We start from the raw sequence: 55933 nt of genomic DNA on the forward strand, positions 1-55933 counted from the left end.
AGGTGTTTAACGCTGCCCACGAAGACGTGCCTCAAGACCCTGACTTAATGCTCTATTCTGGCAGCTTTTTCTCTGCGGCTGATCGCCAGCAAATGGAGCGTGCATTGGCAATGGACCCCTGGGATTTAGTTGGCCAGCGCTTTGCCTTTCAAGATCCTCGCCTGGAAGAAATGTTGTTTCGCTACCGTGCGCGTAGTTATCCAGACACGCTTGAGGGCGAAGAGCGGGAGCAGTGGGACGCGTTTCGCTGGATGCGCATTAATGATCCGGCCTTGTCGGGTTTTACGCTGAAAGCATTTGCGCGAGAAATAGAGCGTTATAACCAGCAGACCCTATCGGATCGCGAGCGCCAAGTGTTAGAAGAGTTGGTGATGTACGTTGAGTCGATGATGCCAGCTCAGGCGTTTGATGCCTGAGCTGGTGGGTTTAGCTAAATCAGTACTTAGTTAAGCTAATTCGTTTCGCAAATTAGCACTTAGCGTGCGTCGGTAAACGGCACGCGTGCTTCTCGGTAAGGGGCGATATCACTTGGTGAGTCGCCAGGGTTGTAGCGAATATCTAACTGGTGTGATTGAAGAGTAGGCCACAGTGCCTGCAGTTCTTGTACGCTAACATCCAGCGCTAGTTTGGCGAGTTGTTCACGGCGATCAAAGTGCACGTCCTCCAGTGCGGTGGCTTGCCAGTAGCGGTTTGCCATCCCCTGTAGGCTTGTGTCTCGTTGGGTCAAACGAGAATGAACGGCTTGACGATGCGGTGCTAACGCTTCCTCGGTTAACGTATTCAGGCGCTCGCCTGCTGTCGCCATAAAAGCGTCCATGCGCTCGGCGATCATGCCGCTTTCAACATCCGGCGATTGAACCACCAAGGCAATTCCGGGCGCTTCTAGCAGCGGTGAGTAACCCGCATTAACGATGTAACCAAGCTGCTCCTCGGTACGTAGTTGCTGATAAAAGGGCGTATCCAACCATTGAGCCAATACACTGAGGCGCGCCTGCTCTTCAGTGGATTTATCGCGACCCTGTAAATAACGCAGCACAAGAGACTCTTCGCGGGTACTGTGTGGGTGAAGTACCTCAGGCTGATTGCTCACCTGTAGCGCTTCAAGCGCAGGAATATCCTCACGAGTGAGACGCGGTGATAACGCTCCGCGTATTACATTGGCCTGTTCACGAGCCAGCTCTTTATCTAAATTGCCAACGGCCATTGCGTCGATGTAAAGCGCGTCTAAAAACCGCTTGCGGAAGTTTTCTAAGTGGTGGCGCTCTAACCGCTGGCTGGCGTCAAATAACTCAGCCGTTGACCATTGGGGTGTCAGAAGCGCTTCGCCCAGTGCACGGCTTGCCTGGCCATAAAGCGATGCTTGAGGGGCATTGCGCCACTCGCGCTGGAATTGATACCGCACACGTTCAAAAGCGCTAGGGGAAATGTCGGCGTGCTTAAGCTGCTCAATCGCCTGCTCTATCAGTGGCGTTTGTCCATCGCGCCAGCCTGAAAATGATAGCGTCATACCACGCCCGTGAGCATAGGCGCTGAACGATTGGCCAGCCAGCCAGGCCGGATATAACGACTCGTTTAGGCTGTCATTTAGCCATCCCGCTAAGAGGCGGGTGAGTACCGCTTCTTCAGGCGAATAGCTGGCGCTAGGATGCTGGAGGCTTACCCGCCACTCAACGCTTGGCGTATTAAAACGGCTGTCTTGCATGTGCCATGCGGTAAACGAGGGCTCATCAACCAACACCTCGGGGCGCTCATCTTGCCCCGCTTTGAGAGTGAGGTCACTGGCGATAAAAGGGTTGGGTTCAGGTAACGCTAGGCCACCTAGTGCTTGCCCCAGCTGAGTGGGTGGTTGCTCTTTCCACTGGGTGTTAAACCAGGGTGAGGCGGTGTCGCTTTCTACGTCTGGTGCGGAGTAGAAGCGCAGCATGTTATCTGGGGTTAGTGCGTCGAGATACAGTTGCTGACGCTCGCTATCCATACCATCCATCCGGTAAGGCGCATACTGCACATCATCCACCGGATAACGAGAAAGGCTCATGGCTAAGCGGGTGGCTTCCTGCTGCGGTGCGCCATGTTGCTGAAAACGGAACGCCTGTTCATTCAGGTTTTTTTGTTCCTCGTAGCGCCACTCAGCTAACCCTTCCTCGCGCATTAGCTCAATGGCAGCAAATAGAGTGGCCTCAATATCGTCCAGCCGCTCTGCTCCGGCTGGCGTTAAGCTAATCGAGATGGTAAACAGCGCCTCATTGCCGTCTCCTCGGCCTACGCCGGCTGAAAGTGCATCCGCAAGACCCGCTTTGCGTAGCGCTGCCAGCAAGCTACCGTCGCCTTCATCGCCAATCAGGTGAGAAATGAGCTGAGTCGGCTTTGTGCGGTAGTCGTCGGTGGGGTCAGGAATCGGAAAGTAGAAGCGTAGCTGACGGCGATCCTGTAATGACTGACGTTCGATGTAGCGAGGCAGCGTATCTGGATCGATCAGCGGCGTGTCAATGGTTGGAACGCTTAGATCATTATCAGGAAGATTTGCAAAGCGTTCGACAACTAATGCTTCAAGGGCATCAAGTGATTGGGGGGCAACAATGGCCAAGTTCATTACGTTGGCATCATAGTAGCGATGATAAAAATCAATCACTCGATCGCGAAGACTCGCTTCTCCCTCGGGCGGGTTCGCAAGGGTGTCACGGCTGCCTACGGCAAAGCCCGTCGTGGGATTGCCTGGGTTTAGTAGCTGATTCAACACATCGTTTTCACGGCGGGATTCATCACGAATGCGTGCCATGTACTCAGAGTGAACAATATTCCGCTCACTTTCTAAGTGGTCGGCGTTAAACAACGGAGAAAGGAAGAATTCGCTAAAGCGGTCTAACGCGCCTGGCAAAGCCGAAGGCTCAATATCAAAAAAATAGTTGGTGTCTTGTTGGGCGGTAAACGCGTTGTGGGAGCCTGCATTATCAGAAATATAGCGCTGATAGGCATCCGACTGAGGGTACGGTTCAGTGCCTAAAAACAGCATATGCTCTAAAAAGTGGGCGAGCCCCTGCAGGTCGTCAGGGTCTTGAGCGCTACCTACACGAACATTCATTGAGGCGGCGGCTTTATCGGCCTCTGGGTCGCTAACAAGCAGCGCTTGAAGGCCGTTTTCTAGCGTCAGTACGCGGTAATCGCGGTCGTCAAATGGGCTGACGATAGGCGTGGTGGCGTCCTTTACAGGGGTGTCTTGAGCGAAGGCGAAAAAAGGAGTGCACCAAGCGACGCCAATCACGACGCCGATGACGGCCTGCCGTGCAGCGTAACGGTTAGGCAGAGGTTCATTAGATCGTAACATTACGGTTCCTATGGCACAGCCCAGCGCAGCATCGGCCCCACTGGGTGGGCGCAGGACGATGACTGATAGGCAGGATTGTTAACATGCTTTGATACCGGAAAAGCGCCCAACAGTTCCAATGGCGCAGGCATTAATAGCGTATTGAGTGCTTCAAGGTCGGTCGTCGGGTCCAGCCAGCGCGTTAACGCTTCTGGAGGGATGACAACAGGTAATCGGTCAGTAAGTGAGGAAAGGCAGGCGTTGGCAGGTACGCTGATCAGCGCCGTCGAGTCAGTAAATGCGGTGAGCGTTGTGTGGTAACGGCACCATAAAGCACCCAGTAACAGTGGCCCTCGGTTAACGTGGGTAACGAGATAGGGTTGCTTGCTGTGTGCTTGTATCTTCCAGATGTAAAACCCACTGACTGGAATGACACAGCGGCGAGCACTAAACGCCTCGTTAAACATGGCGCGCTGATTAAGCGTTTCTGCTCTAGCGCAATGGGGCGCGTGATCAAGTACCTTCAGCCAAGGAGGCGTTAGTCCCCAAAATAATGGCTGAAGCCGCAAGCGTCCCTGTTCAAGGCGTATTGCCGATACAGGCTGTCTGGGCGCTAAGTTAGGCGATTCGATAAGAGGTTCAGAATCAGTCAGCGAGGGCACAAGGCGTGATAGCGTGAGGCGCTGCACGTGAAGGCGTCCCGTCATGCCTGTCTCCTTATGCGAAATGGGGGGTAGTGAGCGTGCAAAATGGCGGGGTAACGCAACAATAGGTTAAATGTCGTGTTTTAGTGTCGAAAACAGTGTTCGATGTAAGGTATCCTAGCGTATCCCTTGCTCACGCTAAAGCGCGATGAGGCATTCTTCCTGTTTGCCGTTGACCTTAAGAGATCGCCATGGCCCGTCCTAGACAGCATGCGCCCGATGCCCTCCACGCGCAGGTCATGCACGCTTGTGATGAGTGGTTGGCTAAGCAGCCAGTCCATGGTTTGTCACTGCGTGCCCTGGCCAGAGAAGTGGGCTGCGCGCCAAGTACGCTGCTTAAATTATATGGCAGCTTTAATAACTTATTGCAGCACGTCAATGTCGAAACGTTGGCACGCTTACAGCATACCATTACTAGCCTGGCAGAAGATGATCCTGAGCCATGGCTGCGCTCGCTAGCGCTCGCTTATTGGCGCTTCGCTGAGCAAGGCTGCTACCGCTGGCAGTTGCTATTTGATTACCCACTGGCCCAAGAAGGCGAGCTGGATCAGCGCCAGAGCGATCTTATTGAAGCGCTGTTTACTCAGGTGGAAACGTCGTTGAAACGGTATCAGCCAGCATTGGATGATCTTGAAGCACGACGTCTTGGTCGCACTCTTTGGGGGAGCGTACACGGCTTGGTACAGCTTGGATTAAATGAGCGCCTAGGCTATTGGCAAGGTCAGCAGTTGAAGGTGGATGAACTGCTGGATCAGCTAATGAGTACGGTGCTGGCTGGCCTGCGTCACCGGGAGGCGGCGACGTGACGTGGTGGTTGAAAATGGTTCGCTGCTCGCTGCGTCGCGTCATCTATGTCGTTATGCGTATGTGTTATCGGTTCTCTGTACACGGCCAAGAGAACGTACCTAAGCGTGGCGCTGCCCTGGTCGTCTGTAACCACGTCAGTTTTATGGATGCGTTGGTGTTAGGCGGCGGTAGCCCCAGGCCACTGCGGTTTGTGATGGACCAGCCTATTTTTGAATCTCGTTGGCTTAAGTGGTGGTTCCAGCTAGTGGGCGCGATTCCGATTGAATCAGAGCGGCATAGTCCTGGTGCACTGCGTCGAACGCTGGATGAGGTGAGTCACGCGCTTCGCGAAGGTGATGTCGTAATGGTGTTTCCTGAAGGGCGTATCACCCCAGATGGCGATATCCACGCTTTTAGGCGCGGGCTCGAAACCATTCTTGCCCGCGATAATGTGCCCGTCATTCCAGCTGGCCTAGCAGGGCTGTGGGGGTCTTGGACATCACACTACGGCGGCAAGGCACTTAAAAAATGGCCGTCACGTTTTCGTGCGCCGGTCAGCTTACACTTCGGGCCGCCGGTATTGGTTCATGAGGTAGAGGATATTGCCTTGCGCCGCTATTTAGAGGCTCGTGTGAGGGCGCTGAAGGCAGCGGGTGATAGCGAAATCACCCGCCGTTAGATTGATTAGACGGTCAGTCGCTACGTTCGGCGTGCAAGGCGAAGTTTTTGCCAGCAACGTGCCGAGGTGATCAGGTTGTCACGGATTTCTAAAATTTCCATCCGCGTATTACCAATCTGCAAGCAAGCAGGCCCTTCCGGAAACGCCTCTAAGTGCTCGAGGATTAAGCCATTCAGGGTCTTGGGGCCGTCAGTGGGCAATTGCCAGCCCAGCATTTTGTTAATTTCACGAATATTGGCAGTGCCCTCAATGACATGGCTGCCATCATCTTGCTGATGAATTTCTTCATCTTCCGAGACGTCGGTGGTGAACTCCCCGACAATCTCCTCAAGAATATCTTCTAAGGTTACCAAGCCTTCTACGTCGCCGTACTCATCCACCACAATACCAATGCGCCGCTTCTGCTTTTGGAAGTTCAGCAGCTGTGTATGTAGTGGTGTGGACTCGGGAATGAAATATGGCTCCCGTGCTTCTTGAACAATCGCTGCTTTGGTGACTTCGCTACGCGATAAAAAGCGCGCTGCATTGCGTAGATGCAACATGCCAATAATATTGTTGATATCGCCTTTATAGACCGGTAAGCGGGTATGTTGACTGGTGCGAATCTGGGTCAGAATATCTTCTAACGTGTCGTCAAGATCGATGCCAAGAACTTCGTGTCGCGGCACCATGATGTCGTTAACCGTGACATTCTCAAGATCAAGGATCGACAGCAGCATAGCGCGGTGTCGGTAGGGAATTAGCGTGCCTGCTTCGTGAACGACAGTGCGCAGTTCATCGCGGGTTAAGCTGTCGCCACCGTTCTCAACACTTTTAACGCCCATTAGGCGTAATAGGCCATTTGAGATGACGTTGACTAGCCATACCAATGGGTAAAGTAGTTTGAGCAGTGGCTCGAGCCCCAAAGAAGTAGGGTAAGCGATCCGCTCAGGCTTGATGGCTGCGTAGGTTTTCGGTGTGACTTCGGCAAAAATAAGGATTGTAATCGTCAGTAGCGCCGTTGAAATAGCTGGGCCAGAGACGTCACCAAAGAAGTGAATGGCAATGATGGTAGCAATCGAGGCGGCTAAGTTATTGACGAAGTTATTGCCAATTAAAATAACGCCAATCAGTCTATCAGGGCGCGTTAATAAACGCATGACACGCTTTGCGCGGCGATCACCGCTGTTAGCTTGATGGCTTAGTCGATAGCGGTTTATCGACATCATGCCTGTTTCAGAGCTGGAGAAAAAGGCAGACAGCAATATCAAAATGGCTAGCAGGCCGAACAGTAACCCCAGGGGGAAGTCGTCGCTCAAGTCGAAAGTTCCTTTATGGCGTATTAGGCTCGATTTTTAGAAGTATGGAAGTGGCCTGTCAAGGCCACTGTTATCAACGCCAAATTAAATCAGTGCTGATAATGCGGTGAGTATAGGTTTAGCGATTGAGCAAGATTTCCAGTACAAACTTGCTGCCAAAGTAAGCCAGCAGTAGCAGTATGCACCCGCCAAGCGTCCAGCGCACAGCGCGCATGCCACGCCAGCCAAAACGATATCGACCCACTAAAAGTGTGGTGAAAATAATCCACGCTCCCAGCGAAAGTACCGTTTTATGCACCAAATGCTGCGCGAACATATTGTCGAGAAAGATCAGCCCGCTGATGATCGAAAGTGTCAGCAATATAATGCCCGACCATACCAGTTCAAACAGCACTCTTTCCATGGTGGTGAGTGGTGGTAGTGATTGCACAATGCCACGAATATGGTGATGGCGCAGAGCTTGGTTCTGCAGGCCAACAAGAACCGCTTGAATCGCTGCAATCGCCAAGACGGCAAACGCCAGCGCAGAGCTGACGGCATGCAGTAAAATGCCAGGCGTTAAGCCGCTTTGACTCCCCTGGCTCGGTAACCAGGTAGCAAAAATAAGCGCGATACCCGCGAGAGGGAATAGCACGATGCCAGCATTAAGCACCGGCTTAAACAGACTGGCGACGAGCACAACGTTGACGGCCACTGCCATCAGCAGCGTTGCGCTGGTAGTGAAACCAGGTAGCAGCCCTGGGGCTGAGCTAACAAGCTCCACAACCACTGGGATATGCAGTAAAAGCCCAAGTGCACCGAGTAAGCGTACCATGCCCTGACGTGGTGGTACGCGGCGAAATAAAGTCATGCCCTGCCAGATGGCAGCGGCGACATAGAGTATAAAAGCGATCGTGGCGAAAGGGAGCGCCTGCATGATGCTATCCGTGCGCCTTGCAGCGCGTTGTTGAATCCAGTGTCATCGAACCAACGCTGTGAAAGTCAGCGGTGCTAAATCGTTCAAGCTAGAACAGTTCGCCTACTATAACCAATCATGGCGGCGTCGCACAGCCATCGATAACCAACGTTGACGACCATGGAGACTCGCGCGGCGAGCGCGTATAATCGATTAAACATTCGTCCGGTGTGACCGCCCGGCGACAACGACGGAGGCAGAGGCCCCATGTTTCAGAATCTGAGTGAGCGTCTTTCCCAGACGTTGAAGTCGATCAAAGGCCAAGCGCGGCTAACTGACGACAATATCAAAGACACCCTGCGCGAAGTGCGTAAAGCACTGTTAGAGGCAGATGTCGCCTTGCCGGTGGTGAAGGCATTTATTGAGCGTGTTCGTGAACGTGCTGTTGGCCAGGAAGTCTCGAAGAGCCTTTCGCCAGGCCAGCAATTCGTTAAAATCGTCCAGCAAGAGCTGGAAGCGATTATGGGCGAAGCCAATGAAGGCTTATCCCTAAAAGGCTCACCTGCGGTCGTGTTGATGGCAGGCCTGCAAGGGGCGGGTAAAACCACCTCTGTTGCTAAACTGGCGCGTTATCTGCGTGAACGCGAAAAGAAAAAAGTGCTGGTGGTCTCCGCCGACGTTTATCGTCCAGCGGCGATTGATCAGCTAGAGACGCTGGCAAAAGAAGTTCAGGTGGATTTCTTTCCGTCTCGTTCCGATCAGAAGCCAGTGGATATTGCCACAGCGGCAATCAAACACGCCAAAATTCAATTCCATGATGTCGTATTAGTCGATACCGCCGGGCGGCTGGCCATCGACGAAGCGATGATGGCCGAAATCCAGGCGCTGCATAAAGCAATTTCACCGGAAGAAACGCTGTTTGTGGTCGATGCCATGACCGGCCAGGATGCGGTGAATACGGCGAAAGCATTTCACGATGCACTGCCGCTGACCGGGGTGATTCTCACCAAGGCTGACGGTGATGCCCGTGGTGGTGCGGCGCTTTCGGTACGCCATATCACTGGTAAGCCTATTAAGTTCATGGGGGTTGGTGAGAAAGTCGATGCCCTTGAACCTTTCCATCCGGATCGTGTGGCATCACGGATTCTGGGTATGGGCGACATGCTGTCGCTGATCGAAGAAGCCGAGCGCACGGTGGATAAAGACAAAGCCGCTAAGCTGGCCAGTAAGGTCAAGAAGGGCGATGGCTTTGATCTGGAAGATTTTCGTGATCAGTTACAGCAGCTCAAGAAAATGGGTGGCATGGGTGGCCTTCTTGGCAAGCTACCAGGCATGGGGCAAATGGCTGAAATGGCACAAGGCCCTGGTCCGGAAAAAGAGCTTGGCAAGCTGGAAGCGTTGATTAACTCAATGACACCCAAAGAGCGCCGCAAGCCCGATATTATCAATGGCTCGCGCAAGCGCCGTATTGCAGCGGGGGCTGGCCTGCAAGTACCTGACCTGAATCGCCTGCTAAAACAGCATAAGCAGATGCAGAAAATGATGAAAAAAGCAGGCAAAAAAGGCGGGATGCAGAAAATGATGCGCGGCATGTCTGGCATGATGGGCGGCGGCGGGCCGGGTGGTCCTGGCGGCGCCGGTGGCATGGGCGGTATGGGTGGCCCCGGCGGTCTTCCCTGGCGTTAAGCCATTGTTAGCAACCTTGTAACGTGCTTGGCAAGGTTGACGGCTTAAGAGTTTTCTGGCTGTCAGGCTTTCCAAGCAGAGCGCATTTGCGTAGAATGCGGCCTCTTCATGCGTGGGTGTTGGCAAAAATGCGCGAGCATCGCCTTACCATCTGCCAGTGAAGAACCTGATGGTACGCAGCAAATCACTGATTTTAGTCTGCAGTGCCGAGAAAATAGTATGACGAGTGTTCTGTTAGCGATCTGCGCTATTCCACACTCTCGTAACCTCAACCGAAGGATAGTTATCGTATGGTTACCATTCGTTTGGCACGTGGTGGCGCCAAAAAGCGTCCCTTTTATCACCTGACTGTTACTGATTCGCGCAACGCCCGTGACGGCCGTTTCATCGAGCGTATCGGCTTCTTCAACCCGGTTGCCCGTGGTCAAGAAGAGCGTCTGCGCGTTGATCTTGAGCGTGTTACTCACTGGCAGAGCCAAGGCGCCCAGCTGTCTGGTCGTGTTGCTGAGCTGGTTAAAGAAGCGCGCAAACAGGCTTAAGTCTGTTAATGCGTGACTGCTAGTAAGTGATAGTAGGTGATGTTGTCGTTGTAATTTGTTGGAGCGGTCGTCGATGACGCGTTTTGAAACTAGCCATACAGACGACGCACATGTGGTGCTTGGTAAGTTAACTAGCCCTCACGGGATTAAAGGTTGGCTTAAGGTCTACTCCTATACCAATCCCATAGACAGCATCATGGAATACCCAGAATGGTGGGTGCGCCGAGGGGAATCCCTTACGCGTATGACCGTGATTCAGGGGCGTCGGCAAGGCAAGGGTCTTGTGGTGCAGCTAAAAGGTGTTGATGACCGAACGGCAGCCGAAGCGCTGGCGCAAACGGACATTCTGATGCCGAAAGAAGCACTGCCTACGCTTTCCGATGATGAGTATTACTGGCATGAGCTTGAAGGTTTAACTGTCTTCACTCAGTCAGGCGAGCGGTTAGGGCAGGTCAGTTACCTGTTTGAAACCGGCGCAAACGATGTCATGGTGGTGCGCGGTGATAACGACGCAATCGATAAGCGTGAGCGGCTGTTACCTTTCTTACCCGATGATGTAATTGTTGAAATCAGCCTCGAAGATGGCCGCATGGTCGTGAACTGGGATCCTGAGTTTTGAAAACAGGTTTGAGTAAGCAGTTGTCGAGCGAGCTCACAGTAACTGATTCAACCGTTACTGCAGCCAACGGTGAAGAAAGCAGCTTAACGGATGCTCCCGCTATGTGGATTGGCGTGGTATCGCTGTTTCCAGAGATGTTCGATGCGATTACCCAACAAGGTGTGGTCGGTCGAGCGGTAGAGAAACAGCGCATTGCCCTGGAGTTTTGGAATCCGCGCGATTACGCCACAGACCGCCACCGCAGTGTGGACGATCGCCCTTACGGCGGCGGCCCCGGCATGCTGATGAAGGTAGACACCCTGCGTGCTGCTATCTTTGATGCTCGGCAGCGAGCAGAGCAAGCGACGGGACAATCGCCAACAGTGATCTATCTCTCGCCCCAGGGGCGTAAGCTGGATCAGCAGGGAGTTCAAGCCCTCGCCTCAGCTGGCCCTCTCGTAGTGGTCGCTGGGCGCTATGAAGGCATTGATGAGCGCGTGGTGGAAAGTGACATTGATGAAGAATGGTCAATTGGTGACTATGTGCTGAGCGGCGGTGAGTTGCCAGCGATGGTGCTAATTGACGCGGCGGCACGGCTGGTACCCGGTGTGTTGGGCCACCAGGATTCCGCTATCGAAGACTCGTTCAATGATGGCTTGTTAGACTGCCCGCACTATACCCGTCCTGAGACGATCGACGGGCGACAAGTGCCTGATGTGTTGCTAAGCGGTAATCATGCGGCCATCAAGCGCTGGCGGTTAAAGCAGTCGCTAGGCCGTACATGGCAGCGCCGTCCTGATTTATTGGCAGGGCGTACGCTTGATGCCGAGCAGCAGCGGCTTCTAGACGAGTTTATCGAGGAACACGCTCTGTCTACTAAGTGATTGTTTTTCGATTGCATAGAACAGAGCGGCGGTGCAGGGCGAATTAGGCCGATAGTCCATAAGACAGCTAGACCATAAGGCAGTTAGTCGATGAGATAGTTAGCCTACGCACCTGTGTCACCCATAACGACTCCCGCGTAGCTCGCTTCGAGCGCCGGGATCACGGTTTGCCCCTTCCACAACTGCGTGGCAAGCCATTACGTTATTTAGGAGTATGAAAATGAGCAGCAAGAACAAGGTGATCCAGGCGATCGAATCCGAGCAAATGGGTAAAGAGATTCCGGCCTTTGCACCGGGCGACACCATTGTCGTTCAGGTTAAAGTAAAGGAAGGTACTCGTGAGCGTCTGCAGGCGTTTGAAGGTGTGGTTATTGGTAAGCGTAACCGTGGCCTGAACTCCGCTTTCACCGTACGTAAAATTTCTCACGGTGTTGGTGTTGAGCGTACTTTCCAGACCTACAGCCCGTTGGTTGACTCTATTGAAGTCAAGCGTCGCGGTGACGTTCGTCAAGCCAAGCTTTACTACCTGCGCGAGCGCAGCGGCAAGTCGGCGCGTATCAAGGAAAAGCTGGCTTAACAGCCACTTTTTCACGGGCGCACGCTGTTTTTGACATGCGTAGTTTTTGACATGCGTAGTGCTCGGATACCAAGACCCCGTCACCGCTTTGCGGGGCGGGGTTTTTGTTTGTGTGGTACCACCGTCAAGAGACCGTTAGCCTATGAGCGTGATAGATGCCTATCTAGATGCCTTATGGTTGGAGCAAGGGGCAAGCGACCATACGTTAGCGGCCTATCGGCATGACTTAGCGGCTTGGCAACAGCAGCTCGAAAGCGCGGGGGAAACACTGTTAACACCCTCGCCAGAGCGTTTTAGCGAGTGGTTGGAATTACGTCGAGAGCAGGGGTATCAACTGCGCAGCAATGCACGGCTACTATCGTCGCTGCGCAGCTTTTACCGTTGGGCGCGGCTTTATGGGCATATCGCCAATGACCCATTGGCCAATGTGGCGCTGCCGCGGGTACGCCCTAGCTTGCCGAATACTCTGGAAGAGGAGGAGGTCGAGCGTCTCTTACTCGCCCCCGATATCAGCACCTCGTTAGGGGTTCGCGACCGTACTATGCTTGAGCTGCTATATGCCTGTGGGCTACGCGTGTCAGAGCTGGTTGGGCTAACGGGTGATGCGGTCAATCTTCGCCAGGGGGTTGTTCGTGTCAGGGGAAAAGGTGATAAGGATCGGTTGGTGCCAATGGGTGAGGAAGCTGCCGGGTGGATAGAGCATTATGTGAAGACGGCTCGGCCTGCGCTAATGCAAGATCCTACACGGCCCGCGCTGTTCCCTGGTCGGGCAGATAAAGCCATGACGCGGCAAACGTTTTGGCATCGCATTAAAGCTCACGCTATCACTGCGGGTATTACTCGCCCCTTGTCACCTCACACGTTGCGTCACGCATTTGCGACTCATTTATTGAATCATGGTGCTAATTTGCGGGTCGTACAGCTGTTGTTAGGTCATAGCGACCTATCTACAACGCAAATTTATACGCATGTTGCCCAGGCGCGCCTGGAGCAACTGCATGCCGAACACCATCCGCGAGGTTGAAGATACAATGCATCAACGTATGTCTTTAGTTGCTAAATCCTGTGTTCCCTGGCTGGCGCTGGTGGGCTGCTTACTGCCTGTGGTTGCCGGTGCTGATACCGTGCCCGAACATCTGGCGGAGAATTTACAAGTTAATGGCCAGTCAATGCCGGTGGAGCAGGTAAATACAACGCCGATAGACGGGGTGTATCACGTTATCTTGGAAAGCGGAGAGTCTTTTTATTCCAATGCCGATGGCAGCCACTTTTTGGTAGGGGACCTCTATCAAAACGCGGATAATGGCCTGGTTAACTTAACCGAACAGGCGCGTAACCAGGAAAGAGCCGCGGCACTTGCTTCCATGCCAATAAGCGAGCGAGTGGTTTTTCAGGGCGTCGATGAGCCTAAAGCCACGGTAATCGTATTTACCGATCCAACTTGCCCTTACTGTGAACGTTTGCATGAAGTGGTGCCTGAGCTTAACGAACGGGGCATTGCGGTGCACTATATGGCCTTTCCACGCGCAGGCATGGGAAGTGGAGCCGCGACGACGCTTGAGCAAGTGTGGTGTTCGGATAACCGCAGCGAGGCCATGACACAAGCTAAGCAAGGCCAAACGCTTGCGGCATCGGCAAGCTGTGATAACCCCGTTGCCGATCAGTACGAATTAGGTAAAGCTGTGGGCGTACAGGGGACGCCTGCGATTGTGTTACCAGACGGGCAAATGGTGCCAGGGTTTGTACCCCCCGACCGGCTCGTTAGCATGTTAGGCTTGGAAGACGAATAACGTCACGAGCAGTGACGAACGATAGCGCTGAGACACTGATTTAAGAGGCGGCACCTATGGGTGCCCATCACGAAAGGGGAAGTATTTTGAAACCGGTAAGAGTAGGCATTTGTGGGTTAGGTACAGTCGGTGGCGGTACATTTAACGTATTAACACGTAACGCTGATGATATTAGCCGTCGTGCTGGCCGCCCGATTGTGATTGAGCAGGTTGCCCACCGCAGTATTCATCCTGACTGCGATATTACCGGCATTAATGCGACCTCTGACGTGTTCGAGGTGGCGAACAACCCCAACGTGGATGTGTTGGTAGAGCTGATTGGTGGCTACGATATTGCTCGAGAGCTGGTGCTAACGGCCATTGAAAACGGCAAACACGTTGTGACTGCCAACAAGGCGTTGATTGCTGTTCATGGAAATGAGATTTTCCGCGCCGCGCATAAGAAAGGCGTCATAGTCGCCTTTGAGGCGGCTGTGGCGGGCGGTATTCCTGTTATCAAATCGCTGCGTGAAGGCCTAGGTGCTAACCGTATCGAGTGGGTGGCGGGTATCATAAATGGTACCGGCAACTACATCCTGACCCATATGCGTGATGAAGGTCGCGCGTTTGAAGATGTGTTGGCCGAAGCCCAAGCGCTAGGTTATGCAGAGTCTGACCCCACTTTTGACGTGGAAGGTATCGACGCTGCCCATAAATTGACCATTCTGGCGTCAATTGCCTATGGCGTACCGCTGCAGTTTGATAAAGCTTTCACCGAAGGTATCTCTCGCATTACTGCCGAAGATGTCGAGCAGGCCGATAACCTGGGTTACGTGATTAAACACCTGGGCATCTCGAAACGGACTGATCAAGGGTTGGAACTGCGAGTTCACCCGACGTTGATTCCTAAAGAGCGCCTGCTGGCTAATGTGCACGGCGTTAAAAATGCGATTGCGGTGATGGGCGATGCGGTTGGCCCAACACTCTATTACGGCGCTGGTGCTGGCGCTGAGCCGACAGCCTCTGCTGTCGTAGCGGATCTTCTGGATGTTGCCCGTGATATTGCCACGGACCATCACTACCGGGTGCCTTACTTGGCATTTTGCGGCATCGACGACGATGCCAGTCAACTGCCCATTATGCCGATGGAAGATATCACCACGGCGTATTATCTGCGTTTGTTGGCGGTGGATCGCCCGGGTGTGTTGGCGCGTGTTGCCACCATTCTGGCCGAGCAGGGCATCTCTATTGAAGCACTTATCCAGAAAGAGGCTACCGAAGGTGAGTTGGTACCGATTATTTTGCTGACGCACCGGACAAAAGAGAAACAGATGAACGATGCTATCCGTGAAATCGAGTCCATGGCGGATATTGCTGGGCCGGTTACCCGTATTCGCGTTGAAAGCCTGAGCGAAGGGGAGTAACTCATGCGTTATATCAGCACGCGCGGCCAAGCGCCCGCGCTCTCTTTTGAAGAGGTTGTGTTAACCGGCATGGCCAGCGACGGCGGGCTTTATGTGCCGGAAACGCTACCTGAGTTTTCTAAGGAAGAGCTGGCCAGCATGGCTGGCCTTTCTTACGCTGAGATTGCTTTTAGGGTCATGAAGCCGTTTGTAAATGGTGAAATTGACGACGATACCTTCCGTCGCTTGGTGACAGAAGCTTACGCCACGTTCAATCATGACGCCGTTGTGCCGCTAAAGCAGTTGGACGCCAATCACTTTCTGCTAGAGCAGTTCCACGGCCCAACGCTGGCGTTTAAAGATGTCGCGCTGCAGCTATTAGGGCGGCTGCTGGATCATTTCCTGAAAAAGCGTGGTGAGCGTGCCGTCATTATGGGTGCGACCTCTGGGGATACCGGCTCGGCGGCCATTGAAGGCTGTCGCCACTGCGATAACCTCGATATTTTTATTCTCCACCCGCACAATCGCGTTTCAGAAGTGCAGCGCCGCCAAATGACCTCGGTGCTAGCCAACAACGTTTTCAATATTGCTATTGAAGGCAATTTTGATGATGCCCAGGCAATGGTTAAGGCGAGTTTTGCTAACCAGGATTTCCTGAATGGCACGCGCTTAGTGGCTGTTAACTCGATCAACTGGGCGCGCATCATGGCGCAGATCGTGTACTACATCGCCGCTGGCGTTGCATTGGGCGCGCCTCAGCGGGAAGTGAGCTTCTGCGTTCCGTCGGCTAACTTCGGTAACGTCTTCGCAGGCTACATGGCGTTTAAGATGGGGCTGCCGGTGAAGCAGTTCATTATTGCCACCAATGCCAACGACATTCTGCATCGCACGCTTGCCGCCAATGATTTCTCCAAGAAAGAGTTGGCAGCGACCCTCGCGCCGTCAATGGACATCGTTGTTTCGTCAAACTTTGAGCGTTTGCTGTTTGATGCTTACGACCGCGATGGTGCCGCAGTGGCGGCGTTACTAGAACGCTTCCAGCAAGAGCCTACGGCGCTTGCCGATGCACCGCTTGCCAAGCTGCGCGAAAAATTCGCCAGCCATAGTGTTGATGATGCGACCATTCTAGAAGTCATTCGTGAAGCTCATCACCGTACAGGTGAGATTCTTGACCCTCATACCGCCACTGGCTATCGCGCTGCAGAGCGCGCACGAGTAGATACTACGACGCCGGTGATTACACTTGCTACCGCGCATCCGGCAAAATTCGCTGAGGCTGTGGTCAAGGCAGGTTTCCAAGGTGTGCCGTTGCCCACACATATGGATGACCTGCTTGAGCGCGAAGAGCGTTACACGGTGTTGCCAGCTGAGCTGAGCGCCGTGCAGCAGTTTGTCGCTGACAATCGGCGCTGAGGCGTCATGGTCGACGAATCATCACTCACGCAGCAAAACGCCAATCAGCCACGCTTAGAGCCTCGTCCACTGGACGAGGCTATCTATGTACGTGCCCAAGCGGAAGGCTTAAGCGAGCTACAAGCACGGCTATTGGCCTCACGACTGCCGGGCTATAAGGGCGAACTCGCGCCACTGGTGGCGCCGAGCTTGCGTTACTTGGTGCATCCAGAAAAACTAGCCGACGGTCGCCGTGCCGCTGAACGTATTGCTCAGGCAGTGGCAGAAGGGGAATCCATCGGCATTCTCACCGATTACGACGTGGATGGTATTACCTCCCACGTGGTGATTCGGCGCACGTTAGTGGAACTGTTTGGCGTATCAGAACACAAGTTACATAGTTTGATTGGCCACCGTATACACGATGGCTATGGCATTAGCCTGCCGCTGGTGGAGCGCACACTTGGTTTAAAACCGCTGCCCTCGTTGGTGATTACCGCCGACTGCGGCAGCTCAGATGAGCCGCGAATTGCACGCTTGAAAGCCGCTGGTATTGATGTGGTGGTCAGCGACCACCACGCGCTGCCGTTGGAAGGCCCACCGCCTTCTGCCTATGCCTGCGTTAACCCGACACGCAGTGATTGTGACTATCCCGATAAAACGATCGCCGGGTGCATGGTGGCATGGCTTTTGATGTCACTTGCCCGTGGCGTATTGATTGAATGGGGGGCATTGCCTGATGCGACACCTAAGCTATCACCGTGGCTTTCTTACGTCGCGCTGGGCACCGTAGCGGACTGTGTTTCGTTGGGCGGTAGTCCGGCTAACCGCGCAGTGGTTAACTACGGATTAACGCTGATCAACCGGATGGATGCTGCCTGTTGGCGCGCCATGGCGGCGCGGCTTGGGGCCGATAGTGTGCCATTTAATGCTGAAACGCTGGCGTTCCAAATGGGGCCACGAATTAACGCTCGCTCACGGCTGGATGATCCCTATGCGGCGTTACACTTTATGCTCGCGGAAAGCGATAGTGTCGCCAATCGTCAGCTAGAAGTGCTTGATCAAGACAACCAGTCCCGCAAGGCGATTGAGGCGGACATGGCGGAAGAAGCGCGTGCGCTTGCTGTGTCTGCGCTGGAAGCTAATGAGCCGGCGGTGGTGGTGCTGCTGGAAGATGGCCACCCCGGTGTGCAGGGGATTGTCGCTTCGCGGTTAGTACAGGCCTATGGTCGCCCCGCGTTGGTGCTGACCCGCGCGGCGGCGCCCAATATGTTGACCGGTTCTGGCCGCTCGATTGATGGCCTGCATCTTCGGGATGCGCTGCAACGCACCTTTGAGCTAGCCCCTGAGGCGCTACCGCGCTTTGGCGGCCATAGTGGGGCGGCGGGTGTCGGCGTACCAAGAGAGCAGTTAGCGGCCTTTAAAGCCGCATTTTTACAGGCGGTTGGTGAGCAGTTGGGCGATACACCGCTTTACCCGCGGCTATGGACAGATGGCGAGCTTTCTACGTCGCAGCTGTCTCTGTTAACACTAACCGAGGTTGAAGCGCTTGGCCCTTACGGGCGTGAGTTTGACCCGCCACTGTTTGAGGGGCGCTTTATTGTTGAAGCACTACGCCCCGTAGGTGCTGAAGGTTCGCACCTCATGATGGAGCTTTCCATGGGGGCGGTGACTAGCAAAGCGATTTGGTTCCGAGCGTTAACGCCAGGGGAGCTCCCCTCATTTAGCGTGGGCGACACGCTGCACTGCGCCTATAAGCTCAATCGCAACCGCTGGCGAGGACGAGAGTCATTGCAGTTGATGGTAGAACACGCCAGCCCTGTATAAGACTCGCCCTGTCCATCAAGGATGCCATCATGCACGTAGATCATCTCACGCAAGATCCTCATAAGCCTTATGAGGACATTATGGCGATGCTGCTGGGCACATTTTTTGTTGCTTTAGGAGTAGCATTTTACACCCATTCAGTATTGATTACTGGCAGCACCGCAGGGCTGGCATTACTGCTGAATTACGTAACTGGGTGGGGATTTGGCGTCTGGTTTTTTGCCATCAATTTGCCATTTTATTATTTGGCGATTAAGCGCATGGGGTGGAGTTTTACGCTGCGTACGTTTGCGGCGATTGGCTTGGTGTCGCTGTTTTCTGAACTCACCCAAGGCTGGGTACAGTTCGCCAATGTTCCGTCGCTGTACGCTGCGTTGATGGGGGGCGCTTTAATGGGCATAGGCATGTTGATGTTGTTCCGGCATCGAACCAGTCTAGGCGGCATCAATATTCTCGCGCTCTACCTGCAAGAAAAGCACGGCCTGCGGGCAGGCTATGTGCAATTGGGTATTGATGCGCTAATTTTGCTGGCGGCCCTTACCCAGCTACCGATAGACCGTGTGGGCTACTCAGTGCTTGGAGCCCTTACGTTGAACTTGATCATCGCCCTGAACCACAAGCCAGGGCGCTATATCGGTGTTAGCTAAACGGCCCTACTCAAGGCGGATAATCAGGAACTCACCAGCAAAGGCGAGTACGGTAGTGTTACTGCGCCAAGTATCTGCGCGGGCAGCGCCTACACGTCATTTGCTACGGTCACTCAAAACGCCCCGCGTATGTTGTCTGGTCGATACCCATATCGAACATACACGGCTAGTAAGGAAGGCCTGAAAAGTGCCTTCCAGGAATGCGTATATCAAGCAGGGCGCGGATAATGGATCACGATATTGTTTCAAGCAACGCAGAAGTAATCGCAAAAAACACTGATGATAATCAGCGGCTGGCTGATGCATTGAAACGAACGCAATACCTGGAGCCGCCGGTCAAGGTAAAGCCTGTTGCAGAGCATAAAGGCATCATGCACCGCATGCGTCGAGCGCAGCACGATTTGCTTTCTGTGTGGCGGGAGAAAGACTACTCAATACGTACCTCGCGTATGAAACTGCTGAATCAGGATTATGTTCTATGTAACAGCCCTGATACGGTGCGCCGAGTATTTCTTGAGCAGCATGACAACTATGATCGCAAAAGCCCGCAAATGCGGCGTGCACTGACACCCTTGCTTGATGATGGTCTATTTGTCAGTGATGGCGATTTGTGGCGTCAGCGCCGACGCCAATGTGCTCCGTCGCTAACGAACGCTTTATTACCTGGTTTTTGTACCATCATGACCGCCTCGGCTGATGAGACTGCCAAACGGTGGGCCGAGCACCCGCAGGATGTGCCCATCGACATGCTTACCGAGATGGCTCACTTGACGGCGCGTATCATTGGCCGAACGATTTTTGGTGATGATACAACGGACGAAGAGGCCGAACAGGTGGTGGCTGGTTTTACCGAGTATCAGCACCATTCTGAGCATCTGGATATGGCTAATATGCTGGGTTTGCCCTTTTTGAGTTTGCTAGGCAATCCGCTGCGAAGGGCGCGTACGCGTTACTCCGCAAAGCAAGTGCATGAAATTATCGACCGCATCATTGATCGCCATGCGCAAAGATCAGGACAGGGGCAGCATAGCTTAGTAGATAGCTTTATGGCGTCTATGAAAGAGGGCGAAGGTAGTGGCTGCCCGATGGGGCGGAAAGCAGTCCGTAATGAAGCGATTGTCATGTTTATGGCGGGACATGAAACGACCGCCAACGCACTGGCATGGTGCTGGTACTTGCTCGATTATGATCGACAGGCCATGGCGCTCCTGCAGCAAGAGCTTGATGACGTCCTCGGAGGTAGAGCACCGTGTTACGAAGATGTCGCCAAGTTGCCCTACACCATGGCGGTATTTGAGGAAGCTATGCGGCTATACCCACCGGTACCGATGCTAAGTCGCCAAGCGCGTGGTGCTGATCAAATTCGTAATCGTGAGGTGCGCCCAGGTACTGTCTTGCTCGTTTCCCCATGGCTGATGCATCGGCATCGAAAATTATGGGAAGCGCCAAACCATTTTGTTCCCGAGCGCTTTCTGCCCAAGGTGCCTCGCCCAGACAAGTTCACCTATCTACCTTTCAGTGTAGGGCCCCGTGTTTGTTTGGGAAAACGCTTCGGACTATACGAGGGGGTGCTCTGCTTGGCGACATTGGCACAACACTTCACGCCAACGTTGCTGCCTGATCATCAGGTGGCGATTGAGTGCCGCCTTACGTTGCGTCCCAAAGGAGGTCTGCCAATGAAATTGCAACCACGGAAACCTCATGACAAGACCTGCAATTGATCGTGATGCGGTGCTAGCGGCTGTGATGCGGGGGCTGCCGGTGTCGGCTGTCTCAGCCCTGGGGGCACGATTAGGAAGGCGCTATGCCAAGAAAGCCTGGAATAGGCAGGCACGTTGGGTCGAGCGCCTGGTGGGCAATCTTGAGTTTCTGAATGATCGAACGCTGGAAACCGGTGAGCGCCGTGAACTGCTGATGGCTTATGGGGAGCAGATGGGGCGTGTTTATGCCGAGATCCCCGCTCTACCGAGGTTAGTGCGTAGCCCTAAATTTCATATCGTCAATGAAGACGCCATCCATACACTGTCGGGGCCTTGCCTAATCGTTACCCCGCACCTGGCTAACTGGGAAACTGGTTTAGCTGTCTTGGGGCGAGCACTGGATTCGCTATACGTACTTTACGAGCCAAGAGAGACCGAAGCTCGCATGGCGCTCGCCATGCGGGCGCGGCAGTCGATAATGCCCCATGCCCAATTTATCTCGACGGCTCAGCCCCAGCCCATGCGGCAATTGATGAATGCACTGTCACAAGGAGCCAGCGTATCAATCATGCCTGATGAACCGGGGCCTAATGGGCATATACCGGCTTTTGGTAAAGAGCCATTGGCGCGGGGAAACCGTTGGATGGCCGCTAGGCTGGCCGCTAGCCAAGGTGCGCAAATCTTACCGTTATGTGTGACGCGGCACGAAGGCGCTGAGATGACGTTGACAGTGCATCCTCCGTTGCCGAGGGAGCCACGTTTGACCAGTCGGGAACAAGCCATCATTTATTCTGAAAAAATGGATGCGTTGTTCGAAGCCTGGGTACGCCAAGCGCCAACGGATTGGTACTGGTTGAAAGATGTACGACTCTATTGACGCTGAGAGGGGGGAGGCCATTTGTGTTGACGATACCCCTCTCGCATTAGTTTTTCACGATCAAGCGCTAAGCCAAAACCACCATACGATAGCAGCGATAAGTCCGATTCCTGCCAAGTTGATCAATAGGCTCATGATGAGGCTTCCTGTTGGGCGGGCTTCCAAAGCCTTAAACGGTTGGCGTTGCTAACCACGGTGATTGACGATAGCGACATGGCTGCACCGGCAATGATGGGGGACAGCAGCATGCCGGTGAACGGGTAAAGCACGCCTGCAGCAATCGGGATGCACAGTACGTTATAGCCAAAGGCTCCGACTAGGTTCTGTTTGATGTTGATGAGCGTCGCCCGGCTTAATTCAATGGCAGTAGCCACACCATGAAGCGAACCGCGCATCAAGGTAATCCCGGCGCTCTCCATAGCGATATCGGTGCCCTGGCCGATGGCAAAGCCAACATTAGCACGAGCCAGAGCTGGGGCATCGTTGATGCCATCCCCCACCATGCCTACGACTTCGCCTGCTTGCTGACGACGCTCAATTTCCGCATGTTTATCATCTGGCGTCATGCCTGCTCTAAACTCGCTAATGCCGACTTCCCGTGCTACTGCGGCCGCAGTGTGTTCATTATCGCCGGTGAGCATGACGACGGTTAACCCATCTTCTTGTAAGCGTTTCACTGCGGCGGCCGCGTCACCACGCAGCGGGTCACTGATACCGAATAGAGCAGCTAGCTTGCCATTGGCTGCTAGGTATACCAATGAACGTGCTTTCGCTTCTAGCTTGCGTACGCTCTCTTCTGCGGGGGTTAGGTCCACACCAGCCTCTTCGAGTAGGCGGGCATTGCCCAGCAGCAGTGAGTCGCCTGTTTGGGTGCTACCTTTCACGCCGCCACCGGTAACGCTATCAAACGTATCCAGTGTTTCAGCGGGGGCATTATGCTCTTCGGCATAAGCTGTTAATGCATTGGCTAACGGATGTTCCGAACGACTTTCCAGAGCGGCTACCCAGGCGAGCACTTGCGAAGGATCACTATGGAGTACAGTGGCATCGGTCACGCGGGGCTTGCCTTCGGTCAGCGTGCCGGTTTTGTCTACCACCAGGGTGTTAATACGGCTGGCGGTTTGCAGTGCTTCACCGCTTCTTACCAACACGCCGTGTTCGGCGGCTTTGCCCACCCCAATCATGGTGGAAATCGGTGTTGCCAGCCCTAATGCGCAAGGGCAGGCGATAATCAGTACCGTGGTGGCGGTCACCAGCATATGGATCACCACCGGGGCGGGACCGAAGTTAAACCAGATCAGCGCGGTTAGTACGGCGATGATCATGACGCTGGGGACAAAAATTCCCGATACCTTATCGGCCAGTTCGCCAATTGGCGGACGAGAGTTTTGAGCGCTGGCGACCTGTTCGGTTATGCGTCCCAGGCGAGTGTCGCTGCCCACACGAGTGGCGCGATAGACCAAGCTGCCATTGCCGTTAACAGTACCAGCGCTGACATCGTCATCCGCGTTTTTATGAACGGGCAGCGGTTCGCCGGTCAGCATGGATTCATCGATATAGCTTTGACCATCAAGTACGATGCCATCTACTGGCAGTCGTTCGCCGGGGCGTACGCGGATATGATCGTCTATCGCTACGTCGTCAACAGGCAGCTCCTGTTCTTGGCCATTACGAATAACGCGTGCTGTTTTCTCTTGTAGATCCAGAAGGCGCTTCAATGCGCTACTGGTGCGGCCACGGGCACGCAGTTCCATAGCATTGCCGAGTAGAATTAGCCCCACCACCATGGCTGATGCTTCAAAGTAAATGCCCTGGGCGACCTCTGGCAGCCAAGGAGCAAACGCCACGACCATTATCGAATAGAGCCAGGCGGTACCGGTGCCCATGGCCACGAGTGTGTCCATATTGGCCTGGTGGTGTTTGAATTGTTTCCAAGCGTTGGTAAAAAAGTGCCGTCCTGGAAATGCCAAAATAGCCAGGGTAAGCAGACCAATAACCAGCCAATAGAGGCGGCCCATTCCCATGGGGTGTGGGTGGTAAACAAACATGCTCAGCATGAGCGGAATGGCTAGCGATAATGACAGCATGCTGCCGCGCAGGCGTTGGCGATAGGTTACGGCCTCTTGTGCCTCGCGGGTGCGTTCGGCCTCGCGCATATCGACAATGGGCTCGGCGCGGTAGCCCGCTGCCGCTACAGCGTTAATCAGCGCCTCGCGTTCAACGTTGCCCGTTACTTGGGCGGTGTGGGTGCCAAAGTTAACCGATGCGTTGTTAACCCCTGGGGTGTTAGCCAATGCCTTTTCGACGCTATTTACACAGCCTGCACAGGTCATGCCGCTAATTAACAGTCTCTGCCGAGGGGCGCTGGTAGGTGTCTCATTTTCAGTCGTCTTTTTGTCGTTATCTCTATCGGCCGTTTGCGTAGTATCACTTTCCGTAGGCGGTTGAGTCTCGCTGCTGGGGTCATCCGGCGGATAGCCCGCCTCACTCAATGTGCTGTCCAGCGCATCGTTTTCTAATGTACTGGTAACTTCCAGGCGTTTGTCCGCGGGAAAGCCTTCAACGAGGGCGTTGGGGTCTGCGGCTTGAATCGCCTCGCGCATACGCTTGACGCAGCCCTGGCAATTCATGCCCGGCACGGTGCGACTCAGTGTTTGTGGCTGCAGGGTGCGTGATTGCATGGTGCCTCCTCGGGAAAACTCTCAATTAAACGGCATAGGCTATGGCCATCGGGCATGCCATTTGGCATGTGCTGCCAGCTTTCTAATGCCTGTTCCATGCGTTGGGCCAGCGCTTCAAGCTCGGCGATTCGCGCACGGATTTGTGGTAGCCGGTGGGCAAGTAGGTCGCGAACCAATGGACAAGGGGAGTCACCTTGGTCGGCGTGGGCCAATATGTCGCGGATCTCTGCCACACTAAAACCGAGCTTGCGTGCTCGTTGAATAAAGTGCAGCCGCTCTAAGTCAGTGGTTGAAAATAACTGGTAACCGTTATCAGGGTGGCGTGTGGGTGCCAGCAACCCCTCGCGGGTGTAATGACGAACCGTTTCAGCAGTAACGCTACCGCGTTTGGCAAGTTCGCCGACCTTCATCTCTCCAGGCTGCATAACGTCCTCTGCGTGGAAGTTGTGATGTTTTTAAGTGTAAAACCTATGGGTCACACATAGGTCAAGCGATATTGAGGCCTTCAGTCGAAATGACTAAAACACTGATTTAAAACACTCGTTCGACTAATGTATAAGTCAAAACCGAAATAAAACGCTCGTTTGCCCTTGATCCCAAGCGGTCATTGGGCGAAAACTGAGGTGTTAGAACAAAGAGGGTGGATGGAAGTATCCATCGGATCATTGGGAAGAGAGGCCCACTATGCATAATAAATTTAAAAAGCTCACCTTGGCGGCCGCAGTAGCATCAGTTGCTTTTGTTAGTCAGGCACAAGCAGGCGGTTATCAAATCAATGAGCAGAGCGTCAGCGGACAGGGGTATGGTCATGCCGGGCGCAGCTCAAATGTGCATGATGCAACCATTGTGTATGGTAACCCAGCAGGTATGTCGTTTCTTGATCGTGCTCAAATCACGGCGGGTGGCACGTTCCTAAACGTAAATAGTGACATCACGAATGTACGTGCCTCACAGAGTAGCCCTGCTTTCCTGCAGGCGACAGGGGGGGCGACAGATACGTTGCCAGTGGCGGGCACCAACGATGGTGATATGGTGCCGGGTACGCTAATTCCCTTCGCTTTCTATGCGCACCCTGTTAATGAACAGCTGGCATTCGGTTTTGGGGTCTACGCGCCATTCGGTTCTAAAACCGAATACGAAAATGGTTTTCAGGGGCGTAACCAGGGCAATTACACCGAAGTGAAAGTGATGACGGCTCAGCCGACGGTCTCTTATCGCTTCAACGAGCAGTGGTCTGTCGGCGCGGGCCTCACCTATAACCGCGTAGAAGGGGAACTTCGCCGTCAGGTGCCAGTGGCAACACCGCTGGGCCTTTCTGAAGTGGATTCGCGTGTGGAAGGCGATGATGAGGCCTGGGGTTATAACTTGGGTATCATTTATCAGCCAGTACCTGAAACTACGTTCGGCTTAACGTACCGTTCAAAAGTAGATTTTAATCTGGAAGGTAGCTTTGCGGCTAACTCACCAGTGTTGGATCAGCTAGGGATCGGCACAGTAACAGATACGGCAGCGTTGGATTTAACAACGCCTGAAACCGTCAACTTCTCGCTGACTCAGCAAATGAGTGACAACCTCAAGTTAATGTTTGGTGCATCCTGGGCACGCTGGAGTCGCTTTGACCAGATTTTGGTCACCGGCACCGAGCGTGGTGAAATTACCAATGAGCAGCAGAATTACTCCAATGCTTGGGCATTCTCTACCGGTGGTGAGTATCAGTTAACACCCACACTGGCACTGCGCGCTGGGGTAGCGCTAGACTTTACGCCCACCCAGGATGAAACTCGTAGCGTGCGTATTCCCTCTGACGACCGTCGGATTTTCTCGATTGGTGCAGGCTGGAGCCCCACGCCTGATTTAACCTTAGACGTTGCTTACTCGTACCTTACCGAACGCAGCACCCAGGTTGATCAAAGCAAAACTGACAGCTTCACCGTGGCCGGTCAGCAAACGCCGCCGATTACCTCTAACTACTCAGCAGACTATAAAAACGAAGCCCATGGCTTCGGTGCTCAGCTTACCTATCGCTTCTGATCATAAGCTGACAGCTTGATTCGTTTTGCATATAAACCCGGCGTAAGCCGGGTTTTTTGCATTGCGATCCTTTTTTCGGGATGGGTGCGGTAAGCGTTGGCTTTCGTTACAATGCGTCTCAGAATTCCGCCGCTGGGGCGGCTAGCGTTGGCATTTTTAAGCCTAGGCGTTTAGCTGCCCCAGCGGCGCCTGTCTCTTTTGAACCGTGCGATACTGACCAAGGCTAGGCGATCCATGTTGGAAACTAACCCGATTCATAACCAGATTAAGGACCTGTCTGAGCGGACAGACGTTCTTAGGGGGTATCTTTGACTATGCCGAACGCAAAGATCGGCTAGAAGAAGTATCCCGCGAACTTGAAGACCCTAATGTCTGGAATGATCCAGACTATGCCCAAAAGCTGGGTAAAGAGCGCGCATCGCTTGAAGCGATTGTCGCCACTATCGATGAGCTTGATCAGGGCTTGGCTGATAGCCGCGACCTGCTTGAACTTGCTGAGATGGAAGAAGATGAAGGCACCGTTGATGAGGTGCGCAAAGAGCTCGATGGTCTGCAAGTGGCATTGGAGAAGCTCGAATTTCGCCGCATGTTTTCTGGTGAAATGGATGAGAATAATGCCTATCTGGATATTCAGTCGGGGTCGGGCGGTACCGAAGCCCAAGACTGGGCGAATATTTTGCTGCGTATGTACTTACGCTGGGCAGAGAGCCACGGTTTCAAAGCAGAGATTATCGAAATTTCCGCTGGCGAGGTAGCAGGCATCAAATCGGCGTCGCTGCATATTCAAGGTGACTATGCGTTTGGCTGGTTGCGCACTGAAACAGGTGTGCACCGTCTAGTGCGTAAAAGTCCGTTTGATTCTGGGGGCCGTCGTCATACCTCGTTTGCATCGGTATTTTTGTCGCCGGAAATTGACGACAGCTTTGAGGTTGAAATTAATCCCTCTGACCTGCGAGTAGACACCTACCGCTCCAGCGGTGCAGGTGGTCAGCACGTTAACACCACTGACTCAGCGGTGAGGATTACCCACGAGCCTAGCGGTATTGTGGTGGCATGCCAGAATCAGCGCAGCCAGCACGCCAACCGCGACTTCGCCATGAAGCAGTTGAAGGCGAAGCTGTGGGAGCACGAAATGCAAAAGCGTAATGCGGCCAAGCAGGAAGCGGAAGACTCTAAAGCCGATATTGGCTGGGGTAGCCAAATTCGCTCGTATGTACTGGACGATCAACGCATCAAAGACCTGCGCACCGGCGTTCAGTCTAGCAACTGCGACAAAGTGCTCGACGGCGATTTAGATCAGTTTATCGTCGCCAGTCTAAAGCAGGGTTTGTAATTTTTTTAGCGTTTGAACATGAACAGGGTGCCCGATGGCTAACCAAGACGCGTCTTCTCTCGATAACGAAAACCATCTAATCGCTGAGCGCCGTGCCAAGCTCGCAGCCCGCCGTGAGCGCGCTGCAGAGCAAGGTAAGAGTGCTTTTCCGAACGATTTTCGCCGTGACAGTCTCACGGTTGAGCTACACAACCTGCTAGGCGAAAAGGATAAAGCGGAGCTTGAAACGCTTGATCATCAAGCGTCGGTGGCAGGTCGCGTCATGCGTCAGCGCGGTCCATTTATCGTGATTCAAGATGTGGCCGGCCAAATCCAGCTCTACGTGGACAAAAAGGGCTTGCCTGCTGACGTGCTTGAGGACATCAAAGGGTGGGATATTGGCGATATTGTCGCTGCCCGTGGTCCCGTGCATAAGTCGGGTAAGGGTGACCTGTACGTCATGATGGTAGAAGCGCAGCTACTTACCAAAAGTCTGCGTCCGTTGCCAGATAAGTTCCACGGCCTGACTGACCAGGAAGCGCGTTATCGCCAGCGCTACGTAGACCTGATCATGAACCCGCAGTCGCGTAAGGTATTTGAAACTCGCGCGGCGGTAATCAGCTCCATGCGCCGTTTCTTTGAAGCTCGTGGCTTTATGGAAGTTGAAACGCCGATGCTGCAGCCGATCCCCGGTGGTGCAGCAGCACGGCCATTTATTACTCACCATAATGCGCTGGATATTGATATGTATCTGCGTATTGCACCGGAGCTTTACCTCAAGCGCCTGGTGGTGGGGGGGTTCGAGAAAGTGTTTGAAATCAACCGCAATTTCCGTAACGAAGGATTGTCTACGCGACATAACCCTGAGTTCACCATGGTCGAATTCTATTGGGCCTACGCGGATTATCGTGACCTGCTTGATATGACCGAAGCCATGCTGCGCACGGCGGCCCAAGAAGTGCTGGGCACAACGACGATCGAGTACCAAGGCGCTAGCTACGACTTCGGACAGCCGTTTCAACGCCTGACGCTACGCCAAGCGATCCTTGATCATGGCGACGGCATCACCGATGCGGATTTGGATACGCTGGAAGCCGCACAAGCGGTAGCAGAAAAGCTGGGCATTAAAGTGAAGGAGAGTTGGGGGCTGGGCAAAGTTCAGACCGAGATTTTCGAAGAAGTAGCCGAGCACAAGCTGGACCAGCCGACGTTCATCACTGAATACCCCGCAGAAGTTAGCCCGCTGGCGCGTCGAAATGATGCTAATCCTTTCGTTACCGACCGTTTTGAGTTCTTTGTCGGTGGCCGAGAAATTGCCAACGGCTTCTCGGAGCTTAATGACGCTGAAGATCAGGCTGAACGCTTCCGCGAACAGGCAGCCGAGAAAGATGCCGGTGATCTGGAAGCGATGTATTTTGACGCAGACTACGTGCGTGCGTTGGAGTATGGCTTGCCGCCAACGGCGGGTGAAGGGATTGGTATTGACCGTTTAGTAATGCTGTTTACCGATAGCCCCTCTATTCGGGACGTACTGCTGTTCCCAGCGATGCGCCCCGAAGCCAGCGAGTAACACTTCTCAACTACTGAAACACCTTAGACAATGGCGTGCGGAACAAAACAGCTGGAATCCTTGGTAATTCGACCGATGTCTTCACGAATACCAATGCCGCACGCCTTGTCACCGACTACCCAACTGCCGATCAGAGCATGCCGTTCGCCAAAGCGCGGCAGTGGGTGGTAGGCCTGCAAAATACGCGGGTTGTCGGTATAGGGGCCATCAACGGCTTCGTACTGACCACTCGTGGTGATCAGCTCAATATTGCTACCTTCCCGAGAGAAAAATGGTTTGCGCACCCAGCCGGGTGTCAGCGACGTGCCATCACTGGTGTCAAAATACGCCGGTAACAGGTTGGGATGGCCTTCATGCCACTGCCATAGCAACGGCAGGATGCCCTTATTGCTGAGGATGGCTTTCCACGGAGGCTCGAACCAGTGGGTTTGCATCATGGGCAGCAGCTCACCGAAAGCGTCATCGCTCATTTCTTCCCACGGGTAGAGCTTAAACAGTGCGCGGATTGGCCGGTTTTCCAGATCAACGAAACAGCCGTGGTCGGTGTTGGGTTGATAGCCGATGTCTTCGATATGGATAAAGGGGGCATTCAGCCCCGCCTGTAAGGCACAGTCCTGTAGATAAGCAACGGTGGCGCGATCTTCCTCATGGGCTTTGATGGAGGCGAAGTGCAATGCTGGTGGGGCTGAGCCGTTGCGTTCAAGGCGCTGCCCGATATGGGCGAGGGCAGCAATCATGCGTTCTTGAATCGAATTGAATTGATCGGCGTGGGCAGGCAGCAGGCGCTGTTCGATCACCTGTTCAAGCCACAGCCACTGAAAGAAGCCAGCCTCGTAAATGCTGGTGGGCGTATCGTAGTTAAGCTCTAGCAGTTTGGCAGGCCCATTACCGCTATAGGCAAAATCCATCCGCCCATAGAGGTGGGGCTGGCCATTACGCCAGGAGGCCCGAATAACGCCCCACATCTGTTCAGGGATATTTAGCTGGTGAAGCAGTGCATCAGACTGGCAGACCCGGTCAACGGCATCCATACACATCTCGTGTAGTGCCTCGGTGGGGTCTTCAATGTCCTGTTCGATCTGTGCCAGCGTAAACTGATAGTAGGCATCCTCGGTCCAGTAGGGCTCCCCTTCAATGGTGTGAAAGTGAAACCCTAGCTGGTGCGCCAGTTCGCGCCATTGAGGGCGCTCAGTGATAGCAACGCGCAACATAAAGCGGCTCCTTACTGGCGCAGATGAGTTCGGAAGAGGTTAAACGAACGGAAGTTAGCTTAGGAGCCAAATCCACCCCGTGCGCTGGAGCGCGAACCGAACCCAGAGCGTTGAGTTGCCCGTTGGTTAGACTGCATAGCTGATGAGCGAAAGGCCTGATTACGTTGCTCTACCCGTGACGAAGCAGAGGACGACGCAGCGTTCCAGTCGCCGCGATTCTGGCGGGTACGGTAGACTGGCTCTTGATACAGGCTTTGCACCCGTGCGCCATTGCGGTTGGCCATCATGTTGCCAACCATATAGCCCATCAGTGCTGGACCAAACCAACTGCCACCTTGCCCCTGTTGAGCTGATTGGGGAGGAGGCTCACAGGCTCCTTCGCCATGTACCTGTTCGCAAGCTTCTAAGGAGTCAAAGCGCGGAACCGCTTCAATGGCTGCCGTAAACGCTGCTTCACAGGCGGTGCGCGTGTAAAGCTCGTCTGCCACGCACTCGTCTATGTTCTGGTAGGCCTTGGGTTCTGAAAAATTGATATCCGATAGCGTGTCTTGCGGCGGGGATGACTGCCCGCAGCCGGCTAACGCGGCTGTACCGGCTGCGCCCATTAAGGCCAGGGTCAGCCGAGAGCTACGCTTGCGGCGCGGTGGCTGGTTAGATGATTGCATGGGTGTCTCCCTTTACCAGATCATGGACGCTGCGTTGAGCAGGCCAACCGCAATAGCGATGGTTGCCGCAAAAATACCGTATGCCACGTGGCCATCGGTAATATGTCCGGAAAGGCTCTGCCCTTTGCTTTTCAGCACCAGCTTGATGGCAAAGAAGGTAATAATCTGCACGATAAAGGCGATGATGCCCCAGGCGATAAAATCAATGAAACTCACGCTGTTTGCCATAGCGCTATAGAGCGGTATGGTAAAGCCTAGGGTGGCGCCGCCAAAGGCGGTTGCCGCCGCGGCGTTGCCTTCCTGGATAAGCTTCCATTCATGATGCGGGGTAATCTTGCTGTACGCGACCATGAACGCTACCAGTAGAATGGCCGCGGTGATCAAGTAGGCGAAAAACGCTGGCAGGCCTGCCAAGTACATACCGATATTGCCCATTATCGTTTCCTTTTTTAGTCGTCAATCGTTAGGTGTGAGTTGTAAGCTGGACGTGTTGAATCGAAAGTCGTGAAGGGTAATCAGTAAGGCTCTACAGAAAGCCATCAATGCGCTTCGATGATCACTGCGCTGATATCGATGCCCAAGCTGGTGACTAACTGATAGCTGCCTTCCAGTTCATCGGCTTCAGCACTTAGCAGAATATATTCAAAACGCTCTGAGGCCTGATCATGGCGTTCATAGAGCATGCAATGATGCGTGACTTGAGATATTCCGCTGCCATTGGCGCGAGTCACCGTTTCCTCGAGCACTACCGGAGCTGACCATTCGCTGTTTTCAGCGCCCCAGACGCGCTGATAGCGTTTAAGGTCGTCTGGAATGTCGTCGCCTGATTCCAGCGTAAAGCTGCTCTGGCCGAGTGGATGAGCGGGTGCCTTGCTATCCGGCTGATTGATCAAACCATCAAATTCAAGATTAGAAACATGTTGCGACGACAGGAAGTCGAACAGTTTGTATTCAAACACCTTGCCATTAGCAATGGAGGCTTGAATCCATGTGTCATTTTCCAGATAAAAGCGCGCTAGCTGTTCGCCTTGGCCGAGTTCGACGACGCCAATCGCGGCTATTTCTTGCGCAGCGCCACTCCAACTGGCATCAAAATTCAGGCTGTCGAACGCTTTCAGCGACAGCATATTGAGCGACACCATACCGCCGAGTCGAAGACCGCTAAAGTCGTCTGGGGTCATGCCGACGGGTAGGCCGCTAGAGCGTTGGGCGGTTTCGCTGGCATGCTTTTGTTGCACGCCTTTACTGTTGGCACGAAACAGTGATTTAAGTGAACCAAACATAGTGATGGTCCTCCTTGAAACGGTTGGATGTCATGCCAGTAACGATGAGAAATGTGCCGACGTCAGGCGCTCATAGGCCATGTAATACAGCACATCGCCATCACTCAACTCACGGGCGGAGGGTGGGTTGAGCATATTCGCCTCGTCACTAATGGAAGTGACGCCAAGCAAGGTGGCATTATGCGCCTCCTTGGCTAGGGAGAATAATTGGCCAAACGTGCTGCCTTTGGGAATATCTTGCAGCCGCGTTTGGTACTGAGTGGCACCATGATTTACAGCAAGCAGTTCATTCACGACGCGGCTTATGCCTGCGTCAGTCGCTGAGCGCACCAGCATTTCTAGTGCCATAGCTTCGGTGCATTCAATGCCTGGAAGCGTGCGGCGCAACATTGCAGCAGTGTTAGGGTTTTCGCAGTGCGCAACGATATGGCAGCCAGGAGACTTTAGGCTATAAGCGGAAAGCGCCACAGTCGCCACGCGTTCATCGCTGCCGTCATAGATAATAATACGGCTGGCATTTTCAACGCCGGCGCGCTTGAGAAGCTCCATGTTGGCGAAGCTATCACCCTTGACGAATTTTAAGTCGCCCGGACGTGGGTTGTTGATGTCTTTGGTGACACACAGCACGATTTCATCAGGGAGCTGCCGGTCAGCTTTGAGAATATCAATGATCTTTTCAGTGGTTTCTCCATGCCAGCCTAACACCACCGTGTGGCCAGTAAGGTCGCTGTAATCGCCTTTTCCTTGCATTTGCTGCCTCCAAAAGTTGCCCACCGTGACGGTTGCCTTGCCAATCAGGGCAGCAAATAGCGAAATACCGCCTGGGATCAGGTAAAACACAGCGATCAGTTGCCCAGCAGTTGAACTCGGCGAGAAGTCCCCATAGCCCACGGTGGAAGCCGTAACAACGTAAAAATACAGCCACAACGGCAGTGAGTTGGCAACCTCTTCGCCAGAGAGCCCCATGAGTAGCCAAGAGGTTGCCATATGTGCCAGTGCCAGCAGTAACAGAAACGTCCAACTGACGTTAATCGTAGAGGCTTTTAAAACTTTTAGTAGCCGTTGTAGCACTGGCATGGCGTCAGTCTTCCTTGCGTTCAGGCGGTAGTAATAACGCTAGCACTCAATTGCCAGCATTTTGCTTGGCTTTTAGGCGAGCCAGAACATCGCTTCCTGACGTCTGCTGTTTGCCGATACCTGCCTGGGAAAGGCGCGCTTCCAAGTCAGCGCCGGAATCTTGTGCTTGCATTGATTCACCAATCTTAAGCTTTTCAGCCTGTAGGGCCTGGCGCTCTTTAATGCGTTCAAGGGAGGCAACGGCGCTGTTCATGCTGGCATTTTGGCCAGCATGTTGAGATGCCACGGCAGCCTGTGCTTTTTGCGCGGCTTCAGTGGCTTTGACGTGGGACATTTGCTGCTCAACGCGGCGAATTTCACCTTTAGATTTAGCGATGGTCGACTTCAGTGCTTCGATAGTGCCATCATACTGGGTGACATTGGCCTGAGCGATTTCGCGCTCGCTTTCCAAGCGGGCAATTTCTCCAGCGACTTCTTCGGCTAGGCTCTGCTCGCCTTTCTCAAGCGCTGCCATGGCGCTTTTTTCGTATTCCGCCATTTTATCCGACAGCGTATCTACTTCCTTGGCAGCAAGGTTACGCCTGGCCATGATGGTAGTGAGTTCTTCATTGGCCCGGTTCATTGCCGTTTTGGCGTCACGTAGTTCTTGTTCCATAATACGTATCCCCTGACTATCGACAATCGCTTCGCCGGTTTCAGTGGCTTTGCCGCGCAGGGCGGTAAACATTTTGCGTAGTAACATCGGGTAACTCCTTAAATCGAACTAATCCGACGCTTGCGCGTGGGACGAACAACCGGTTGATATTGAATCAGGTGAACAATCAGTCGATTAAATCGGCAATTTCCAGGGCAGCCTGAGCGCAAGCTTCTACTTCTGCACTGATTGCCTCGAGCTTGCAGTCTGAAAATAGCTGCCCATAGACGACATAGTAATCTTCGTCACCCAAGGTGTGGATACCAACGCTGACCAGCGGTAGGGTCATGCCCAGGCGTAACAAGGCATCGTTGAAGGTAGTGATATCCTTAACCGCGCTGGTGGGCGCCACTTCGGTCATCACCAGCCACTCTTGCTCAGAATACGTCAGGGTAACAGGTAAGTCGCCGTAGTCCTTGAGTGTAAACACCAGCGAATCATTGTCTTGGTCGAGGGTGATGTCAGCGTTAGGCCAGTTTAACTCGTTCTGTTCTACGCTGTGTTTAATCGTTTCAAGTCGTGTCTGTGTATTCATTAAGCGTATCCTAATGGTCTATCCGGCAGAGGGCTGTAGATAGGGCTGTAGATAGGGCTGTAACAGCCGTGCCGATGAGTAACGGTGTTGTTGGCTAAAAATTCTTCAGCATTTTACCGAATCAATCGATATTGCGTCTGCACCGATGGCAAACTAATCCGTTAGCACCCATAATGGTCAACGTTTCGACGGCGAGGAGAATCCCATGAAACTGCTAAATCGCTCTGCCCTGAGCGTCAGGCCGACCCAGACCTTCGTGGACTGGATCAATGCGCTCGAACCCACCATGGGAGACGACGACCTGACCCTGGACGACGTCGAACGTGAAAGTACGGTGTACCTTATCCCAGAGATGGATACCCCCGAAGCGCTTGAGACGTTTGTTCGTGAGCGCTATGCAGAAATCCTAGAGACTGAGCTGCGTGCCTGGGAAGAGGATGAGCGCCAATGGCCAGAAAAGCTTGATTGGTCACTGTTCCAAGACTTTTTACGCATTGAGCATAGCTACCTTGCGATTGATCTTGACGACGAAACCGCCCTTGAAATTTCTGAGGTTGATGACGCACTCCTGCTCGACAATGAGCAAGACTAGCGCATTGCCGTCTTGATGTATGCGTATTGTGGAACCGGCCCAGGCCGGTTTTATTGTTTTTAATGGTGCAGTTTAGGAACGAACCACCATGCGATTGTTTGAAACTCGGGCGGGTGACGATGGTTTGCCAGGTCCCGCGCGTGCGCTAGCTGTACTGGCACTCGTCACTGGCACGCTAATGGCGGTGGTCGACACCACCATGATTAATTTGGCTCTCCCGACGATTGCCGAAGACCTTAATGTGCCTGCCTCCAGAGCGGTATGGATCACCAATTTATTCCAAGTGGTCTGCGCGGCGTTCTTATTAGTGTTTGCAGGCATGAGTGAGCTGATCACCCGCAGACGGCTCTATTTATTCGGTTTGGCTACCTTCGTTTTCGCGGCGTTAGGGGCGGCTCTGTCGCGTCATTTAGAAACGCTACTGCTATTTCGCGCCTTACAGGGGTTAGGGGCGGCGGCCACGCTGTCCATTGGCCCGTCGTTGTATCGGGCGATTTTTCCGTCACGTCTATTGGGTAGCGCTTTAGGGCTTAGCGCGTTAGTGGTGGCCGGTGGCTATGCAGCAGGCCCAACGTTGAGCGGCGTTATCCTCTTGTTTGCCGATTGGCCTTGGTTGTTCGCACTCAATGTTCCCCTTGGCGTGTGTTCCTTATGGCTTGCTAGTCGTGCGTTGCCCCGAGATAAGCCGCGCCAGGGCAGCTTTGATGCGCTGGGTGCGCTGCTGTCTATGTTGATGCTGGCGAGCTTCTTTCTCGCGATGGACGCAGTTGGCCATGCCGCACCGCTATGGCAAAGCGGTGGCTGGTCGGTGATAGCGGTGCTGGCTTGCGCGCTGTTTATTCGACGCCAGCGTCACGCGCCTTATCCGCTGTTGCCGCTAAGCATATTTGCTGAAAAACGCTTTACGCTAGCTGTTTCAGCGTCAGGGTTGGCCTTTATCGGTCAGGGACTAACGTTTGTTGCACTGTCGTTTTTTTACCAGGAGCAGATGGGATTCTCGCCGTTGGAAACAGCGTGGTTGTTCACCCCTTGGCCGTTAGCGATTATGGTGGTTGGCCCCCTGGCTGGTCGTTTAGCTGACCGGATCAACCCGAGTCTTCTTTCAAGCGCAGGCTTGATACTGCTAATGATGGGATTAGTAGCGCTAGCACTCGTGGATGAATCTACCGGCGTGGCAGGCAGCCTGTGGCGCACCGCTTTATGTGGCATCGGATTTGGTCTGTTTCAGCCACCTAACAACCGTGAAATGATGGGCAGTCTTCCGCCTGAGCGAAGCGCTAATGTATCCGGTGTGATGAGCACTACCCGTACCGTTGGACAATCGTTTGGAGTGGCCTTGGTGGGGGCGGCCTTGGCATTGGGTTCACCTGTACAGATAACCCTTTGGCTGGGGGCTGGCACCACGCTGCTAGCGCTAGTGGCCAGCCTTTCCCGGGTGGCGCTGGCCCAGCGTGCTCTCATTGAGCGGCGGGCATCGTGTGTTAGCAAGTAAGGGCGTACAATAAATCGGTTGCTGATTGAAGGAGAAAGTACTCATGGCGATGCAGACACAGATTGAGCAGAAGTTAGCGGCGTTAACGCCCGACGTGCTGCACGTAGAAAATGAAAGCCACATGCATAACGTGCCGGCTAACGCTGAGACACACTTTAAAGTCACCCTGGTAAGCGATAGCTTCGATGGCATAATGCCAGTGAAGCGCCATCAGCAGATTTATACGCTGCTCGCCGATGAGCTGTCTGGACCCGTGCATGCATTAGCGTTACATCTGTACACCCCAAAAGAGTGGCAGGCACGTGGCGGTGAGCGCCCGAATTCGCCTAACTGTCGGGGCGGCGGCCAGTGACGCCAGACATTATTCGTAGGCAGTATTTGGATGCAATGGGGATAACAGCCTGGGCATCCAAGTATCAACTGCCGAACGCACGACCGACTGAGGCCTGCGAGTGGGAAGATGCGCCGGCTGTTACTCCGCCGCGAGAGCGCCTTCACGCGCTATTAGACGACGCACCTACACCGCGCCCACGTAATCAGTCGCCTAAAGATGATAGCGTTCCCGTGGCTACTGGCACGGCATCCTCTTCGGCCCCTGCGGCAGTACGTGCGCTGCTGGGCCAGCCTCCAGTTTCTGCCAGTAAGCCAGCCGACGCACCCGTTACTTCCGCACAGGAAGGCTCTACACAGGAAAAAGCGCCTGTTAGCAAAGTTGAGCCGCTTACGTTCAGCCTTTCCTGTATGTGTGTTGGTGGACGCTGGTTAAGCCTTCATGAGGGGGAAATAACGCCTATTGAACAGCAACTGCTAGCTAATATGTTGCGGGCAGCGGGCGTGTTGAACGGCGAGATGCCCGCGGTGACGTATTTCAAATGGCCGCCAATGGCAAATACGTTCACGCCGGAGGAGCCGCTTGAAGAAGCGCAAGACGGGGTGGCTGCCTTTATTGCTGGCGCGGCAGGTAGGCAAGGCTGGCAGTTAGAACGCCTGTTGTGGTGGGGGGCTGACGAACAGCCAGACGACTCGCCCTTAGCGCGGGTTATGGCTGTTAGCCAGCAACGGAGCCAAACGCTGTCGCTGCCCGTGTGGCAAGCCCCAGCGTTGAAGACACTTGTCGAACAGGCGAGTGCCAAGCGTAAGCTTTGGCCTGCGCTGGTGTCGCTTGGTCAACAGTGGCGTGCTGAGGTTGCTAACCAGTGATAAGCCTAATAGATGTTGCTGACAGTGCTACGTTACAGGCGTTAGAAGCGCAAACTAACAGTGGCATAAGCTCGCAGCATCTATGTGATGCGTTAGACGATCCTGGTTCACAGGTGATTGGCTACTGGCAACCATCAGCTTCGATTGGCAATGTGTCCGTTGACGGTGTGCTACTTGGTTATGCCATCGTGGTGCGTTTGCCATTTGAAGCAGAGCTTCAAGCGATTGGAGTGCTTCCGCAACAGCAAGGCCAGGGAATTGGTGGCAAGCTGCTTGGTGAAGTGATCGCCTGTGCTAGGCAGTGGCAAAGCGAGCGCTTACTGCTCGAAGTGCGAGCAAGTAACCAACGTGCGATAAAGCTCTATCAGCACTACGAGTTTAATGAAGATGGTCGGCGCCGAGGTTACTACCCGGCTGCACAGGGTGCCGCCGGGCGAGAAGATGCGCTACTGATGTCGCGCTTACTTTAAGACACGCTATCGCTTTCGATGTCTTCAAATTTGCTGAGTACACCCTGTAAACGGCGCTCCCACTCCTCACGTTCTTGCTTTAGCAGCGCGTTCTCGCCACGCAGCTCTTCGTTTTCAAGCTTCATCAATTCCAACGCCTCAACGGTGTCGGTAATTTTCTGTTCCAACTGGTTAAATAACTCAAGGCTCATGCCTACCTCCAATAACGTCGACAGGCACACTACCTGTCATAACGGGGATAAAAACGTAATTCAGTTGGGCGAGCGTAACGCCGCTGCAGGATTGCGGCAAGCGCAGTTTACACGGGTTTACGAAGATAGAGGCGAGCCGCACTTTCACCCGCCTGGGTTTCCCGATAAAGCTGCCAGTTAGTGGGCACGTTTGGAGAGAGGGACTTTTCAGTTTCCAGGTAAATCATGGCATCGTCTGCAAGCCAGCCGCCGGTTTCTAATGCGGAACAGCAGGAAGCGGCCAATCCTTGATGAAACGGTGGATCAAGAAAGACGACATCTGCAGGCTGTTGGCAGGGTTGGTTGAGAAAAGCGAGTGCATCAGTAGATACCACCCGGCCATTACTAGCTCCAAGGGTGATAATATTTTCACTAATTAGCGCGGCTACCCGGGCGTCGCGCTCGACCAATGTAACGTGGCTGGCGCCGCGGGAAAGGGCTTCAAAACCGAGCGCTCCCGTACCTGCAAAAAGATCCAGTACTTGCTTGCCAAACAGGTGTTGGCCTAGCCAGTTGAATAGGGTTTCACGCACGCGATCAGGGGTGGGGCGTAGCCCTGGGTGGTCGAGTACGGGCAGCTGACGGCGGCGAAAGTCGCCACCGATGATGCGTAGCTTGCCCGGCGGTTTGGCATGCCCGCGCCGCGCCGTCGATGAGCGAGAGGATGAGGGGCGAGAAGAGCGTTGTCGTTTCATAACGCGGATTGTAGCGGGCAACTTATCCAAAGTCTTGGTCTGCGGTGGTAGGATAATCGCAATGTTCACCTATTTAGTCGGATGACACCTATGTTCGGTTTTTTCAAACGTAAGAAAAAGCACGACTCCCAACAGGAGCAGCAAGATCAGCAGGCGCTGTCTCAGGAGGAGCATGGCGAAGTAGAAACTACCCAAGAGCCGGCGCTGGAGCATGAAACAGAGCAGGCTTCACCAGCAGCGGAAGCTGTTGCGCAAGAAACATCAGCGACCAAAACCATGCCATCGGAATATAAGGCATCTGTTGAAGAAACCGCTGAAAAATCACAGACAAGTGAATCAGAACTAGAATCTGAACTAGCCTCTGCTCCAGAGCCAGAGCCAGAGCCAGAGCCAGAGCCAGAGCCAGAGCCAGAGCCAGAGCCAGAGCCAGAGCCAGAGCCAGAGCCAGAGCCAGCCGCAATGCCTGCACCTAAACCGGCTCTTCAAGAGAAGCCAGTGGCGGAAAAAGGGGAAAAGAAAGGCTGGTTCGCTCGTATCAAATCAGGTCTAGGCAAAACGCGCGCCAATCTGACGGACGGTATTGCCGATCTGTTTTTAGGCAAAAAGCAGATTGATGATGAGCTGTTGGAAGATCTTGAGACCCAACTGCTGATGGCGGATGTAGGTATTGAAGCCACTAGCGAGATTATTGAGCGCCTTGAAACGCGTGTTTCGCGCAAAGAACTGAATAATCCAGAAGCGCTTTATCGCGGGTTGCAAGAGGAGTTGGCGTTGATGCTAGCGCCGGTAGCGACGCCTCTTAGTTTTGAAAAAGAGAGCGAAGGGCCTTTTGTTATACTCGTAGTCGGTGTTAACGGCGTAGGTAAAACGACGACTATCGGCAAGCTAACCCAACGTTTTCAACGTGAGGGTAAAAGCGTCATGCTCGCTGCTGGTGACACCTTCCGCGCAGCGGCGGTTGAACAGCTTAAGGTGTGGGGTGAGCGTAACAACGCGCCGGTAATTGCGCAGCATACTGGTGCTGATAGCGCTTCTGTGATTTACGACGCGGTGGCGGCTGCTAAATCACGTGGCGTGGATGTGCTGATTGCCGACACAGCAGGACGGCTGCACAACAAGAGCCACCTGATGGAAGAGTTGAAAAAAGTTCATCGGGTCATGCAGAAGCTGGATAGCACCGCTCCTCATGAGGTGATGTTGGTGCTAGATGCGGGGACGGGGCAAAACGCCATTTCCCAGGCCAGCACATTTAATGATGCTGTGCCGATCAGTGGTATCACATTGACGAAGCTGGACGGTACCGCCAAAGGCGGAATTATTTTCGCATTGGCGAAGCAGCTAAAAACACCGATTCGCTTTATTGGCGTGGGCGAAGGGCTGGATGATCTCCGCCCCTTTGAGGCAGATGACTTTGTTAACGCGCTGTTTGACCGGCAAGGGGATGATGGCCGCGCATGATCGCTTTTGAACATGTGGGTAAGCGCTATGGAGGGCGCTTTGAGGCGCTGGCACACCTAAACTTTCGCGTTGCAAGAGGCGAAATGGTGTTCCTGACGGGGCATTCTGGTGCTGGTAAAAGCTCGTTGCTGCGACTAATTATGCGCCTCGAAAAGCCTAGCCGTGGCCGGGTAGTGGTGGCTGGGCACGACATTGCGGAGCTCCACGCCAGCCAAGTGCCGTTTTATCGTCGGCAAATTGGTGTGGTGTTTCAAGATCACCAATTGCTGTTTGATCGCAGCGTGTTCCGTAATGTATCTCTGCCGCTAGAAATCCAGGGGCTTGAGCCACGCGAAGCAGCGCGGCGGGTTCGTGCAGCCTTGGATAAAGTCGGGCTTTTACACCGCGAAAAAGCGCTGCCAGTAGAGCTTTCCGGCGGTGAGCAGCAGCGAGTAGGAATTGCGCGCGCGGTGGTTAATAAGCCAGCTTTGCTTCTTGCTGATGAGCCTACCGGTAACCTTGACCCACAGCTTTCTGCCGACATTATGGCGCTGTTCGAAGACTTCAATCGCATTGGCACCACCGTGATGATTGCCAGTCACGACTTAGCGCTGATTGCACGACTGCGTCACCGCATTTTGCGTTTGCGGGATGGTCGTCTGGTGGCAGATGAGGGGGCCGTATGAAACGTGCTGCGACACCCCGTTCTATAGGTGCAGCGCCCAAGGGTAAGCGACAAGCGGCCAGAACCTCCAGTGAGCCACCCGCCGAGCGGCGTGGGGCGCGTTCACATCAAACACGCTTTAGCAGCCGCTTACGCGCCTGGGGACGCCATCACCGTGCAATGGCATTGGATAGCCTTTATCGCCTGGTACGTCATCCTGTGGGTAATTTGCTAACCATGCTGGCCATCGCTATTGCGTTAGTTTTGCCTGCGGCACTTTGGTTAACCTTGGATAGCGCCAAGTTGCTAGACGCAGAACTTGATGAGAGTGCAACCCTCACCGTTTATCTGGAAACGACGGTAGACGCTGCGCAGTCCACTCGCATTGAAGAGGCTGTCATTGCGGACGAGGGCGTCGAAACGACCCGCCTTATCAGCGCAGAGCAAGGTATGGTTGAGTTTCAGCAGTCCCTTGGTATTGAAGATACCCTGGCAGGGCTTGAAGATAATCCACTGCCAGCCAGTATTGTGATTTACCCGCAGAGCGTTGACCCCGCCGCTATGGCACAGTTGGCACAGCGGCTAGAAGCGTTCTCTGGGGTAGACGAAGTGCGCGTAGATTTGGCGTGGGTAGAGCGTTTACGTCATTTGGCGGATCTTGGGCGACGGGTGGCGCTCGCGCTTGGAGTGCTATTTGGCTGTGGTGTGCTGCTGGTGGTGGGCAACACTATTCGTCTTTCGGTTGAGAGCCGGCGGAGAGAAATCGAAGTGGTGATGCTTATTGGCGCGACCCATGCCTTTGTCCGAAGGCCCTTCCTCTATAGTGGGGCCTGGTACGGCGTAGGAGGCGGTCTGCTGGCGTTGGGCTTGCTGGGGCTTGGCAACCATTGGCTGTCGATGCCTGTCGCAGCCTTGGCGGCCAGCTATGGCGCGAGCTTTGTATTGCCGCAGTTAGACGTGACAGGCTCTACAATTCTGCTATCTTGCAGTACACTATTGGGCTGGTTAGGAGCTTGGTTGGCTGTCACACGCCATCTCTCTAGCATACGCCCGCGTTGATTATGTTTGTTATGCGGTCAGTAGCGGGAATTTCCACCCCGTTTTGTGTCTTATGCAGTGAATGCATCGGTCATTTGAACCTTATGCTTAGGCTAAGGTCTTAGAGTTAACGGAACACCAACCACGATAGGTTTTAAGGGAGACCACCTGCACATGAGCACTAGTCTTCTACCGGTGGGTCAGCTTTCTCCAGGTCACGATCTGGGCGGCTATATTCAAGCGGTTAACGGCATCCCCGTACTAAGCGTCGATGAAGAGCGTGAGCTTGCATTCCGCCTTCATGATGAAGGCGATTTGGAAGCAGCTCGGCGTTTGGTGCTGTCGCACCTGCGTTTTGTTGTACATATTGCTCGTAGTTACTCGGGATACGGCTTGCCTCAGGCTGACCTGATTCAAGAAGGTAATGTCGGCTTAATGAAAGCCGTTAAGCGTTTCGATCCCAATCAGGGCGTTCGCTTGGTATCGTTTGCCGTGCACTGGATCAAAGCAGAAATTCACGAGTTTGTGCTGCGCAACTGGCGCATTGTTAAAATTGCCACCACGAAAGCTCAGCGCAAGCTGTTTTTTAACCTGCGTAGCGCTAAAAAGCGCCTAGCTTGGCTAAACAACGATGAAGTTAACGCGATTGCGGAAGACCTCAATGTAAAGCCAGAAGTAGTGCGCGATATGGAAGGACGCCTGTCGGCTTACGATGCGGGCTTTGATGCCTCTCCTAGCGATGACGAAGAGAGCACCTATCAAGCACCAGCGTATTTTTTAGATGACGCCTCAGCCGATCCGGCAACGCTGTTAGAAGACAGCAACTTTGAAGAAGATTCAACGCGCCGCTTGCAGTTAGCCTTGAAAGGGCTAGATGAGCGTTCGCGAGACATCTTACAACGTCGCTGGCTCACCGATAATAAAGCGACACTGCATGATCTGGCCGATGTTTATGGCGTCAGTGCTGAGCGGATTCGTCAGCTCGAAAAAAATGCGATGAAAAAATTGCGCCAGAAAATGGGCGATGCTATCGCTGCTTAATTAACGAGTCATAGCTGGCAAGCACGTTAGATAAACGCCCCGAAGGCACTGCCTTCGGGGCGTTTTTATTGAGTGGCTGATCGCTTGATATGTCAACGCTTGCTAAGCCGGTTGTACGGTTTCTCGTAACAGTTGGCTAGATAGTAGCGCCCACTGGTCTTCCCAGTACTCTGTTGGCAAGCGTTTGAAATCACTGCGCACATACTGAGAGATACGCCCTTCAGCCTGGGCGATCAGCAGGTTGGCTGCTGCTGAAGCCGAAATGCTTGTGCGTAGCCCTTCGCGCAGCTCGGCTTCCCGCAGTATCTGTTTTAACTGGGTTTCCAAGCGTTCAAACAGTTGGTGAACGCGCTGGCGAAGTCGGGCCGTTTCGCCAGTCAGTACATCGCCTCCCAGTACCCTGGCAAGTCCAGGATTTTTTTCGGCAAAGCCGAGAAGTAAGGCCAGAATAGTGCCGCATCGAGACGCCGCATCGGGGATGTCTTCTAGGATGCGCGTGATACGCGCAAAGATGCTTTCTTCAATAAAGTCGATCAGACCTTCAAACATGCGCGCTTTGCTGGGGAAATGTCGATACAGCGCTGCTTCCGAGACGCCAACTTGGCGGGCAAGCGCAGCGGTTGTAATGCGCTTGCCGCTATCCTCTTCCAGCATAACGGCTAACGCTTGCAGGATTTGCTCGCGGCGGCGAGGTTTTTGTTCGTCACTCATGACGTTAGCCCTCCGTCGCGGTTAACCTGCGTCAGTAATCAGGGTGCCTACCCCAGCATTGGTAAAGATTTCTAACAAGACCGCATGGGGAACGCGGCCGTCGATAATGTGGGCGCTGTTAACGCCGCCTTTTACCGCGTCTAGTGCACAGCGTATTTTTGGCAGCATGCCGCCATAAATCGTGCCGTCGGCGATTAAGGCGTCAACTTGAGCAGTGCTTAGTCCAGTTAACACCTCTCCTTCACTGTTCATTAGGCCTGCAACGTTAGTCAATAGCATCAGCTTTTCAGCGTTGAGTGCCTCGGCCAGTTTGCCTGCTACTAGATCGGCATTGATGTTATAGCTGTGGCCTTCACCGTCAACGCCGATAGGTGCTATTACCGGAATAAAGTCTCTTGCGGCAAGCATCTCAATGAGGTCGGTGGAGATAGATTCCACTTCACCTACATGCCCAATATCGATAATTTCCGGTGCGGTCATCTCAGGACTTTGGTGCTCTACTTTCAACTGGCGGGCACGAATTTGTGCGCCATCTTTACCAGTTAAACCAATGGCTTTGCCACCGCTTTGATTGATCAGATTAACAATGCTTTTATTGACCAAGCCCCCTAGAACCATCTCCACGACGTCCATGGTTTGGGAGTCGGTCACTCGCATGCCGTTCACAAAGCGCGATTCGATATTCAGTTTTTCTAGCAGGCTGCCAATTTGTGGCCCGCCCCCATGGACGACGACCGGGTTAATGCCGACCTCTTTCATTAGCACGATGTTGCGTGCGAATGAATCGATCAAGGTGTCTTCGGTCATGGCATTGCCGCCATATTTAACGACGACCGTTTTGCCCGAAAACTGCTGGATGTAGGGGAGGGCTTCTGACAATACCTCCACAACGACCTGGGGGTCGCGGCTAGTTGAACTCATGACGTTGTCCCTTTTGATTTTTTCCGTCGCTACTTTTTTATCGCGACCGTTATTACAGCGCGAGCATTGGCTTTTCCATGCGGCGTGTTGTCTAGCATTTTTATTGTGTCGCGCGCTCGATTGGCACGATCACTTTTCTTCTGTTTACCCTGTCGTGTCTTTTCACGTTATTGAGGTTCGGGGATCGTCAGTGCCGGTGAAATCTCCGCCAGCGCCTTGGCAAACTGCGCTTTTATTCGGCTAAGTGCCGCAGCATCGCTACCCTCAAAGCGCAGTACTAGTGCAGGTGTGGTGTTGGAGGCTCGGCACAGTCCCCAGCCATCGGCATAGTCCACGCGAATGCCATCAATCGTGGTTTTGATACCTTCGCCGAAGTCGCCCTCTCTAGCAAGCTTCTTGATAAGCGCAAATTTTTCTTCATCAGCGACCTCGATATTAATTTCAGGCGTGCTGATATCTTGTGGAAATTGATCAAACAGTTCATCGGCACTGCCGGTGTATCGAGCTAGAATTTCAAGTAAGCGGGCCGCGGCGTAGAGACCGTCGTCAAAGCCATACCAGCGCTCCTTGAAGAAAATATGCCCGCTCATTTCACCGCCCAGTTCAGCGCCGGTTTCCCGCATGCGTGCCTTGATTAGTGAATGGCCGGTACGCCACATTTCAGGTTCGCCGCCGGCGTCGCTAATCACTTGCGCCAGGTTACCCGTGCATTTGATGTCGAAGATCACCTTGGCACCGGGGGTGCGTGATAGCATATCAGCTGCAAAAACCATCAGTAGATGATCAGGATAAATCATACGGCCACTTGGCGTGACAACGCCTAAACGGTCGCCGTCGCCGTCAAAAGCCAAGCCAATATCGGCACCTGTTTCATTAACGCTGTGGATCAAGTCGCGCAGGTTTTCAGGTTTGCCTGGGTCGGGGTGGTGGTTTGGGAAGTGACCATCAATGTCGGCAAATAATGGGGTGGTTTTTACCCCAAGGCGCTCGATAAGCTGCGGGCCAAGCTCTCCGGCAACGCCGTTGCCACAATCCACAACCGCGCTTAGTGGACGCTCAATATGGATGTCGCTAATAATTCTTTCAAGATACGCCGTGCGTAGGTCGTGCTGGCGAACACTGCCTTGGCCGCTGGTTAGGTCGTTTGCTTGGATTCGCTCATAGAGGGCAGTGATAGCATCACCGGAGAGCGTTTCACCCGCTAAGACGATTTTGAAGCCGTTGTAGTCAGGTGGGTTGTGACTGCCGGTTAGCATTACCCCAGAACAGCTTTCAGGCAGCGTGTGGGTGGCAAAATAAAGCACAGGCGTTGGCACCATGCCGATATTGATAACGTCTCGTCCTGAGGCTGTTAGGCCACGGATTAGCGCTGCTTGCAAGTGGGGCCCGGAAAGTCGTCCATCACGTGCAACAATGACCGTTTGCTCGCCTCGAGCGGCGGCTTCAGAACCAACGGCGCGGCCAATGAGTTCGGTGGTGGCCTCGCTCAGCGTATCGCCCACAATGCCGCGAATGTCGTAAGCACGAAATATCGACGCAGGTACGTTCATTGTCGCTCCTAGATATACGGTAAAACAGCGCTTGGCCTATTGGCTGCCTGTGCTGCCAAAACCACCGCTGCCGCGAGTGGAGTCTTCAAAGGCATTGACAATCGTAAGTTCCGCTTGCACGACGGGGACAACGACATACTGAGCGAGACGCTCAAAGGGCGATAACGTAAAGCTGCTTTGACCACGGTTCCACACGGATACCATCAGTTCGCCCTGATAATCAGAGTCGATTAGTCCGACGAGATTACCCAGCACGATACCGTGCTTATGACCTAGCCCGGAGCGAGGCAAAATCATACCTGCTAAACCAGGATCTTCTATGTAAATGGCAAGGCCTGTTCGCACCAGCTGGCAGTCACCAGGAGCAAGCACCAGTGGTTCGTCTAGCAGTGCTCGCAAATCCATCCCCGCTGAGCCTGTTGTCGCATAAGAGGGGAGATAGTCGTGCAGGCGTTCATCCAATACTTTGCACTGCAAGCGTGGGCGAGAACCGCTCATGATAATTCTCCGGAGGATTGAGAGGGTATTTGAGAAGGCAGAAGTGATAGTGCGTGACGAATAATTAGCGCGGCTAGCTGGGTTTTAGGCTGAGGTGGGGCTTCCAGTTGATTGGTTCCCGTCGCAGAGCGCCAAAGCAGCAGAGCGGCATTGTTGTCGCTGCCAAAACCGAGCCCCTGCTGAGAAACGTCGTTGGCTACGATCATATCTAGCCCTTTGCGGGTTAATTTGTCTTCCGCGTAGCGTGCGACATCCTGAGTCTCGGCGGCGAAGCCCACCACAAAAGGGCGTTGGTCAGTAGGTAGCGCGGAAACATCGGCAACAATGTCAGGATTCTTGACCAGCGTAAGCGTTAGCGTATCGCTGTCGTCGGTTTTTTTGATTTTGTGCTCGGCAGCACTGGCAGCGCGGTAGTCAGCGACCGCAGCACAGCCAATAAATAGGCCAGCATGAGGTGCTAGTGCTAACGCTTCGTGATGCATTTGTGCGGCGGTTTCCACATCAATCCGCTCAACGCCACTAGGGGTGGGTAGATTAACCGGGCCGCTTATCAGCGTCACCCGTGCTCCCTGGGCGGCAGCTTCAGCGGCAAGTGCGTAACCCATCTTCCCTGAGCTGTGATTGGATAGATAGCGCACAGGATCCAGCGCCTCGCGGGTAGGGCCCGCAGTAATAACTACGTGCGGCGCAGAGGTTGGCGCTGGTGACGTTTTAGCAGAAGTAAAATGCTGTGCTAGGAAATCAACAATAATGTCTGGTTCGCTCATTCGCCCAGGACCGACGTCGCCGCAAGCTTGGTCACCAGCCGCTGGCCCGATCATCTGCCAGCCATCGTTGACTAACTGAATCACGTTGCGTTGGGTTGCAGGGTGTCGCCACATGGCCTGATTCATGGCCGGTGCAATCAACTTGGGTGCTTCACAGGCTAGGCACAGAGTGGTTAGCAAGTCATCAGCCATGCCATGTATCAACCGTGCGATCAAATCAGCCGTTGCTGGGGCAATCAATACGGCATCTGCCCAGCGGGCTAGCTCAATATGACCCATTCCAGCCTCTGCTTCAGGATCAAGGAGTGAGGTGCGTACCGGCTCCCCTGAAAGTGCCTGAAGCGTTAACGGCGTGATAAACGCTTGAGCACCCTCGGTCATTACCACGCGAACCTCACAGCCGGCTTGCTTGAGTAACCGAACAATCAGCGCGCTTTTATAAGCCGCGATACCGGCGCTAACGCCAAGCAATAGGCGCTTTCCAGCAAGCGATGTTAACGGAGATGGCGATAATAAGGCCATGATGGGCAGTCCCATGTAGCGTTTGTTAAAGGTGAGTACCATACCATTTGGCGGGTTATTTTGGCATGCTCAAGCAGCAGTTGGAAAAGCCAGCTTGGGTGGGCGCAGTAGCAAGCGCGGACGGTGCTATTAGGGGTGGGCAAGGAGGCGGCGATGGGGATTAATCACTGGCCGGAAGGTGAGCGGCCACGCGAGAAGTTATTGAACATGGGGGTGCAGGCGCTTTCAGACGCTGAGTTACTTGCCATTTTTTTACGAGTAGGCGTTCAGGGGCGCTCTGCGGTGGATCTGGCACGGGATCTGTTGGCTAGTTTCGGTGGTTTGAGGCAGCTCTTGGAGGCGGATCAGGATCAGTTTTGTGCGGCTCGAGGGCTTGGTAGTGCGAAATTTGCTCAGCTGCAGGCGACCCTAGAGCTTTCCAGGCGCCATATGGCGAGTCAGCTTGCCCGTGGCAATGCGCTCACATCGCCAGCGCTTGTACGTCATTATTTAAGCTCCCAGCTTCGTCATCTGGGTCATGAAGAGTTTGCTGTGCTTTTTTTAGATACACAGCATCGAATTATTCGCTATGAATCCCTGTTTCGCGGTACCCTAGACAGCGCATCCGTTTACCCCCGCGAAGTAGCCAAGCGTGCGCTTGAATTACATGCTGGTGCTGTCATCCTGGCCCACAACCACCCATCGGGTGTTGCTGAGCCCAGCGATGCTGATCGACGTATTACTGAACGTCTAAAAGATGCCCTTGCACTCTTCGATGTGCGAGTGCTTGATCATTTCGTGGTGGGGGACGGTAACGTGGTTTCGTTTGCCGAGCGCGGTTGGCTATAGCAATTAATGAAAACGGTGCGACGACAAAATTTCGTCGTTTACCTAAGTAAATTGTCCAAAAGATGCCTTTTTTGGCATTTTGGGGCGTTTTTGCTTGCTGGTAGCCGGGTGCTCTGGTATAAAGTGCCACCTTTAAACTTGGGTTGAATAACGGATTTGGGTACAGCTAGGCGGTTAACTGCGTCGACTCCCTCCCTGCTCCGGTTTGCCCGACAGTTTTGAACAACTCGCCAAGCGGTTGGAGGCTCTCATGTCCAAAGTATGTCAGGTTACCGGCAAGCGTCCGGTAACTGGTAATAACGTTTCTCACTCCCAGCGTAAGACACGTCGTCGTTTCTTGCCGAACCTGCACACCCATCGTTTTTGGGTTGAATCTGAAAACCGCTTCGTCAAGCTGCGTGTTTCCTCTAAAGGAATGCGCATCATCGACAAGAAAGGTATCGAAACGGTTCTGGCTGATATCCGCAAACGCGGCGACGCCATCTAAGCTAGCATTTTGGGAGAGTTAAACCATGCGCGATAAGATCAAGCTGGTGTCTAGTGCCGGTACAGGCCACTTCTACACCACTGATAAGAACAAGCGGAATACACCGGATAAGTTCGAATTCAAGAAATACGACCCGGTTGTCCGTAAGCACGTTATCTACAAGGAAGCTAAGATCAAGTAATCGCGATTACAATGATCGGCTTTCACCGCAGGCGAGCGCCTGTTGAAAAACCCGGCCCTAAGCCGGGTTTTTGCATGCCCGGTATTTAGTTGCTTACTTTGTGGGTTGGCGGTACCTGTCCCTACGTTTCGGCACCGCTTAGGCGACAGAGTGGTTGTCACGGTGCTGTCATCATAGACTTTCATCATGCCCGAATTGCCTGAAGTTGAAACGACGCGACGCGGCATTGCCCCCTATTTAGAAGGGCAAGAGATCACCGAGGTGCTGGTGCGCCAGACTCGGTTACGTGTACCAGTGCCCGAGGATCTAGCCGAGCGGCTAGTAGGTGCCCGGGTTGGCGTATTAAAGCGTCGCGCTAAGTACCTACAAATTCCCGTGGCGACACTTGAAGGTGAGGCCACGTTATTGTGGCATCTGGGCATGTCGGGCAGCTTAAGGATTGCAAGCGTCGGCGATTTGCCTAAAAAGCACGACCATGTTGACGTGGTGACGGCCAAGGGACATGTGCTGCGCTACCATGACCCACGCCGCTTTGGTTTTGTTGACTGGCAGCAGGGCGATGGCAGCTTGGATAAGCGCCTTGCGCACCTTGGTCCTGAGCCGTTGGATGACGCGTTTAACGGTCGCTGGCTCTATAACGCATCGCGTAATAAACGCGTTGCGGTAAAGCCTTTTTTAATGGATAACCGCGTGGTGGTCGGTGCGGGTAATATTTATGCTGCCGAAGCACTATTTATGGCGGGCATTGACCCTCGACGTGCCGCTGGGAAAATTTCCTTGGCCCGTTACCAGCAGCTAGCCGCTGCGGTTAAAGAGGTGCTGGCGGCAGCGATTACCCAAGGTGGCACCACGCTGCGGGATTTTGTCAGTGGGCAGGGCGAACCAGGTTACTTTGCCCAGCAACTGAATGTATATGGGCGCCATGGACAGCCTTGCCTGCGCTGTGGTGTTGAGCTGCGTCGTATCACTCTAGGCCAGCGGGCCAGCGTGTTTTGCCCTGGTTGTCAGCGTTAGCGGCCGCTCTTTGATATTAACTGTTTTGCCTATGCTTCCAGAGTCTATGGACTTTGTAAGATTGCTCTTTTGGAGATTGTTGTGACTCAACGCCTGCGCCTGAATAAAAATGCCGATCGCCGCCTGAAAGCGGGTCATCTGTGGATTTACTCCAATGAAGTAGATATCAAAGAGACGCCGCTAAAAAACTTTGCGGCTGGTGAGCCTGCTTTAGTTGAGGCTTCCAATGGAAAAACTCTTGGCGTCGCTTACATTAATCCGCACTCGCTGATTTGTGGTCGGGTGATGTCTCGTGATCCAGAGATGCGTCTAGATCGCTCGTTATTCGTACACCGCTTCAACCAAGCGCTGGCGCTGCGTGAGCGCCTGTTCGATAAGCCATTTTACCGTTTGATTCACGGTGAAGGTGATCTGTTGCCGGGCTTGGTGATTGATCGTTTCGGTGATGTGTTGGTGGTGCAGTTGAATACCGCGGGAATGCAAGCGTTGGCGGAAGACATAGTCGATGCGCTGGAAAAAGTCGTTAAGCCAAGTGCCATTGTGTTTCGCAATGATACGGGTGGCCGTCGCCAGGAAGGTCTGGAGGCCCAGGTTGAAGTGGTCAAAGGCACACTTCCTGACGAGGTTCTGCTGGAAGAGAATGGTGTCACCTTTGCGGTGCCTGTGTTGAATGGTCAGAAGACAGGGTGGTTCTATGACCATCGCGTCAACCGCGCATGGCTGAACAGTCAAGTGGCGGGCAAGCGCGTGCTGGATGTGTTCAGTTACGTGGGCGGCTGGGGTGTTCAGGCGGCAGCCAGTGGTGCTTCGGAAGTACTGTGTGTCGATGCTTCTGCACCGGCGCTGGAGAAAGTGGCACGCAATGCTGAGCTAAATGGTGTGCAGGAGCAAGTAGCGGTAGCCGAAGGCGATGCCTTTGAAGCGTTAGCGGCACTGAAAGCCGACGGCGAACAGTTTGATGTGATCATTCTTGATCCGCCTGCGTTTATCAAAAAGCGCAAGGACATCCCTAATGGTGAGCGCGCTTACGCACGACTAAACCGTGAAGCGATGCGGCTATTGGGCCGCGATGGCTTGCTGTTGTCAGCCTCGTGTTCCATGCACCTCGCTCCTGAGCGTTTGGTGGATGTGGTTCGTGGTGCCGTTCGCCACCAAGACCGTCATGGCCAGGTGATTTTTCAAGGACATCAGGGCCCCGATCACCCCGTTCATCCGGCTATCCCGGAAACCTCGTATCTGAAGGCGCTGGGCGTGCGGGTATTCCGCGACTAGGCCAAAGACGCTGCTTGGCAAACATTTGCAAGGCAAGAAGTAGCATCAAGGAGTCACCGCAAGGAGTAGCGTTATGGAGTGGGCACTGCCAAACCCTTTTTTGATCGATCTTCAGGTGACGCCGGAGGCCATTGACGCTTACCGGCATGTCAATAACAGCGAGTATTTACGCTGGGTTGAGCAGATCAGTTGGGCCCACTCCGAAGCCTTGGGGCTATCCCTTGAGCGCTACCAGTCCCTTGACCGTGCCATGGTCGTCCATCGTCATGAGTTGGACTATCTGGCACCCGCCTTTGTCGATGATGAGTTGCAATTGGCGACGTGGATTGTTGCCTGCGATGGCCGTTTTAGTTTGACCCGCCGGTTCCAGCTTAAGCGCGTGGGGAGTGGCAAGACGTTGCTAAATGCCCGCACCAGGTTTGCCTGTGTGGCGCTTAGCAGCGGGCGGCCCACGCGGTTGCCTGATGAGTACCAGCGCATTTACGGTGGTGCGGTGGTGGCTGAATAGGTAGTGGCGAAATGCCGTCGATTTTCTCGCTGATTTTTGTTAAACGCTAGATTTTTCTCCCAAAAAACGCCTTGGCCGGCGTTTTTTTTGTTTTTCTTGCTTGGGGTGGTGGTTAGTGCCAGCTGTGCTGTAATTTGCTTAATAGCGCTTATTGATGGCCTGCCTCTAACGGCTAGGTAGTAAAGATAGATAGTAAAGATGAAGCTCTGACGATCTAGCAGTTGAGACTTAGCAGTTGAGATTTAGCACTAACAAACAATAGAGAAGGAAAACGCTAATGAAAATCGCCGTCCCCAAAGAGATCAAAAACCACGAGTATCGGGTGGCGCTCACTCCGACAGGTGCACGAGAGCTAGTCGGGCGTGGGCATTCGGTATGCGTGCAGGCCGCTGCAGGAGAGGGTGCCGGATTTAGCGACAGCGACTATGAAGCCGCAGGCGCCCAGGTGGAAGCTAATGTAGACACACTGTGGCAAAACGCCGAGCTGATTCTCAAAGTAAAAGAACCTCAGGCCGAAGAAGTGGCGCGTCTAACCGCCAATCAAACGCTGTTCACCTACTTGCACTTGGCCGCTGAGGAAAAATTAACCCAAGGGCTGATGGCCAGTGGTGCTACCTGCATTGCCTATGAAACCATTACCGATGCAAAAGGTGGGCTTCCACTACTTGCGCCGATGAGCACGGTCGCTGGACGCATGGCCGTCCAGGCAGGTGCGCATAGCCTGGAAAAAGCCCAGGGCGGCTCCGGCGTGCTATTGCCTGGTGTGCCAGGCGTTGCGCCGGGTAAAGTTACCGTGGTTGGCGGTGGTGTGGTTGGTGAAAACGCTGCCCGTATGGCGTTAGGGTTGGGGGCCGAGGTAACTATTCTGGATAAATCGATTGCTCGCTTAGAGGTGCTGGACGACCGTTATCAGGGGCGTATCAAAACGGTTTACTCAACGGCGGATGCTCTAGATCAGGCAGCTAAAGAGTCCGATATGATCATTGGTGCCGTACTTATTCCTGGTGCCGCTGCTCCTAAGTTAATTACCCGTGCCATGCTGGCCGATATGAAGCCTGGCAGTGTATTGGTCGACGTAGCTATCGATCAGGGCGGCTGCTTTGAAACCAGCAAGCCCACCACGCATGCCGAGCCAACTTATATCGTGGACGGCATCGTCCATTATTGCGTGGCGAATATGCCTGGTGCGGTAGCACGAACATCCACGTTGGGGCTTACCAATGCCACCCTGCCGTTTGTGCTAGCGCTAGCTGATAAAGGCTGGCAGCGGGCGCTCAAAGATGACCCGCACTTCTTGCCAGGGCTTAACGTCCATAATGGGCAAGTGACTTATCAGGCCGTTGCCGATGCTTTTGGACTCAATAGCATCGACCCAGCGAGCGCAGTGGCGTGATAATCGGTACGTCAATTAGTAGTAGTTGATACCACTAGTATTAGGGTGATGTTGCTAATAATGAGGGGGCACTTCGTCCTCTGGGCGAGTATCGCCTTGTGAGTCACCCGCTTGGAGCGCTTGATACTGCTCGCGCAAGCGGTCACGCATCAGCGTGCTCAGTTGCTCCAGCTTTTCTAATCGGCGCTCTTGCTGGGCAACCGCTTGGTCAAGAGTGTCTAGCCAATGCTCCTGGTAAGCCAGCCGACTCTCTAAAGATTCAAGAAGTTGAGTTAGCTCTGCAGGCGATAATTCGTTTGTCATGATAACATCGTCACCTTGTGTAGTATGCTCGGTACTGTTAGGAATGGGCCTAGTTGGCCGAGTATTGTCCTTCGTCTGTTACCCATACAACAAGAGAGCTTTTATCATCTATGAATCCAAAAGTTGTTTTTCGCTGTTTCTTCATCAGTGTTTTACTTGCCGCCCCCACGCCACTTCTTCTGGCGGGGATTGTTCATTTAACGAATGCACCGCTTGCTGAGCAATGGTTAGCCGAGCTCGCCATCAGCGGGGTGAGTGGTGTGTATATTGCCGCTGCTCTGGGATGTTTTATTGCGTTATTCATAGGCACTTTAGCCGCTGCTGCTCTGGCGCCGCCTATGGTAGTGAAAGCTGATGTTTCTCGAACTAAATCTGCGCCGCGTCAGCCTCAAGCGGTACCTGAAGTGGAAGATGATGAAGAGGAAGATATCATCGACCCCAATGATGGTCGTGAAGAGGGCGAAGTAAAGTGGTTTAACACCAATAAAGGTTACGGCTTTATTACCCGAGATAATGGTGAGGATGTGTTTGTTCACTTTCGTGCTATTCGTGGACGTGGCCCGCGTATGCTTGCTGAAGGGCAGATTGTTCGCTATCACGTGATTAAGAATGATCGTGGTCTTCAGGCGGATGATGTCAGCATTATTGAGTAGCTTTTATTAAATCGCTTTTATTGAATTGCGCTGGCACCGACAACTGCTGAAAAACAAGACCCCGCTATGCGGGGTCTTCTGCGTTTAACGGCCTGAGTCAGGCCATTCAATGGCGTTTTCCTGGCCCCCTGGTAATACCTGCCAGAAACGATCGGGATCATCGCCTGGGTGCCACCCACCTAGCGAACAGCGCACTTCGGTTTGCAGTGCCTCTGCGGCGTGCTGAGCGCACTCTTGGTCGGTGTGCCACGGAGTATGGTGGCTATCAAACCACAGGCTGGCAAAACCATCGGCCGCTTTGTCCACCAATAGTACGGGCACAACTTCACCTTGATGGTGTCCGCGAGTCTTCCATTTGCCTTTGCCTGCGGGGCTAAGAGGCGGTGCATCTAGTGCTTCACTTAACCATGTGTTGACGTCTTCTATCGCCACATGCGCCAAGTAAACTTCGATATCTGGGAACCGTTCCATCATGCGCTTACCTCGTCGTCCGTTAACAAGGCTTGAAGCGTTGCTTCGTAAATGCGGCTTAGGTCATCTAGGTCGCTGGCGCGCACGCGCTCATTCACTTTGTGAATGGTGTCGTTAAGCGGGCCGAGCTCGACCACTTGAGCGCCAAGTGTCGCGATGAAGCGACCATCTGAGGTGCCGCCGCTGGTCGAAAGCGCAGGTCGCTCGCCGGTAACGGCTTCTACCCCGCGAATGGCAGCATCGACTAATTCGCCTTCTGCGGTTAGAAATGGTTCGCCGTTGAGTGTCCAATCGATGTGGTACTCAAGGCCATGTTTATCCAAAATCGACTCGGTTCGGCTTCTTAGCATCTCATGGGTAACTTCCGTGGAATA

Annotated in this window: 59 protein-coding genes (2 of these 59 cut by a window edge); 36 read left to right on the plus strand and 23 right to left on the minus strand. The window is 53.7% G+C overall.

From position 1 onward, the window contains the following. Positions 1-416, plus strand: partial view of an exodeoxyribonuclease I gene (sbcB, locus tag B6A39_RS02155; protein ID WP_083000878.1) — the 3' portion only. The gene continues 1078 nt to the left of window position 1, outside the view; 416 of the gene's 1494 nt are visible here — the last part of the coding sequence; the start codon falls outside the window, past its left edge; the stop codon is at positions 414-416. A gap of 59 nt (positions 417-475) precedes the next feature. Here sbcB and B6A39_RS02160 read toward each other — a convergent pair whose 3' ends face one another. Beyond that, the gene (locus tag B6A39_RS02160; RefSeq protein ID WP_083000880.1) at positions 476-3322 is read right to left on the minus strand and encodes an insulinase family protein; all 2847 of its coding nucleotides are present in this window, start codon (positions 3320-3322) and stop codon (positions 476-478) included. 8 nt (positions 3323-3330) lie between these two features. Beyond that, entirely contained in the window at positions 3331-4008 is a 678-nt protein-coding gene (locus tag B6A39_RS02165; RefSeq protein ID WP_083000882.1) for an SOS response-associated peptidase, read from the minus strand. A 188-nt stretch (positions 4009-4196) separates the two neighbouring features. Between B6A39_RS02165 and B6A39_RS02170 the strand changes: the two genes are divergently transcribed. Then, the gene (locus tag B6A39_RS02170) at positions 4197-4811 is read left to right on the plus strand and encodes a TetR/AcrR family transcriptional regulator (RefSeq protein ID WP_038480958.1); all 615 of its coding nucleotides are present in this window, start codon (positions 4197-4199) and stop codon (positions 4809-4811) included. Positions 4812-4825: 14 nt separating this feature from the next. Then, entirely contained in the window at positions 4826-5470 is a 645-nt protein-coding gene (locus B6A39_RS02175; protein ID WP_442906317.1) for a 1-acyl-sn-glycerol-3-phosphate acyltransferase, read from the plus strand. A gap of 20 nt (positions 5471-5490) precedes the next feature. On the opposite strand, the gene B6A39_RS02180 is transcribed toward B6A39_RS02175, so the two are convergent. Together B6A39_RS02180 and B6A39_RS02185 are read right to left on the minus strand one after the other, a co-directional pair. After that, positions 5491-6768: an HlyC/CorC family transporter gene (locus tag B6A39_RS02180; protein ID WP_083000887.1), complete on the minus strand. Its 1278-nt coding sequence runs from the start codon at positions 6766-6768 to the stop codon at positions 5491-5493. Between the two features lie 118 nt (positions 6769-6886). After that, a complete protein-coding gene (locus B6A39_RS02185) occupies positions 6887-7684 on the minus strand; it encodes a cytochrome C assembly family protein (protein ID WP_083000889.1) in 798 nt (265 codons plus the stop codon). Between the two features lie 246 nt (positions 7685-7930). Here B6A39_RS02185 and ffh point away from each other — a divergent pair, with 246 nt between their 5' ends. From ffh to B6A39_RS02250, 13 genes are all read left to right on the plus strand, one after another. Further along, positions 7931-9349: a signal recognition particle protein gene (ffh, locus tag B6A39_RS02190; protein ID WP_009724080.1), complete on the plus strand. Its 1419-nt coding sequence runs from the start codon at positions 7931-7933 to the stop codon at positions 9347-9349. A 290-nt stretch (positions 9350-9639) separates the two neighbouring features. After that, on the plus strand, positions 9640-9888 hold the full coding sequence (gene rpsP / locus B6A39_RS02195) for a 30S ribosomal protein S16 (protein ID WP_009724081.1): 249 nt from the start codon (positions 9640-9642) through the stop codon (positions 9886-9888). Between the two features lie 73 nt (positions 9889-9961). Then, positions 9962-10507, plus strand: coding sequence for a ribosome maturation factor RimM (rimM, locus tag B6A39_RS02200; protein WP_009724082.1), 546 nt, complete (start codon positions 9962-9964; stop codon positions 10505-10507). 101 nt (positions 10508-10608) lie between these two features. Next, on the plus strand, positions 10609-11370 hold the full coding sequence (gene trmD, locus B6A39_RS02205) for a tRNA (guanosine(37)-N1)-methyltransferase TrmD (protein ID WP_038486491.1): 762 nt from the start codon (positions 10609-10611) through the stop codon (positions 11368-11370). A 220-nt stretch (positions 11371-11590) separates the two neighbouring features. After that, positions 11591-11947 carry a 50S ribosomal protein L19 gene (gene rplS / locus B6A39_RS02210; RefSeq protein ID WP_009724084.1) on the plus strand — a complete coding sequence of 119 codons (357 nt, stop codon included), beginning with the start codon at positions 11591-11593 and terminating at the stop codon, positions 11945-11947. 142 nt (positions 11948-12089) lie between these two features. Continuing rightward, positions 12090-12971: a site-specific tyrosine recombinase XerD gene (xerD, locus tag B6A39_RS02215; protein ID WP_083000892.1), complete on the plus strand. Its 882-nt coding sequence runs from the start codon at positions 12090-12092 to the stop codon at positions 12969-12971. Continuing rightward, positions 12946-13737: a DsbC family protein gene (locus B6A39_RS02220; protein WP_083000895.1), complete on the plus strand. Its 792-nt coding sequence runs from the start codon at positions 12946-12948 to the stop codon at positions 13735-13737. The genes xerD and B6A39_RS02220 overlap by 26 nt, the downstream gene beginning before the upstream one ends. Before the next feature lie 86 nt (positions 13738-13823). After that, the gene (locus B6A39_RS02225; RefSeq protein ID WP_083007830.1) at positions 13824-15140 is read left to right on the plus strand and encodes a homoserine dehydrogenase; all 1317 of its coding nucleotides are present in this window, start codon (positions 13824-13826) and stop codon (positions 15138-15140) included. Between the two features lie 3 nt (positions 15141-15143). Next, positions 15144-16532, plus strand: a complete 1389-nt coding sequence (thrC, locus tag B6A39_RS02230) for a threonine synthase (protein WP_083000898.1) — start codon at positions 15144-15146, stop codon at positions 16530-16532. A 6-nt stretch (positions 16533-16538) separates the two neighbouring features. Next, complete coding sequence (locus B6A39_RS02235) at positions 16539-18338, plus strand: single-stranded-DNA-specific exonuclease RecJ (protein WP_083000900.1); 1800 nt, start codon at positions 16539-16541, stop codon at positions 18336-18338. A gap of 29 nt (positions 18339-18367) precedes the next feature. After that, on the plus strand, positions 18368-18985 hold the full coding sequence (locus B6A39_RS02240) for a YitT family protein (RefSeq protein WP_083000903.1): 618 nt from the start codon (positions 18368-18370) through the stop codon (positions 18983-18985). A gap of 227 nt (positions 18986-19212) precedes the next feature. Beyond that, positions 19213-20706, plus strand: a complete 1494-nt coding sequence (locus B6A39_RS02245; RefSeq protein WP_083000905.1) for a cytochrome P450 — start codon at positions 19213-19215, stop codon at positions 20704-20706. Next, positions 20687-21562 carry a lysophospholipid acyltransferase family protein gene (locus B6A39_RS02250; RefSeq protein ID WP_083000908.1) on the plus strand — a complete coding sequence of 292 codons (876 nt, stop codon included), beginning with the start codon at positions 20687-20689 and terminating at the stop codon, positions 21560-21562. The genes B6A39_RS02245 and B6A39_RS02250 overlap by 20 nt, the downstream gene beginning before the upstream one ends. A gap of 131 nt (positions 21563-21693) precedes the next feature. Here the strand turns inward: B6A39_RS02250 and B6A39_RS02255 are convergent, their stop codons facing one another. Beyond that, positions 21694-24243, minus strand: a complete 2550-nt coding sequence (locus B6A39_RS02255) for a heavy metal translocating P-type ATPase (protein WP_083000911.1) — start codon at positions 24241-24243, stop codon at positions 21694-21696. Then, positions 24210-24653 carry a MerR family transcriptional regulator gene (locus tag B6A39_RS02260; RefSeq protein ID WP_083007831.1) on the minus strand — a complete coding sequence of 148 codons (444 nt, stop codon included), beginning with the start codon at positions 24651-24653 and terminating at the stop codon, positions 24210-24212. The genes B6A39_RS02255 and B6A39_RS02260 overlap by 34 nt, the downstream gene beginning before the upstream one ends. Positions 24654-24927: 274 nt before the next feature. On the opposite strand from B6A39_RS02260, the gene B6A39_RS02265 reads away from it, so the two are divergent. The 3 genes from B6A39_RS02265 (at position 24928) to lysS (ending at position 29156) form a co-directional block, all read left to right on the plus strand. After that, positions 24928-26274 (plus strand): OmpP1/FadL family transporter, encoded by a 1347-nt coding sequence (locus B6A39_RS02265; RefSeq protein ID WP_083000914.1) that lies wholly within the window; start codon positions 24928-24930, stop codon positions 26272-26274. 234 nt (positions 26275-26508) lie between these two features. Beyond that, positions 26509-27607 (plus strand): peptide chain release factor 2 gene (gene prfB, locus B6A39_RS02270; protein WP_125745374.1). Its coding sequence is split into 2 segments (ribosomal slippage): positions 26509-26583 and positions 26585-27607, totalling 1098 coding nucleotides; the frame shifts between segments, so codons are not numbered across the junction. 34 nt (positions 27608-27641) lie between these two features. Next, positions 27642-29156, plus strand: coding sequence for a lysine--tRNA ligase (gene lysS / locus B6A39_RS02275; protein WP_083000918.1), 1515 nt, complete (start codon positions 27642-27644; stop codon positions 29154-29156). Positions 29157-29179: 23 nt separating this feature from the next. Here the strand turns inward: lysS and B6A39_RS02280 are convergent, their stop codons facing one another. From B6A39_RS02280 to B6A39_RS02310, 7 genes are all read right to left on the minus strand, one after another. After that, positions 29180-30367 (minus strand): glutathionylspermidine synthase family protein, encoded by a 1188-nt coding sequence (locus B6A39_RS02280; RefSeq protein ID WP_083000920.1) that lies wholly within the window; start codon positions 30365-30367, stop codon positions 29180-29182. A 59-nt stretch (positions 30368-30426) separates the two neighbouring features. Further along, the gene (locus B6A39_RS02285; protein WP_083000923.1) at positions 30427-31032 is read right to left on the minus strand and encodes a DUF1190 domain-containing protein; all 606 of its coding nucleotides are present in this window, start codon (positions 31030-31032) and stop codon (positions 30427-30429) included. A gap of 12 nt (positions 31033-31044) precedes the next feature. Then, entirely contained in the window at positions 31045-31467 is a 423-nt protein-coding gene (locus B6A39_RS02290; protein WP_083000925.1) for a DUF350 domain-containing protein, read from the minus strand. 104 nt (positions 31468-31571) lie between these two features. After that, positions 31572-32315, minus strand: a complete 744-nt coding sequence (locus B6A39_RS02295; RefSeq protein ID WP_083000927.1) for a DUF2491 family protein — start codon at positions 32313-32315, stop codon at positions 31572-31574. A 30-nt stretch (positions 32316-32345) separates the two neighbouring features. Continuing rightward, the gene (locus B6A39_RS02300; protein ID WP_083000930.1) at positions 32346-33392 is read right to left on the minus strand and encodes an ion channel; all 1047 of its coding nucleotides are present in this window, start codon (positions 33390-33392) and stop codon (positions 32346-32348) included. Between the two features lie 46 nt (positions 33393-33438). Further along, entirely contained in the window at positions 33439-34134 is a 696-nt protein-coding gene (locus B6A39_RS02305) for a PspA/IM30 family protein (protein ID WP_083000932.1), read from the minus strand. Positions 34135-34213: 79 nt separating this feature from the next. Continuing rightward, positions 34214-34621 (minus strand): DUF2170 family protein, encoded by a 408-nt coding sequence (locus B6A39_RS02310; RefSeq protein WP_083000934.1) that lies wholly within the window; start codon positions 34619-34621, stop codon positions 34214-34216. A 205-nt stretch (positions 34622-34826) separates the two neighbouring features. On the opposite strand from B6A39_RS02310, the gene B6A39_RS02315 reads away from it, so the two are divergent. From B6A39_RS02315 to rimI, 5 genes are all read left to right on the plus strand, one after another. Next, positions 34827-35213 (plus strand): hypothetical protein, encoded by a 387-nt coding sequence (locus B6A39_RS02315; RefSeq protein WP_038481035.1) that lies wholly within the window; start codon positions 34827-34829, stop codon positions 35211-35213. Positions 35214-35301: 88 nt separating this feature from the next. Further along, a complete protein-coding gene (locus B6A39_RS02320; RefSeq protein WP_083000936.1) occupies positions 35302-36705 on the plus strand; it encodes an MFS transporter in 1404 nt (467 codons plus the stop codon). Between the two features lie 43 nt (positions 36706-36748). Further along, positions 36749-37057, plus strand: coding sequence for a BolA family protein (locus B6A39_RS02325; RefSeq protein WP_083000938.1), 309 nt, complete (start codon positions 36749-36751; stop codon positions 37055-37057). Next, positions 37054-37905 carry a hypothetical protein gene (locus B6A39_RS02330; protein ID WP_083000940.1) on the plus strand — a complete coding sequence of 284 codons (852 nt, stop codon included), beginning with the start codon at positions 37054-37056 and terminating at the stop codon, positions 37903-37905. The genes B6A39_RS02325 and B6A39_RS02330 overlap by 4 nt, the downstream gene beginning before the upstream one ends. Beyond that, positions 37902-38375 carry a ribosomal protein S18-alanine N-acetyltransferase gene (rimI, locus tag B6A39_RS02335; protein ID WP_083000943.1) on the plus strand — a complete coding sequence of 158 codons (474 nt, stop codon included), beginning with the start codon at positions 37902-37904 and terminating at the stop codon, positions 38373-38375. The genes B6A39_RS02330 and rimI overlap by 4 nt, the downstream gene beginning before the upstream one ends. Here the strand turns inward: rimI and zapB are convergent. Both zapB and rsmD read right to left on the minus strand, forming a co-directional pair. After that, on the minus strand, positions 38372-38566 hold the full coding sequence (gene zapB, locus B6A39_RS02340; RefSeq protein WP_038481051.1) for a cell division protein ZapB: 195 nt from the start codon (positions 38564-38566) through the stop codon (positions 38372-38374). The two genes, rimI and zapB, sit on opposite strands and share 4 nt — an antisense overlap. Before the next feature lie 107 nt (positions 38567-38673). Next, positions 38674-39300, minus strand: a complete 627-nt coding sequence (rsmD, locus tag B6A39_RS02345) for a 16S rRNA (guanine(966)-N(2))-methyltransferase RsmD (RefSeq protein ID WP_083000945.1) — start codon at positions 39298-39300, stop codon at positions 38674-38676. A gap of 90 nt (positions 39301-39390) precedes the next feature. Between rsmD and ftsY the strand changes: the two genes are divergently transcribed. From ftsY to rpoH, 4 genes are all read left to right on the plus strand, one after another. Beyond that, positions 39391-40758, plus strand: coding sequence for a signal recognition particle-docking protein FtsY (ftsY, locus tag B6A39_RS02350; protein WP_083000947.1), 1368 nt, complete (start codon positions 39391-39393; stop codon positions 40756-40758). Continuing rightward, positions 40755-41423: a cell division ATP-binding protein FtsE gene (gene ftsE, locus B6A39_RS02355; protein ID WP_083000949.1), complete on the plus strand. Its 669-nt coding sequence runs from the start codon at positions 40755-40757 to the stop codon at positions 41421-41423. Before ftsY ends, ftsE begins: the two co-directional genes overlap by 4 nt. After that, complete coding sequence (gene ftsX, locus B6A39_RS02360) at positions 41420-42460, plus strand: permease-like cell division protein FtsX (RefSeq protein WP_083000951.1); 1041 nt, start codon at positions 41420-41422, stop codon at positions 42458-42460. Before ftsE ends, ftsX begins: the two co-directional genes overlap by 4 nt. Before the next feature lie 153 nt (positions 42461-42613). Beyond that, on the plus strand, positions 42614-43480 hold the full coding sequence (rpoH, locus tag B6A39_RS02365; protein ID WP_009724119.1) for an RNA polymerase sigma factor RpoH: 867 nt from the start codon (positions 42614-42616) through the stop codon (positions 43478-43480). A 102-nt stretch (positions 43481-43582) separates the two neighbouring features. On the opposite strand, the gene slmA is transcribed toward rpoH, so the two are convergent. The 5 genes from slmA to coaBC all read right to left on the minus strand — a co-directional run bounded on the left by slmA (position 43583) and on the right by coaBC (position 48449). Further along, a complete protein-coding gene (gene slmA, locus B6A39_RS02370) occupies positions 43583-44191 on the minus strand; it encodes a nucleoid occlusion factor SlmA (RefSeq protein ID WP_083000953.1) in 609 nt (202 codons plus the stop codon). 21 nt (positions 44192-44212) lie between these two features. Continuing rightward, positions 44213-45112 (minus strand): acetylglutamate kinase, encoded by a 900-nt coding sequence (gene argB, locus B6A39_RS02375; RefSeq protein ID WP_009724121.1) that lies wholly within the window; start codon positions 45110-45112, stop codon positions 44213-44215. A gap of 167 nt (positions 45113-45279) precedes the next feature. Continuing rightward, complete coding sequence (locus B6A39_RS02380; protein ID WP_083000955.1) at positions 45280-46662, minus strand: phosphomannomutase/phosphoglucomutase; 1383 nt, start codon at positions 46660-46662, stop codon at positions 45280-45282. Positions 46663-46698: 36 nt separating this feature from the next. Continuing rightward, complete coding sequence (gene dut / locus B6A39_RS02385; protein ID WP_083000958.1) at positions 46699-47160, minus strand: dUTP diphosphatase; 462 nt, start codon at positions 47158-47160, stop codon at positions 46699-46701. After that, positions 47157-48449 carry a bifunctional phosphopantothenoylcysteine decarboxylase/phosphopantothenate--cysteine ligase CoaBC gene (coaBC, locus tag B6A39_RS02390; protein ID WP_083007832.1) on the minus strand — a complete coding sequence of 431 codons (1293 nt, stop codon included), beginning with the start codon at positions 48447-48449 and terminating at the stop codon, positions 47157-47159. Before coaBC ends, dut begins: the two co-directional genes overlap by 4 nt. 153 nt (positions 48450-48602) lie before the next feature. Between coaBC and radC the strand changes: the two genes are divergently transcribed. The 7 genes from radC (at position 48603) to ald (ending at position 54132) form a co-directional block, all read left to right on the plus strand. After that, positions 48603-49277, plus strand: coding sequence for a RadC family protein (radC, locus tag B6A39_RS02395; RefSeq protein WP_083000960.1), 675 nt, complete (start codon positions 48603-48605; stop codon positions 49275-49277). A 250-nt stretch (positions 49278-49527) separates the two neighbouring features. Next, positions 49528-49764, plus strand: coding sequence for a 50S ribosomal protein L28 (gene rpmB / locus B6A39_RS02400; RefSeq protein ID WP_038481085.1), 237 nt, complete (start codon positions 49528-49530; stop codon positions 49762-49764). Positions 49765-49789: 25 nt separating this feature from the next. Next, positions 49790-49945, plus strand: a complete 156-nt coding sequence (gene rpmG / locus B6A39_RS02405; RefSeq protein WP_009098622.1) for a 50S ribosomal protein L33 — start codon at positions 49790-49792, stop codon at positions 49943-49945. A gap of 186 nt (positions 49946-50131) precedes the next feature. Then, entirely contained in the window at positions 50132-50959 is an 828-nt protein-coding gene (gene mutM, locus B6A39_RS02410; RefSeq protein ID WP_083000962.1) for a bifunctional DNA-formamidopyrimidine glycosylase/DNA-(apurinic or apyrimidinic site) lyase, read from the plus strand. Positions 50960-51040: 81 nt separating this feature from the next. Beyond that, positions 51041-52231 carry a class I SAM-dependent rRNA methyltransferase gene (locus B6A39_RS02415; RefSeq protein WP_083000964.1) on the plus strand — a complete coding sequence of 397 codons (1191 nt, stop codon included), beginning with the start codon at positions 51041-51043 and terminating at the stop codon, positions 52229-52231. A 73-nt stretch (positions 52232-52304) separates the two neighbouring features. Then, positions 52305-52739, plus strand: a complete 435-nt coding sequence (locus B6A39_RS02420) for an acyl-CoA thioesterase (RefSeq protein WP_083000967.1) — start codon at positions 52305-52307, stop codon at positions 52737-52739. 277 nt (positions 52740-53016) lie between these two features. Further along, positions 53017-54132, plus strand: coding sequence for an alanine dehydrogenase (gene ald, locus B6A39_RS02425; protein ID WP_083000969.1), 1116 nt, complete (start codon positions 53017-53019; stop codon positions 54130-54132). Positions 54133-54186: 54 nt separating this feature from the next. On the opposite strand, the gene B6A39_RS02430 is transcribed toward ald, so the two are convergent. Beyond that, positions 54187-54435, minus strand: a complete 249-nt coding sequence (locus B6A39_RS02430) for a SlyX family protein (RefSeq protein ID WP_038481102.1) — start codon at positions 54433-54435, stop codon at positions 54187-54189. Positions 54436-54545: 110 nt separating this feature from the next. Between B6A39_RS02430 and B6A39_RS19120 the strand changes: the two genes are divergently transcribed. Continuing rightward, complete coding sequence (locus tag B6A39_RS19120; protein WP_038481105.1) at positions 54546-55088, plus strand: cold-shock protein; 543 nt, start codon at positions 54546-54548, stop codon at positions 55086-55088. An 84-nt stretch (positions 55089-55172) separates the two neighbouring features. Here the strand turns inward: B6A39_RS19120 and B6A39_RS02440 are convergent, their stop codons facing one another. After that, on the minus strand, positions 55173-55562 hold the full coding sequence (locus B6A39_RS02440; RefSeq protein ID WP_083000971.1) for a hypothetical protein: 390 nt from the start codon (positions 55560-55562) through the stop codon (positions 55173-55175). Further along, positions 55559-55933: the 3' end of a succinyl-diaminopimelate desuccinylase gene (gene dapE / locus B6A39_RS02445; protein ID WP_083000973.1), read on the minus strand. Its footprint extends 798 nt past the window's final position; the window shows 375 of its 1173 coding nt (coding positions 799-1173); its start codon lies beyond the right edge, outside the window; it ends in the stop codon at positions 55559-55561. Before dapE ends, B6A39_RS02440 begins: the two co-directional genes overlap by 4 nt.

Source organism: Halomonas sp. GT, from assembly GCF_002082565.1.
Lineage (GTDB): Bacteria > Pseudomonadota > Gammaproteobacteria > Pseudomonadales > Halomonadaceae > Vreelandella.

What these genes read in the sequence shown, in the direction of transcription:
- mutM (WP_083000962.1), top strand. Translation starts at nt 50,132, where the DNA reads ATGCCCGAATTGCCTGAAGTTGAAACGACGCGACGCGGCATTGCCCCC.
- B6A39_RS02185 (WP_083000889.1), bottom strand. Translation starts at nt 7,684, where the DNA reads ATGCAGGCGCTCCCTTTCGCCACGATCGCTTTTATACTCTATGTCGCC.
- B6A39_RS02235 (WP_083000900.1), top strand. Translation starts at nt 16,539, where the DNA reads ATGGTCGACGAATCATCACTCACGCAGCAAAACGCCAATCAGCCACGC.
- B6A39_RS02300 (WP_083000930.1), bottom strand. Translation starts at nt 33,392, where the DNA reads ATGCCAGTGCTACAACGGCTACTAAAAGTTTTAAAAGCCTCTACGATT.
- B6A39_RS02320 (WP_083000936.1), top strand. Translation starts at nt 35,302, where the DNA reads ATGCGATTGTTTGAAACTCGGGCGGGTGACGATGGTTTGCCAGGTCCC.
- rpsP (WP_009724081.1), top strand. Translation starts at nt 9,640, where the DNA reads ATGGTTACCATTCGTTTGGCACGTGGTGGCGCCAAAAAGCGTCCCTTT.
- B6A39_RS02280 (WP_083000920.1), bottom strand. Translation starts at nt 30,367, where the DNA reads ATGTTGCGCGTTGCTATCACTGAGCGCCCTCAATGGCGCGAACTGGCG.
- B6A39_RS02305 (WP_083000932.1), bottom strand. Translation starts at nt 34,134, where the DNA reads ATGTTACTACGCAAAATGTTTACCGCCCTGCGCGGCAAAGCCACTGAA.
- rpoH (WP_009724119.1), top strand. Translation starts at nt 42,614, where the DNA reads ATGAGCACTAGTCTTCTACCGGTGGGTCAGCTTTCTCCAGGTCACGAT.
- ffh (WP_009724080.1), top strand. Translation starts at nt 7,931, where the DNA reads ATGTTTCAGAATCTGAGTGAGCGTCTTTCCCAGACGTTGAAGTCGATC.
- rplS (WP_009724084.1), top strand. Translation starts at nt 11,591, where the DNA reads ATGAGCAGCAAGAACAAGGTGATCCAGGCGATCGAATCCGAGCAAATG.
- B6A39_RS02170 (WP_038480958.1), top strand. Translation starts at nt 4,197, where the DNA reads ATGGCCCGTCCTAGACAGCATGCGCCCGATGCCCTCCACGCGCAGGTC.
- rpmB (WP_038481085.1), top strand. Translation starts at nt 49,528, where the DNA reads ATGTCCAAAGTATGTCAGGTTACCGGCAAGCGTCCGGTAACTGGTAAT.
- ftsX (WP_083000951.1), top strand. Translation starts at nt 41,420, where the DNA reads ATGAAACGTGCTGCGACACCCCGTTCTATAGGTGCAGCGCCCAAGGGT.
- B6A39_RS02295 (WP_083000927.1), bottom strand. Translation starts at nt 32,315, where the DNA reads ATGTTTGGTTCACTTAAATCACTGTTTCGTGCCAACAGTAAAGGCGTG.
- B6A39_RS02250 (WP_083000908.1), top strand. Translation starts at nt 20,687, where the DNA reads ATGACAAGACCTGCAATTGATCGTGATGCGGTGCTAGCGGCTGTGATG.
- B6A39_RS02255 (WP_083000911.1), bottom strand. Translation starts at nt 24,243, where the DNA reads ATGCAATCACGCACCCTGCAGCCACAAACACTGAGTCGCACCGTGCCG.
- ftsE (WP_083000949.1), top strand. Translation starts at nt 40,755, where the DNA reads ATGATCGCTTTTGAACATGTGGGTAAGCGCTATGGAGGGCGCTTTGAG.
- B6A39_RS02430 (WP_038481102.1), bottom strand. Translation starts at nt 54,435, where the DNA reads ATGACAAACGAATTATCGCCTGCAGAGCTAACTCAACTTCTTGAATCT.
- ald (WP_083000969.1), top strand. Translation starts at nt 53,017, where the DNA reads ATGAAAATCGCCGTCCCCAAAGAGATCAAAAACCACGAGTATCGGGTG.
- thrC (WP_083000898.1), top strand. Translation starts at nt 15,144, where the DNA reads ATGCGTTATATCAGCACGCGCGGCCAAGCGCCCGCGCTCTCTTTTGAA.
- B6A39_RS02240 (WP_083000903.1), top strand. Translation starts at nt 18,368, where the DNA reads ATGCACGTAGATCATCTCACGCAAGATCCTCATAAGCCTTATGAGGAC.
- B6A39_RS02325 (WP_083000938.1), top strand. Translation starts at nt 36,749, where the DNA reads ATGGCGATGCAGACACAGATTGAGCAGAAGTTAGCGGCGTTAACGCCC.
- lysS (WP_083000918.1), top strand. Translation starts at nt 27,642, where the DNA reads ATGGCTAACCAAGACGCGTCTTCTCTCGATAACGAAAACCATCTAATC.
- B6A39_RS02265 (WP_083000914.1), top strand. Translation starts at nt 24,928, where the DNA reads ATGCATAATAAATTTAAAAAGCTCACCTTGGCGGCCGCAGTAGCATCA.
- B6A39_RS02260 (WP_083007831.1), bottom strand. Translation starts at nt 24,653, where the DNA reads ATGAAGGTCGGCGAACTTGCCAAACGCGGTAGCGTTACTGCTGAAACG.
- B6A39_RS02160 (WP_083000880.1), bottom strand. Translation starts at nt 3,322, where the DNA reads ATGTTACGATCTAATGAACCTCTGCCTAACCGTTACGCTGCACGGCAG.
- coaBC (WP_083007832.1), bottom strand. Translation starts at nt 48,449, where the DNA reads ATGGCCTTATTATCGCCATCTCCGTTAACATCGCTTGCTGGAAAGCGC.
- trmD (WP_038486491.1), top strand. Translation starts at nt 10,609, where the DNA reads ATGTGGATTGGCGTGGTATCGCTGTTTCCAGAGATGTTCGATGCGATT.
- slmA (WP_083000953.1), bottom strand. Translation starts at nt 44,191, where the DNA reads ATGAGTGACGAACAAAAACCTCGCCGCCGCGAGCAAATCCTGCAAGCG.
- argB (WP_009724121.1), bottom strand. Translation starts at nt 45,112, where the DNA reads ATGAGTTCAACTAGCCGCGACCCCCAGGTCGTTGTGGAGGTATTGTCA.
- radC (WP_083000960.1), top strand. Translation starts at nt 48,603, where the DNA reads ATGGGGATTAATCACTGGCCGGAAGGTGAGCGGCCACGCGAGAAGTTA.
- B6A39_RS02285 (WP_083000923.1), bottom strand. Translation starts at nt 31,032, where the DNA reads ATGCAATCATCTAACCAGCCACCGCGCCGCAAGCGTAGCTCTCGGCTG.
- rsmD (WP_083000945.1), bottom strand. Translation starts at nt 39,300, where the DNA reads ATGAAACGACAACGCTCTTCTCGCCCCTCATCCTCTCGCTCATCGACG.
- B6A39_RS02290 (WP_083000925.1), bottom strand. Translation starts at nt 31,467, where the DNA reads ATGGGCAATATCGGTATGTACTTGGCAGGCCTGCCAGCGTTTTTCGCC.
- dut (WP_083000958.1), bottom strand. Translation starts at nt 47,160, where the DNA reads ATGAGCGGTTCTCGCCCACGCTTGCAGTGCAAAGTATTGGATGAACGC.
- B6A39_RS02165 (WP_083000882.1), bottom strand. Translation starts at nt 4,008, where the DNA reads ATGACGGGACGCCTTCACGTGCAGCGCCTCACGCTATCACGCCTTGTG.
- B6A39_RS02245 (WP_083000905.1), top strand. Translation starts at nt 19,213, where the DNA reads ATGGATCACGATATTGTTTCAAGCAACGCAGAAGTAATCGCAAAAAAC.
- B6A39_RS02440 (WP_083000971.1), bottom strand. Translation starts at nt 55,562, where the DNA reads ATGATGGAACGGTTCCCAGATATCGAAGTTTACTTGGCGCATGTGGCG.
- B6A39_RS02420 (WP_083000967.1), top strand. Translation starts at nt 52,305, where the DNA reads ATGGAGTGGGCACTGCCAAACCCTTTTTTGATCGATCTTCAGGTGACG.
- B6A39_RS02310 (WP_083000934.1), bottom strand. Translation starts at nt 34,621, where the DNA reads ATGAATACACAGACACGACTTGAAACGATTAAACACAGCGTAGAACAG.
- B6A39_RS02220 (WP_083000895.1), top strand. Translation starts at nt 12,946, where the DNA reads ATGCCGAACACCATCCGCGAGGTTGAAGATACAATGCATCAACGTATG.
- rimM (WP_009724082.1), top strand. Translation starts at nt 9,962, where the DNA reads ATGACGCGTTTTGAAACTAGCCATACAGACGACGCACATGTGGTGCTT.
- xerD (WP_083000892.1), top strand. Translation starts at nt 12,090, where the DNA reads ATGAGCGTGATAGATGCCTATCTAGATGCCTTATGGTTGGAGCAAGGG.
- rpmG (WP_009098622.1), top strand. Translation starts at nt 49,790, where the DNA reads ATGCGCGATAAGATCAAGCTGGTGTCTAGTGCCGGTACAGGCCACTTC.
- zapB (WP_038481051.1), bottom strand. Translation starts at nt 38,566, where the DNA reads ATGAGCCTTGAGTTATTTAACCAGTTGGAACAGAAAATTACCGACACC.
- B6A39_RS19120 (WP_038481105.1), top strand. Translation starts at nt 54,546, where the DNA reads ATGAATCCAAAAGTTGTTTTTCGCTGTTTCTTCATCAGTGTTTTACTT.
- B6A39_RS02380 (WP_083000955.1), bottom strand. Translation starts at nt 46,662, where the DNA reads ATGAACGTACCTGCGTCGATATTTCGTGCTTACGACATTCGCGGCATT.
- B6A39_RS02315 (WP_038481035.1), top strand. Translation starts at nt 34,827, where the DNA reads ATGAAACTGCTAAATCGCTCTGCCCTGAGCGTCAGGCCGACCCAGACC.
- B6A39_RS02175 (WP_442906317.1), top strand. Translation starts at nt 4,826, where the DNA reads ATGGTTCGCTGCTCGCTGCGTCGCGTCATCTATGTCGTTATGCGTATG.
- ftsY (WP_083000947.1), top strand. Translation starts at nt 39,391, where the DNA reads ATGTTCGGTTTTTTCAAACGTAAGAAAAAGCACGACTCCCAACAGGAG.